The 57,671-nt window shown below is 61.1% G+C and carries 43 protein-coding genes (1 of these 43 running past the window's edge); 19 read left to right on the forward strand and 24 right to left on the reverse strand.

Annotation, left to right across the window (positions count from 1 at the left end; translation table 11 throughout):
* From QN222_RS06795 to QN222_RS06805, 3 genes are all read left to right on the forward strand, one after another.
* Positions 1 to 483: the final stretch of a heparin lyase I family protein gene (locus QN222_RS06795; protein WP_283963504.1), read on the forward strand. The gene continues 516 nt to the left of window position 1, outside the view; the window shows 483 of its 999 coding nt (coding positions 517–999); the start codon falls outside the window, past its left edge; the stop codon is at positions 481 to 483.
* Between the two features lie 175 nt (positions 484 to 658).
* Positions 659 to 2,182 carry a hypothetical protein gene (locus QN222_RS06800; protein WP_283963505.1) on the forward strand — a complete coding sequence of 508 codons (1,524 nt, stop codon included), beginning with the start codon at positions 659 to 661 and terminating at the stop codon, positions 2,180 to 2,182.
* A gap of 118 nt (positions 2,183 to 2,300) precedes the next feature.
* A complete protein-coding gene (locus QN222_RS06805) occupies positions 2,301 to 2,507 on the forward strand; it encodes a hypothetical protein (protein WP_283963506.1) in 207 nt (68 codons plus the stop codon).
* A 262-nt stretch (positions 2,508 to 2,769) separates the two neighbouring features.
* Here the strand turns inward: QN222_RS06805 and QN222_RS06810 are convergent, their stop codons facing one another.
* A complete protein-coding gene (locus QN222_RS06810) occupies positions 2,770 to 5,937 on the reverse strand; it encodes an adenylate/guanylate cyclase domain-containing protein (RefSeq protein WP_283963507.1) in 3,168 nt (1,055 codons plus the stop codon).
* Between the two features lie 399 nt (positions 5,938 to 6,336).
* On the opposite strand from QN222_RS06810, the gene QN222_RS06815 reads away from it, so the two are divergent.
* From QN222_RS06815 to cueR, 5 genes are all read left to right on the forward strand, one after another.
* The gene (locus QN222_RS06815) at positions 6,337 to 6,759 is read left to right on the forward strand and encodes a hypothetical protein (protein ID WP_283963508.1); all 423 of its coding nucleotides are present in this window, start codon (positions 6,337 to 6,339) and stop codon (positions 6,757 to 6,759) included.
* Positions 6,760 to 6,793: 34 nt separating this feature from the next.
* Positions 6,794 to 8,674: a hypothetical protein gene (locus QN222_RS06820; RefSeq protein WP_284005319.1), complete on the forward strand. Its 1,881-nt coding sequence runs from the start codon at positions 6,794 to 6,796 to the stop codon at positions 8,672 to 8,674.
* Between the two features lie 192 nt (positions 8,675 to 8,866).
* A complete protein-coding gene (locus tag QN222_RS06825; RefSeq protein WP_283963510.1) occupies positions 8,867 to 9,064 on the forward strand; it encodes a heavy-metal-associated domain-containing protein in 198 nt (65 codons plus the stop codon).
* A 97-nt stretch (positions 9,065 to 9,161) separates the two neighbouring features.
* Positions 9,162 to 11,759 (forward strand): heavy metal translocating P-type ATPase, encoded by a 2,598-nt coding sequence (locus QN222_RS06830; protein ID WP_283963511.1) that lies wholly within the window; start codon positions 9,162 to 9,164, stop codon positions 11,757 to 11,759.
* 4 nt (positions 11,760 to 11,763) lie between these two features.
* Positions 11,764 to 12,231: a Cu(I)-responsive transcriptional regulator gene (cueR, locus tag QN222_RS06835; protein ID WP_283963512.1), complete on the forward strand. Its 468-nt coding sequence runs from the start codon at positions 11,764 to 11,766 to the stop codon at positions 12,229 to 12,231.
* A 23-nt stretch (positions 12,232 to 12,254) separates the two neighbouring features.
* Here cueR and QN222_RS06840 read toward each other — a convergent pair whose 3' ends face one another.
* The 3 genes from QN222_RS06840 to QN222_RS06850 all read right to left on the reverse strand — a co-directional run bounded on the left by QN222_RS06840 (position 12,255) and on the right by QN222_RS06850 (position 16,390).
* Positions 12,255 to 13,004, reverse strand: coding sequence for an FkbM family methyltransferase (locus QN222_RS06840; protein ID WP_283963513.1), 750 nt, complete (start codon positions 13,002 to 13,004; stop codon positions 12,255 to 12,257).
* 116 nt (positions 13,005 to 13,120) lie between these two features.
* Positions 13,121 to 13,585, reverse strand: a complete 465-nt coding sequence (locus tag QN222_RS06845; protein ID WP_283066659.1) for a cyclic nucleotide-binding domain-containing protein — start codon at positions 13,583 to 13,585, stop codon at positions 13,121 to 13,123.
* A 93-nt stretch (positions 13,586 to 13,678) separates the two neighbouring features.
* Complete coding sequence (locus QN222_RS06850; protein WP_283963514.1) at positions 13,679 to 16,390, reverse strand: ABC transporter transmembrane domain-containing protein; 2,712 nt, start codon at positions 16,388 to 16,390, stop codon at positions 13,679 to 13,681.
* A gap of 312 nt (positions 16,391 to 16,702) precedes the next feature.
* Between QN222_RS06850 and QN222_RS06855 the strand changes: the two genes are divergently transcribed.
* Complete coding sequence (locus tag QN222_RS06855; RefSeq protein ID WP_283963515.1) at positions 16,703 to 17,371, forward strand: class I SAM-dependent methyltransferase; 669 nt, start codon at positions 16,703 to 16,705, stop codon at positions 17,369 to 17,371.
* On the opposite strand, the gene QN222_RS06860 is transcribed toward QN222_RS06855, so the two are convergent.
* The 9 genes from QN222_RS06860 to QN222_RS06900 form a co-directional block, all read right to left on the reverse strand.
* Positions 17,349 to 18,512: a glycosyltransferase family protein gene (locus QN222_RS06860; protein WP_283963516.1), complete on the reverse strand. Its 1,164-nt coding sequence runs from the start codon at positions 18,510 to 18,512 to the stop codon at positions 17,349 to 17,351. The genes QN222_RS06855 and QN222_RS06860 overlap by 23 nt on opposite strands.
* Positions 18,509 to 19,756, reverse strand: coding sequence for a glycosyltransferase family 4 protein (locus QN222_RS06865; RefSeq protein ID WP_283963517.1), 1,248 nt, complete (start codon positions 19,754 to 19,756; stop codon positions 18,509 to 18,511). Before QN222_RS06865 ends, QN222_RS06860 begins: the two co-directional genes overlap by 4 nt.
* Before the next feature lie 4 nt (positions 19,757 to 19,760).
* Positions 19,761 to 20,975 (reverse strand): glycosyltransferase family protein, encoded by a 1,215-nt coding sequence (locus tag QN222_RS06870; RefSeq protein ID WP_284005320.1) that lies wholly within the window; start codon positions 20,973 to 20,975, stop codon positions 19,761 to 19,763.
* 82 nt (positions 20,976 to 21,057) lie between these two features.
* Complete coding sequence (locus QN222_RS06875; protein ID WP_283963520.1) at positions 21,058 to 22,233, reverse strand: ABC transporter permease; 1,176 nt, start codon at positions 22,231 to 22,233, stop codon at positions 21,058 to 21,060.
* Positions 22,230 to 23,228, reverse strand: coding sequence for an ABC transporter permease (locus tag QN222_RS06880; RefSeq protein WP_283963521.1), 999 nt, complete (start codon positions 23,226 to 23,228; stop codon positions 22,230 to 22,232). Before QN222_RS06880 ends, QN222_RS06875 begins: the two co-directional genes overlap by 4 nt.
* 1 nt (position 23,229) lies before the next feature.
* Positions 23,230 to 25,131, reverse strand: a complete 1,902-nt coding sequence (locus QN222_RS06885; RefSeq protein WP_283963522.1) for an ABC transporter substrate-binding protein — start codon at positions 25,129 to 25,131, stop codon at positions 23,230 to 23,232.
* Entirely contained in the window at positions 25,128 to 27,023 is a 1,896-nt protein-coding gene (locus QN222_RS06890) for an ABC transporter ATP-binding protein (protein WP_283963523.1), read from the reverse strand. Before QN222_RS06890 ends, QN222_RS06885 begins: the two co-directional genes overlap by 4 nt.
* 224 nt (positions 27,024 to 27,247) lie before the next feature.
* Positions 27,248 to 28,216 (reverse strand): polysaccharide lyase, encoded by a 969-nt coding sequence (locus QN222_RS06895; protein ID WP_283963524.1) that lies wholly within the window; start codon positions 28,214 to 28,216, stop codon positions 27,248 to 27,250.
* A gap of 31 nt (positions 28,217 to 28,247) precedes the next feature.
* Positions 28,248 to 29,597: an adenylate/guanylate cyclase domain-containing protein gene (locus tag QN222_RS06900; protein ID WP_283963525.1), complete on the reverse strand. Its 1,350-nt coding sequence runs from the start codon at positions 29,595 to 29,597 to the stop codon at positions 28,248 to 28,250.
* 390 nt (positions 29,598 to 29,987) lie between these two features.
* On the opposite strand from QN222_RS06900, the gene QN222_RS06905 reads away from it, so the two are divergent.
* A complete protein-coding gene (locus tag QN222_RS06905) occupies positions 29,988 to 31,325 on the forward strand; it encodes a nucleotide sugar dehydrogenase (RefSeq protein WP_283963526.1) in 1,338 nt (445 codons plus the stop codon).
* Between the two features lie 24 nt (positions 31,326 to 31,349).
* Here QN222_RS06905 and QN222_RS06910 read toward each other — a convergent pair whose 3' ends face one another.
* Positions 31,350 to 32,513, reverse strand: coding sequence for a DUF3095 domain-containing protein (locus QN222_RS06910; RefSeq protein WP_283963527.1), 1,164 nt, complete (start codon positions 32,511 to 32,513; stop codon positions 31,350 to 31,352).
* A gap of 254 nt (positions 32,514 to 32,767) precedes the next feature.
* Between QN222_RS06910 and QN222_RS06915 the strand changes: the two genes are divergently transcribed.
* Positions 32,768 to 33,598 (forward strand): MBL fold metallo-hydrolase, encoded by an 831-nt coding sequence (locus QN222_RS06915; protein ID WP_283963528.1) that lies wholly within the window; start codon positions 32,768 to 32,770, stop codon positions 33,596 to 33,598.
* Here QN222_RS06915 and QN222_RS06920 read toward each other — a convergent pair.
* From QN222_RS06920 to QN222_RS06930, 3 genes are all read right to left on the reverse strand, one after another.
* On the reverse strand, positions 33,585 to 34,394 hold the full coding sequence (locus QN222_RS06920) for a polysaccharide deacetylase family protein (RefSeq protein WP_283963544.1): 810 nt from the start codon (positions 34,392 to 34,394) through the stop codon (positions 33,585 to 33,587). The two genes, QN222_RS06915 and QN222_RS06920, sit on opposite strands and share 14 nt — an antisense overlap.
* The gene (locus tag QN222_RS06925; RefSeq protein WP_283963529.1) at positions 34,391 to 35,488 is read right to left on the reverse strand and encodes a glycosyltransferase family 4 protein; all 1,098 of its coding nucleotides are present in this window, start codon (positions 35,486 to 35,488) and stop codon (positions 34,391 to 34,393) included. Before QN222_RS06925 ends, QN222_RS06920 begins: the two co-directional genes overlap by 4 nt.
* A 132-nt stretch (positions 35,489 to 35,620) precedes the next feature.
* Positions 35,621 to 37,738, reverse strand: a complete 2,118-nt coding sequence (locus QN222_RS06930; RefSeq protein ID WP_284005322.1) for a mechanosensitive ion channel family protein — start codon at positions 37,736 to 37,738, stop codon at positions 35,621 to 35,623.
* 373 nt (positions 37,739 to 38,111) lie between these two features.
* On the opposite strand from QN222_RS06930, the gene QN222_RS06935 reads away from it, so the two are divergent.
* Complete coding sequence (locus tag QN222_RS06935; protein WP_283963531.1) at positions 38,112 to 38,804, forward strand: hypothetical protein; 693 nt, start codon at positions 38,112 to 38,114, stop codon at positions 38,802 to 38,804.
* An 83-nt stretch (positions 38,805 to 38,887) separates the two neighbouring features.
* Here the strand turns inward: QN222_RS06935 and QN222_RS06940 are convergent, their stop codons facing one another.
* Positions 38,888 to 41,203, reverse strand: a complete 2,316-nt coding sequence (locus tag QN222_RS06940) for a polysaccharide biosynthesis tyrosine autokinase (RefSeq protein WP_336621010.1) — start codon at positions 41,201 to 41,203, stop codon at positions 38,888 to 38,890.
* A 294-nt stretch (positions 41,204 to 41,497) separates the two neighbouring features.
* On the opposite strand from QN222_RS06940, the gene QN222_RS06945 reads away from it, so the two are divergent.
* Positions 41,498 to 42,781 (forward strand): O-antigen ligase family protein, encoded by a 1,284-nt coding sequence (locus tag QN222_RS06945; protein ID WP_284005323.1) that lies wholly within the window; start codon positions 41,498 to 41,500, stop codon positions 42,779 to 42,781.
* A gap of 147 nt (positions 42,782 to 42,928) precedes the next feature.
* On the opposite strand, the gene QN222_RS06950 is transcribed toward QN222_RS06945, so the two are convergent.
* The 4 genes from QN222_RS06950 to QN222_RS06965 all read right to left on the reverse strand — a co-directional run bounded on the left by QN222_RS06950 (position 42,929) and on the right by QN222_RS06965 (position 46,886).
* Positions 42,929 to 44,092, reverse strand: coding sequence for a DegT/DnrJ/EryC1/StrS aminotransferase family protein (locus QN222_RS06950; protein WP_283963533.1), 1,164 nt, complete (start codon positions 44,090 to 44,092; stop codon positions 42,929 to 42,931).
* A gap of 97 nt (positions 44,093 to 44,189) precedes the next feature.
* Positions 44,190 to 44,876: a PIG-L deacetylase family protein gene (locus QN222_RS06955; protein ID WP_283963534.1), complete on the reverse strand. Its 687-nt coding sequence runs from the start codon at positions 44,874 to 44,876 to the stop codon at positions 44,190 to 44,192.
* A 100-nt stretch (positions 44,877 to 44,976) separates the two neighbouring features.
* Positions 44,977 to 45,603, reverse strand: coding sequence for a sugar transferase (locus QN222_RS06960; protein WP_283963546.1), 627 nt, complete (start codon positions 45,601 to 45,603; stop codon positions 44,977 to 44,979).
* 116 nt (positions 45,604 to 45,719) lie between these two features.
* Positions 45,720 to 46,886, reverse strand: coding sequence for a polysaccharide biosynthesis/export family protein (locus QN222_RS06965; protein WP_336621012.1), 1,167 nt, complete (start codon positions 46,884 to 46,886; stop codon positions 45,720 to 45,722).
* A gap of 419 nt (positions 46,887 to 47,305) precedes the next feature.
* Here QN222_RS06965 and QN222_RS06970 point away from each other — a divergent pair, with 419 nt between their 5' ends.
* Entirely contained in the window at positions 47,306 to 48,652 is a 1,347-nt protein-coding gene (locus QN222_RS06970) for a lipopolysaccharide biosynthesis protein (RefSeq protein WP_283963536.1), read from the forward strand.
* A gap of 50 nt (positions 48,653 to 48,702) precedes the next feature.
* On the opposite strand, the gene QN222_RS06975 is transcribed toward QN222_RS06970, so the two are convergent.
* Positions 48,703 to 49,920: a hypothetical protein gene (locus QN222_RS06975; protein ID WP_284005325.1), complete on the reverse strand. Its 1,218-nt coding sequence runs from the start codon at positions 49,918 to 49,920 to the stop codon at positions 48,703 to 48,705.
* Positions 49,921 to 50,382: 462 nt separating this feature from the next.
* Here QN222_RS06975 and QN222_RS06980 point away from each other — a divergent pair, with 462 nt between their 5' ends.
* The 5 genes from QN222_RS06980 (at position 50,383) to QN222_RS07000 (ending at position 55,657) form a co-directional block, all read left to right on the forward strand.
* Positions 50,383 to 51,594, forward strand: a complete 1,212-nt coding sequence (locus QN222_RS06980; RefSeq protein WP_283963538.1) for a glycosyltransferase family 4 protein — start codon at positions 50,383 to 50,385, stop codon at positions 51,592 to 51,594.
* A 222-nt stretch (positions 51,595 to 51,816) separates the two neighbouring features.
* Positions 51,817 to 52,692 (forward strand): sulfotransferase, encoded by an 876-nt coding sequence (locus QN222_RS06985; protein WP_283963539.1) that lies wholly within the window; start codon positions 51,817 to 51,819, stop codon positions 52,690 to 52,692.
* Between the two features lie 184 nt (positions 52,693 to 52,876).
* Complete coding sequence (locus tag QN222_RS06990; RefSeq protein WP_283963540.1) at positions 52,877 to 53,695, forward strand: ATP-binding protein; 819 nt, start codon at positions 52,877 to 52,879, stop codon at positions 53,693 to 53,695.
* Positions 53,692 to 54,351: a response regulator transcription factor gene (locus QN222_RS06995; protein ID WP_283963541.1), complete on the forward strand. Its 660-nt coding sequence runs from the start codon at positions 53,692 to 53,694 to the stop codon at positions 54,349 to 54,351. Before QN222_RS06990 ends, QN222_RS06995 begins: the two co-directional genes overlap by 4 nt.
* 148 nt (positions 54,352 to 54,499) lie before the next feature.
* Positions 54,500 to 55,657, forward strand: coding sequence for a glycosyltransferase (locus tag QN222_RS07000; protein ID WP_283963542.1), 1,158 nt, complete (start codon positions 54,500 to 54,502; stop codon positions 55,655 to 55,657).
* Between the two features lie 39 nt (positions 55,658 to 55,696).
* On the opposite strand, the gene QN222_RS07005 is transcribed toward QN222_RS07000, so the two are convergent.
* The gene (locus QN222_RS07005; RefSeq protein ID WP_284005327.1) at positions 55,697 to 57,313 is read right to left on the reverse strand and encodes a phospholipid carrier-dependent glycosyltransferase; all 1,617 of its coding nucleotides are present in this window, start codon (positions 57,311 to 57,313) and stop codon (positions 55,697 to 55,699) included.
* Positions 57,314 to 57,671 lie beyond the last annotated feature (358 nt).

Consider the following 57,671-nt stretch of genomic DNA (forward strand, 5'->3'; position numbering starts at 1 on the left):
TCATATGGGAAAGGATGGAGCCCCAGCCCGTTTCTCGCACAGCGCTACGATGGCGGGGTTCTCTATCTCACTGTTCAAGACGAAAACTGCAGATGTTTGATAGCTTCTGCCGAGGCCCCCAACCAAACTTTCAAATGGGAGGAAGGGGCTCTGTCGAAATGCAAGCTGACCTATCCGAAGAAGGACGAGGATCAGGCGTGCACCAGCACGCTCGTCGCGCACTATGGTGCGGATCCGTGGTTGAAGTCACCATCACCCGGGTGGACGGAAATCCGTTACCTCATCAAAGCCGGAAGAGAAAAGGGCGACTTCATCGAGGTCCATCAGGACGGCCGCTTCATTGTACGAATATCCGGTAAGATCGGATATGTGCCAGCCGCGGGCACGACGATGAAAACCAAATTCAAGATGGGTCACTATCGGAACTATATGCCCAGCAAAGACGTGCTTGAGGTCGATTCGATCAAGGTGTCGCCCAAATGAGACCGCTGGGCTAGCGCCAGTCCGCAATGGACCAGCGAGGGAGTGTCTGACCTTCCAGGCCCAAGATGCGTTGGCGCGCGCCGCCGTGAACGCGCAGGAAGGCGCTCATACCGAATCTTCTGCGCCGAAATAGTTATCGTTCAAATCAACTGCAACGTTTGGAAAGGGCATCCGCATGACTGAAACGCCCGGGAAGTCCAAAAGAGCTCCGACGAAGCTGGCAAGCGCTACCGCGAAGACCAAGACCGCGAAGACCAAGACCCCAAAGACGAATGCACCTTCCCCCCCATCCACTGGGACGGTGGGCTCGTGGGAGGACGATCCCGCAACGGCCGTGGGTCTGACGGTGCCGACACCAGATCTATCCAAGCTTCCCCTTGCGTTCTCGTTCCCAGCGGGGGGGCCGCCGCCTGCCATCTACGCACAAGGGACGTCTGAGTTCCGTTACTGGGCCACCGCGGCCGCGTTGAGGCGCTGCGCCGACTATTGGGCGCAGCGGGTACCGCTGACGCAATGGTACGGAGGGCCAAGCCTCAACGTCGTGCTCGACAACGGATTCGAACTCGGCGCAAACTACGACCGAGCCGCGTTGAACTTCTATCACGGTCCGGGTGTGACAGGAACGGTATTCACCTGCGAGAGCCCCGACGTAAGCTGTCACGAGATGGGGCACGCTGTGCTTGACGCTTTCAAGCCGGGGCTGTGGGGCGCCGCCAGCCAAGAGGCCGCGGCCTTTCACGAGTCTTTTGGCGACATCAGTGCCTTGATGTCGGCGATCCAGATTCCGTCGCTGCGGACCACGATCCTCACCGTCACAGGCGGGAACCTTTACACCAAGTCGCGTCTATCGAGACTCGCGGAGCAGCTCGGAAGCGCTCTTCGCGCCCAGGATCCCGACCTGGCCGAGGCGGACTGCCTGCGCAATGCGGCCAACTGTTTCAATTACCAGGATCCGACGACGCTCCCGAACATGGCCCCCATGTCGCAACTCTCTTCGGAGCCGCACTCCTTCTCGCGTATTTTCACTGGCGCCTTCTACGAAATCCTCGGAGCCTCGCTCGCCGCGAAGGCGGCCAACCCGGGGACACCGACCGAGGCGGAACTGCTTGCCGTCGCAAACGACCTCGCCGGGTTTCTCGTTCAAGGTGTGAAGTGGTCGTCACCAATCGTCACCAACTGCTACGCCCATGTCGCTGCTAACATGGTGATCGCGGCCCAGGCTGACCCTACTTATTCGTCGATCGCCAAGGGCGTGTTCGTGGGGAGAAGCATCCTTTCCCTGCAATCCGCGTCCTCGCTCCCAATGATGGCGAAGGTCAAGTCGCTCACCGCGGCGGCGAAATCGGCTACGCCCGAGCGAGAGCCGCTTCCGATGGTCGGGCTGCCGGCGTCCCAGTATGGCATCGACGGCGTGCTCTTCGTGGAGGCCGCGGCCGAGCCGCGCGATTTTATCGTCACCTCCGCCGGCTTCAATGCCGAGCCAATCACCCCCCCGAGCGGAACTGCGGCGGCCATGGCCTTCGTCGACGACCTCTTCATGCGTGGCCAGATCGACTACGGCGCGGTCGTTGACCCGGAACGCCGGCTGGTGCGCAACCACAAGAGCAAGACCCACGCACTCGTCAAGGTCGACGGGGGCGCGCGCCTTGAGCGCCGACTTTTCGACTGCGGCCTCTGCGCGCGCGGCGTCAGCCACTAGATCAATTCATTGTTTCATTGAAACGGCGAAATGATCTAACTCTTTGAAACTACGCAATTCCGGACGGAAAACCGTTACACACTTTTCCTGGAATTGCTCTAGAAAGGAGACGACGGCAGTGACGCAGAAGGAAATCCCGCCGGACCCTGACGTCGTCGTCCCCGATGACGAGCCATCAAAGGCGTTCGTCAGGGGACTCGTCGAGCGGGGAGAAGCGGTGCCGCCCACTCCCGACGGCAAGCTTCCGCCGCGCGCCACCCACATCATCGTCGGCGTGACCAGCGAAGGCCTGCCGATCGTGAAGCGGATGCGCTTCAGCGCGTAGTAGCTGCACCGACGGCGGCCACAACTCAGACCGTCGCCCTTACGGCCGATTACAAGTCGCAAGCGCTGGCGTGGAGTCGAGGGCGTTGTTGCCCAACAGGTCGGCCCGCAACGCTCCTCCCATCGCTCGGACGGCACAGGCATCGACCGATCCGTCAGCGAACCGCTCGGATTGACCGTTTGGTCGTCGCAGAACCCGAGATTGCTTCAAGTTGAGTGCTCGGCGACGGTATAACCACCGCCGTACCAAGGTCGTACATCCTTTATCCCTGGGGCGGATCCCATGAAAGCAGATCAAGTGACTGCTTAGCTCTCGCCTCCCATGCCTTTGCCCCCTGATCGCGTGCGAAAAAGATGGCCTCCTGAAACGATGCTTTAGCATCGGCGAGCCGGTCCGTCTGCCTTAGTAGTTCTCCGCGCAGACGAAGCAACTCGGCCGTGTAGTAATGCTCACCGGTACGGCCCGCGAGCTTCAGCCCCTGGTCGAGGACCGCCGTCGCCTCGTCAGTCCGTCCCATTCGAAGGTAGCTATCGGCGAGCACGCCAAGATAGTATGTCTTATCGACCTCCTGCTCTCCCATGTTGTCGCATATGTGCTTCATTTGCGCGAGGCCGGAGGCGTCTTGGAGACTTGCCGCCTTGGCCCACCCCGAAAAGAACGACGCGAAGTTGAGCCAAAGCTGGAACCCATTGCGTGTCGCGAGCGGCACGAGCTCGTCCACCAGCCTCTGAAGCGTCGCTACATCCTGGCGAAGAGACATCAGTATGCAGCCGTTACCCAGGCACGCAGCGAGGCGGTAGTCCGTTTGTTCGCGGGTCTCCATTTCAGCCGCGTGGAACAACTCAATGGCCGCGTCGGCCTCCCCAAGTATTTGCAGCGTCCACGAGAGATAGAGCATCGACATGCTTGGAAAGTCGCTTCCGACCTCATCAGCATGCTCGCGGTGCTCGAGGGCCTCCAGCAGCACCTCTCGCGCCTCCGGAAACCTGCCGCGCGCGAAGGCGCACATGCCTCCGAACTGCAGTCCGAGCACGAGGGCCTTCACATTACCATCCCTGCTGCCAATCTCCTTGAGCCGGTTGCTCGCCCATTCCGCGTCCGAGAACCGGGCCGAGTTGAACGAAGTTCCGAACAGGCCGTCCAGGGCCCGGATCGCTGCCTCCGGATCTCCGGTCGCCTCACTGAGCCGCATGACGTTCCGGTACGCGTCGCTGCCGTCCCCGGTCATGTAGCCGTATGCCGCGTAGAGGACGTCGCCCCTTTCGAGTTCAAGGGTCAGCTCTCTGCTGTCGCGCATCGTCGACGGCGGCATTCTGCGGACACATTCGATCCCTTTCGCGAACATGTTCGCAGCCTCGACCTTCGCCCACGTCGCCCCCAGCTTCCTGCCGGCCCTGAGCCAGTAGTCGGCGGCGCGCTCGAACTGCGTCGCCTCGTCGTAGTGCTGGGCGAGGATCTCGGGATGCTCCACGACCGTCCTCGGCTGGACGACCTCGATCGCCTTGGCGACGAGACCATGAAGCTCCCGCCGCCTCCCCCGAAGCAGCGCCCCGCGGGCGGCCTCCTGTAGCAGACTGTGAGCGAAGGAGTAGCGGGGCCAGTTGCTGAAGGGCTGCGGCGCGACGAGCCCGACGGCGACAAGACGTTCTATCTGCGGCCGCAGAACCTCGCTCGAGAGACCCACGACATGGGCGAGCGTCATCAAGTCGAATTCCCGGCCGATCACAGCGGCGGTCTGCGCGACCGTCTTGACGGCACCGAGCTTGTCGAGACGGGCCATGAGCGCGGACTGAAGGGAGACGGGGACATCAACGTCGCTCTCGGCCTTCGCCCCGGACCGACCCGACGTACAGGGAGCAAGCATGAGGGCCGATCGGGCGAGTTCCTCAAGATAGAGAGGAACGCCTTCGGCCTTGCTAAGAAGCGTCGAGACGACGCCGGGAGGCAGATGGCCCTCATCGACGACGTTCTGGACGAACTCGCCAGCCTCCTCGCGGGAGAACCGCTCGAGGGCAAGATGCACCGCGACGGCGTTGTCGAACGCAGCCTTGGTCTGCCTCTCGCGCGAGGTCACGAGGAGGAGCACCGGAAACTGCGCGACGTCATGCGCGAGCGTCTGGAGGAGCTTGCCGGAGGACGGGTCGATCCATTGCTCGTCCTCCACGAAGAGCATCAGGGGTCCGGCGCTCGCCAATTGCCGGAGCCAGTCCGAAAACACTTGGCTGATCGCGACCTCCTGCTGTGACGATGCCAGCCTGGACGGCTCGTAGTCCGGTTCGACCGCCAGAAGCCGTGTGAAGATCGGATACGAGACCGACAAGGGGACGGTGCTCGCCGACAGAGCGGCCCGCAGCCTTTCCGACGGCAACGGCGCGTCCTCGGTAATGCCAGCCTCCTGCCTGAGCAGCCTCAGGAACGGATAGAGTGCGCTGTTGGTGAAGGCGGAGGCGCACTGCGCAATGAGTGTCTTCGCTCCGGGAAAGCGCCTCCCAAGCTCGAAGAGCAGCCGCGACTTCCCTATTCCCGGCTCGCCACTTATCAACGCGACGCGCCCATGGCGGTCGGCTCGCACGGCGTGCCAGAGGGCCTCGACTGCCTGCAGCTCGCTTTTCCTACCCACCAGCGGTGTCGATCGGAGTTCACCCGCAAAGCGGTATCCCCTTGCGGTCGGCTTGAGGGCGCGCCGGATGTGGACGAGACTGCTGAAACCCTTCAGCGTCTTCCCGCCGACATCGGCGTAATCGAAGACGCCCGACGTCGCCTGGAACGTGTTCTCGTCGACGTAGATGCTATTCGGTTCGGCTATGGCCTGAAGTCGTTGGGCGAGATTTGGGACATGGCCAAACGCCACCGTCGAAATCCCGGCAGGCGCGCCCTCGATGTCGCCGACGACGACTAGGCCGCTCGCGACCCCAATCCTCACCCCGAGACGCGAACTGTCCGGCGTCTCTATCTGTGGCACCGCTGCCACGATGTCGAACGCCAATTGCATCGCCCGCTCGGCGTCGTTCTCCTCGGCCGCTGGAAAGCCGAACAGGACCTGCAGCGCGTCGCCGACATAGTTGGCGACGAAGCCCCCGTGCGATCTTGCAAGCGCGCTGCATCGCGAGAGGAATGTCTGCGTGAGCTGGCTAACGTCCTCGGGGTCGAGCCTGGAGGCATACTCGGTCGAACCGACCATGTCGCCAATCAGGATCGTTAGCTGGCGGCGTTCGACTGGAGTCCGATCACTGCCATGGGGCGGCACCGACCTGCCGAGCGCAGCGATCGCAGCGAGCAGCTTGCGGCGCGGGCCCAAGGGGATGCCTAGTTCGCGCAGATCCTGGTCGGATAGCAGCGCAAGCGTGTCGAAATCGATCTGCGCGTCGACGAATTTGTCCGCCAAATGCCGCAACCCGATCTCGGCCAGCCATGTGGTGACGTCGTTCATCGCCGGGTCCACCCAGTTGAAACGGAGCTGCAACTCAACTTGCGCATTTCTTCAGTTCAAGCTACTCTCCTAACCGATGTCATTCAACAACTTGAGTTTATTCTAGGCGCGGCCGCATGGTGCGACCGCGTATACTTGCAGTGCTGCGAGAACGTTTGGTGCGGTCCGTTGGTAGTGCATGGTATGGAATGGCGTAGGCGACGGGCCGGACCCTCGGCGGGCAGCACAGAGGGGGTCAACGTGAAAGCATGTAGGTTTTACTGGGCTATAGCCCTTTTCTCGTTGCTTGCGGCCTCGCCTGCATTCGCGGCCAACGAATGCCCCGGGGCAAGCCAGATGCCCTGGAGGGACTACCGCGGCGGGTCATTGGTCGCGCCCACGCCGGAGGAACGGCGCGACGTGATAGACCTGCTTTCCCAATATGCATGGACGATGGACAACCGCGATTTCAACGGACTGGCCGCTTTGTTCGTAGACACGGGGCAATACTTTCACTGCGACCCGGGCAATGTGAATGCCGTGCTCGCTATTTCGGCAGGATCGCTGGCCAAGCAATTCCAGACGATGTTCGCGAACCTCGCCGCTACGAACTCCAGCGCCACCCGGGTGCTTAGCAACATCCTGATTGGGAAGAGGGAAGACGGCACCTTCGAGGTTGCTCTGACGGTCCAGGTGAGCATTCAGACGATCGGGGTCAGCGCGGCACAACTCGACTACATGGCCAAGCTATACGCGACGATAACAAAGGACGGCGATCTGATGAAGTTCGTTATCCTCAAGGTCGCCCCGCTCCAGTCCGGGATCCAGGCCAGCGCGCGTTGACCATCTGCGCGGGCGGCAAACGAGGGAAGGCAACGTGGGGCGCCTCGTCCATCTCGCCGCAGCGATTGCGGTCGCTGTTTCTCTGCCGGATGGCCGGGAGATCCCAGCTCCGCGGGAGCTGCACGCCGGGCACATCGAGGAAGCGGGACCCTACTCAGCGCCTGGCCCAAAAGCCGCCACGGACGGTATCCGAACCGTGTCGCCATACGATCTTCTTCTTCGTTGGAACGGCGAGGTGTTGTGGGCCCCGGCGACGGCGAGTACCAATCCGGTGACGAAATTCGGTGACGAGGCCAGATCGGTGTTCGGCCCCATGCCGGACGGGGTCTGCACGGGGCCGAACTCGAGACCGATCGGTCTCGAGGTTGACGGAAACGCCGTAAGGCTTGAACCAAATCCCTCCAAGGCAGGCGCTCCGCTCGAATTTGTCCACCGTGACGTCGAAGGTCGCCTGGTGAAGTGGACGACTACCATCGATCGGTGCGACAAGCCTTCGCTCGCAGGCGACGTGACTTTCTGCGCAATGAACTCGCGGGTCGGCCGGGTCGCGCGTAGCCATGTACAGTGGTTGTTCCTCTGTCGGAAGTCGTCCGAGAGCCTGGAAATCGAGGCGGAGTCCTACTGGACGGAAACGGATCCGCGGTTCTCCCGGTACAGCGCGATCGGATTCAACGACGTCACGGGTGAAATCGCATTTCTCGACGGACGGAAGGACCGCTCCGCCTTCGACTGGAGGGAGCGCTTCCCCCCACCCGGCGGAGCGTCCTACGGCGACACCGTGGGGCGGCGCGCTGCTGAGGACCTGTACGACGGAGGCGCCAAGGTCGATTGCGTACTCTGTCATGACAACAAGAAGCCCACCGTCATCGATCCGCACATGCAACAGGCGAGGGTCGGCTATGTCGAGGGCAGACACGATCCGCGCGCCGTGTTCAGCATGGGCAACTTCCTTCCGGGGCGCGTCGCAAGGCAGGACCTGCCGTTTCGCGTGATCGGTTCGGGATATGCGGCCGTCCATGCCGGCACGCTACTTGACGCCAGGTCCGTCTTGATCAACGGCCATCCGTGCTCGGGCTGCCACAGCCTCACGACGCTGGAGTCGGGCCGCCGCTTCGCCGCCGACGCGACCGGAAAGACGCCTGTCATTCCGAACGCGACGGTGATGCAGAACGCGGCCCTCTTCGCGCAAAAGGTAGCGCTTGGGCTCGTGCAGAACCATAGGACCGAATGGGCCTCCGCCTCTGGAGCGGGCAGGATCAGTCCGTGGATGACACCCGAGCATGGTGGCAACTTGTGGAAAGGCGTGCGAGCACTCGATGACGAGGAATGGTTGCGTCTCAGCCAATGCGCCTGGGGCCTCGGTGGAAGCGAATGTAGATACAGGCCGCTGTTCACGCAGTGCCCGCCCCCGGGCGGCGGCGGCGACACCTTCGTGCCAGCGGGCTTTTCGGCCGATGTACTTTCTCATCCTGTCACTAAGAGCGGCGCGCAAAAGGTATTGCGCCTTTCCTGGAAGTACCTGAACGGTTACGGCTACGTGCCGGCCCGCGACGACGTACGCTTCAACGTGGCATTCGCGACGACGGACGTCCCGCTGGACCGCGGCCCACCGGCTCAGCAAGAATATCCAACGATTGACGAGGCGAAGGGCATTGGCTTCGTCGCAGCGGCAGGAGGCGTCGGCCGCTCGGGATCGGCGACGCTCCTGAAAGACGTTTCCTTCGCCGGACATAAAAAATGGACAGACCCCGTGCCGTCCAACATGGCGCGATTGTATACGGTGGATGTCCCGGCGGCCTGCGGGAAACGGTATCTTTTCAGAATTCTGCCCAAGCGGTTCTGCTTCGACCATTCGGGTGTCCGGTTCAGTGAAGCAGAATACCTACTCTACAAGGACATTGATTGCGGCAGATAGACCAGACGAGGTTGCTATCGCGTCGCAGCCTCTCGCCAGCCTTTCAGTGATGGAGAAGCAGGCTTTGGCACCGCTTCATTTTAGGTTTGCCCATCACCTGTCCAGCAGCAGAAATTTCCTGTGCTGCGCCCCTTGACCTTCCAACGATGGGAAGCCCCATGTTTCTCCTATCACGAAGCCAAGGAGACAAGCATGCAACGGTACAAGATTGACGAGATGAGCTGTGGCCACTGTGTCGGCACGATTGAAAAAGCCATCAGGGCGATCGATCCGGTGGCCAACGTCGAAGCCAACCTCGGAACGAAGGAAGTGCGTGTCGAAACGACCGCAGACCGCGGCGTCATCGTGGAGGCCTTGAAGGCAGCCGGTTACGATAGCCTGCCGCTGTAGAGGGTTCGGCGCCGGTCGCCCGACTAGCCCCGGGCGATCGTGCTCACCGTTTCAATGAAATGATCTAGTTCGCAGGTGCATTGCAAGGAGCGCGATCATGGGATCCGCGACAATAGTCCAAACGAAAAATGCCGAACCGATTGCCGGTGCCGCACGTACGGCCAGCATCGCCGTGGAGGGCATGACCTGTGCCTCCTGCGTCGCGAGAGTGGAAAAGGCCATACGCGCGGTGCCGGGCGTCGTGTCGGCTTCCGTAAACCTCGCGACGGAGCGGGCCGATATACGCTTCGGCGCGGCAGCGAACCCCGCCGATATCGTCAAGGCAATCGAGAATACGGGCTATGGGGCCTCTGAAGAGCTCATCGAGCTCGCGATTGACGGCATGACTTGCGCATCCTGCGTCGCCCGCATCGAGAAGGCGCTCAGGGTTGTGCCCGGAACCCTGGAAGCAAGCGTCAATCTTGCCACCGAGAAGGCTGCCGTTCGTGTCGTCAAAGGGCTTGCCTCGGTGGACATGCTGGTCGAAGCCGTACGGGGCGCCGGCTACGACGCGAGGCGCATCGCCGACAGGCAGGGCGTCGTCCAGGAAGCGGAGAAACGCGAACGGGAAGGCCGTCGCCTGAAGCTGTCGCTTACGATCGCCGCCCTTCTGACGCTCCCTATCTTCGTGCTCGAGATGGGATCGCATTTCGTTCCGGCAATCCACGATTTCGTCATGATCCGCATCGGCATGCAGGAAAGCTGGTATCTGCAATTCGTGCTCGCCTCGCTTACTCTCTTCGGGCCGGGTCTTCGCTTTTTCCAGAAAGGCGTTCCGGCGCTATTGAGAGCGGCGCCGGACATGAACTCACTGGTCGCGATCGGCGCGTTTGCGGCATGGGGTTACTCCGTGGTTGCAACCTTTGCGCCCGGTCTGCTGCCGGTCGACACCGCCAATGTCTACTATGAGGCGGCGGCCGTGATCGTCACGCTGATCCTGCTTGGCCGCTTTCTTGAAGCGCGCGCCAAAGGTCGTACGTCGGAGGCAATCAGGCACCTCATGGGGCTGCAGCCGAAGACGGCTCGCGTCATCCGCAATGGCGAGACGGTGGAGATTGCGATTGCCTATGTGCGTGCGGGCGACGTCGTTGTCGTCAGACCCGGCGAAAAGATCGCCGTCGATGGCGTGGTCGTCGAGGGCAGTTCCTATGTCGATGAATCGATGATCACCGGCGAACCGGTCCCCGTTCTGAAAGCGAACGGCGCCGAAGTCGTCGGCGGTACGATCAACAAGACCGGGGCCTTCAGCTTCCGCGCCACCAAGGTCGGAGCGGACACGGTGCTGGCGCAGATCATTCGCATGGTCGAACAGGCCCAAGGTGCAAAGCTGCCGATCCAGTCGCTTGTCGACCGCGTCACCGCCTGGTTCGTGCCCGCGGTCATGGCAATCGCCCTTGCAACAATCCTCGTCTGGCTCGTCTTCGGCCCGGATCCTGCGCTGACCTTCGCGCTCGTCAATGGCGTCGCCGTCCTGATCATCGCCTGCCCGTGCGCGATGGGGCTCGCAACCCCCACCTCCATCATGGTCGGAACCGGCCGTGCTGCCGAAATGGGCGTGCTCTTCCGAAAGGGAGAAGCGTTGCAGACGCTGCGCAACGCCGAAATCATCGCGATCGACAAGACCGGTACCCTGACCCGGGGCCGACCCGAACTGACCGATCTCGAAGCGGCTGCGGGCTTTGAAAGCAACGCTGTCCTTGCCCTCATCGCCAGCGTCGAAGCACGCTCGGAACATCCGATCGCGGAAGCCATCGTATCCGCGGCAAGGAACGCGGGTCTGACGATCGGCGAAGCGGAGCAATTCGAAGCGATCCCCGGTTTCGGGACCCGCGCCAAGGTTTCCGGCCACACCGTCCATATCGGGGCCGACCGGTTGATGGCGCGCGAGGGTATCGACGTCGCCGTCTTCGCCGATCCCGCCCGCCGCCTCGGTAACGAAGGCAAGAGCCCGCTTTACGCGGCGATCGACGGCAAGCTCGCGGCGATCATCGCCGTTGCCGATCCGATCAAGGAGACGACGCCGCAGGCGATCCGCATGCTACATCAGCTCGGCCTCAAAATCGCGATGGTCACTGGCGACAACCGCCGCACGGCAGAGGCGATCGCCCGCAAGCTCGGTATCGACGAGGTCGTCGCCGAGGTCCTGCCGGACGGAAAGGTCGCGACTCTGATGCGGCTGAAGGCGGAAGGACGCAACGTCGCCTTCGTCGGCGACGGCATCAACGACGCGCCGGCGCTCGCGGCCGCCGATGTCGGGCTGGCGATCGGCACGGGAACGGATGTCGCCATCGAGAGCGCCGACGTCGTGCTGATGTCCGGCGACCTCCTCGGGGTGCCGAATGCCATCGCACTTTCGAAGGCGACGATCCGCAACATCAAGGAGAACCTGTTCTGGGCCTTCGCCTATAACGTGGTGCTGATACCTGTCGCCGCCGGTGCGCTTTATCCGGCCTATGGCGTGCTGCTTTCGCCGATCTTTGCAGCCGGCGCCATGGCGCTTTCCAGCGTCTTTGTGGTCGGCAATGCGCTGCGGCTCAAGCGGTTCAGAAGCCTTCGCGGGAACCTGCCGCTTGTCGATAGCGCCGGGCAGGCCCTTGGCGCCTCGCAAGCGAAATTCCTATATCAGCGGCATACGCTGCCGCTAGAAGAAGGGTGATGTCATGAATATCGGCGATGTCGCGCGCGCCTCCGGCGTCTCGACGAAGATGATCCGCTACTACGAGACGATCGGGCTTATTCCTCCGGCGAGCCGCAGCGAATCCGGTTACCGCAACTATGGCGACAAGGACGTCCATACGCTGCGCTTCATCCGCCGCGCCCGCGATCTCGGCTTCACGGTCGAGCAAATGGTGGACTTGCTGGCGCTTTGGCGCGACCGCTCGCGCGCCAGCAGCGAGGTCAAGAAGATCGCGCTCGATCAAGTGGAAATCCTGGAACGCAAAGCCGAGGAACTGAAGGCGATGAGCCGGACGCTCAAGCACCTTGCCGCCCATTGCCACGGCGACGAGCGGCCGGATTGCCCGATCCTCGATGACCTCGCCGAAGCGAAAGTGAACTCCGCCAAGGCCCAGGAACCCGCCCGCTTCGGCCGAAACGGCATCGACCCGGTGCGGGTCAGATCACGATGATTCTGAGCCGCTGGTGAGGGGAATCATTTCGCGACAAAGAGTAGATCGAAGCCCCTGAACTCACGCCGGGATACCGACTTGCGCATCGCCGCCCAAATGGCGGACCGATTTTCGAGCCTGAAGCCGCGGAAGCTCCGGATCAGGCGCGCCGTGGCGGCGATCGTTCGCACAGCGCGGACAAAAGGCGGACCGGAGAGCGAGGCGGCGAGGATCTGCGGATGCACCGCGATCAGCACACCCGCGGTTCTCTTGCGGTCGATCGCCCGAAACTGGTCGAGCGCCTTGTATTCGTAGCCTTCGATGTCGATCTTGAAACAGAGCCGCTCCGTCCGTGCCATTCCCTGAAGGCCCGCGATGGTGACCGTTTGCGCCGTGACCGCCAGGCCGGTGTCGTCGGCAATCAGCGCAGAGGTTTCCGAACTGCCGAAGCCGCCGCCGACCGAGTGCAGCACCAGGCATTCGTCCTCTGAGAGAGCCGCGTTGAGTAGCTTCACGTCGCCCGCATTCTCGCGCTGCATCTCGGTGAGGATCTCGAAGCACACCGGATCAGGCTCGACGGTAATGACATTGTCTGCGATCTGCGCCGCCCAGTAGGGCGTTACCCCGATCCAGCCGCCGATATCGATGAAGGTGGTGGTAGCGTCGACGAGTCGCTCGATGTTGCGAAATGTGCCGGGCTCCCATTGTCCGCCTTGCAGTCGGGCAAAGAAGCGCGCCTTCTCCGGCTTGTCGGGAAAATAAACGGTTTTCTGAAAATAGGTTATCGCACGCATCGCGCCTCTTTAATGCATTTCGGGGCGACGTGTGAAGCGGCTCGCGCTCGGAACGTGGGTAAACAAAGTGTTAGGGCAACACCGCCCAGGCGTGAGGTTTAACGGCCCAATAGCGCTTACGCCTCCGCCCGCTGGGCACGGCTGCGCGCTTCGGTGAGTTCGGAGGTTGTCTGGCTGAGGCGGTCGGCGAGCACACGCATGATTTCCACCGCCATCTCCGGGAAGTCCGCCAGCAGTTTCAGGAAATCGTCCTTGCGAATGCGCAGCGCCTCAAGCGCCGTGCTGGTCTTGACAGTCGCTGTGCGGGGCGTGTTGCAGAGAATGGCGATCTCGCCGACGATCGAATTCTGCTCCACCTCGGCGACCTTCAATTGTCCGGTTGGCGTCGCAACCAAGACATCGGCTCTGCCGGAGAGGATCACGTAGGCCGCATCGCCGATATCGCCCTGATGAAACAGACTTTCTCCTGCGCTGTACATTACCCTGTCGGAGGTGAATGCCAGAAGTTTGAGCTTGGCTGGCGGCAAGCCGGAAAACAGTGTGATCCGGCGCAGCATTTCCACTTCGTCTTTTAGGAGCATGACAGTCCGTTTCTCCGAGTGTGTCGCGAGCATAAGCACCTCCCTCCCCTTGCGAACGGGAAAATATGCTTGCGCCCTCACATTAATATTACATCAAGATGCCAGTTCCTTGTAGTCGCTGTCTTTCGCAGCTGTTTCCACAGCTTCGTCGCTCACGAGATGGCCGTTTTCGAAGTGCGCCTGGCGGTCGAACAACTCGGAGAGAGCCGGATTGGCGAGAACCCAGACGATCGCCGGTTTGCGATCGTCCTGCCTCAGGAACGCAAAGACGTTGCGGGTGATCTGCTCCTGTGCCCGCTGGTCGAGAGCGAGCAGCGGTTGATTGAAGATGTAGAAATCGGACATGCGAATCAACGCACGCGCAAGGTTGAGCTTCTGCCGCTGGCCCGCCGTCAGCCGCTTGCCGCCGGCGCCGACGTCGAAGTCAAGTCCGAAGGCAAGCACGTTGTTGTAAAGTCCGAGCGATTCGAAGAGGTCGCGCACGATCGCGCGGATCCTCTCGGAGCCGTCGGTGTGCCTGTGGCCGATGCGGCCGAAAAGCACGTTATCGATGATGCTGGCCGACGCGATATAACGGTTCGGCTGATAGTGCTCGATGATACCGACGAGATCCTCGGGCAGGCCTTCGCTGAACTCCCGCCGCGCCTCGACGATCTGAGCCATCAATTCTTCGGACAGCAGACCGAAGCGATGGCGTGGCTCGATATAGCCGAAGCACAGCCGGATGATCTTGATGGCATCATCCTCGGAAACGTCGTCGATTGCCCGTCCCCTCACCTTCTGGAGAAGCGCTTCATAGGTCGGGATCTCTTCCGCCGCCATAAAGGTGAGTTGCTGGAAGAACGGGTGGTCGGGAGGCAGGTCACGGAACAGTTCGACGACGTTGCCGGCGATTTCCAGCCCCATTTCGTAGAAGTTCTCGTGCAGGCCGGCCCTTTTTAAGACCGTCTTGAAGAACGGGTGGCTTTCAAGTGCCTTTTCCCAACGCGCCTGATTGGTCACCGTCCCGAAGAGCAAGTTTTCGCCGACCGTCGCCTCGACATTGTAGGAGCCAGGCTCGAAGAACACGACGAGATCACTGAGTTTCTCGGCCTCGAGGCGCCTGCGAAGGGCCCCGCGCATGTCCACGATTTCACCCGCAAAAGCTTCGTGCTGCGCGGGATTGATGGTCGAGCGGACGGCAAGCGCCATGATGTCGTTTGTGAGAAGCGCCGTGTCGAGCACCTCTCTGACTTTTGCGAAGAGATCATCCGGCCCAGTCGCACCTGCGGCCCCGTAATCGATCCAGTCACTGTTGACGTCGAGCGAGGGATTGCCGGCAAGTTTTGCTTCCAGCAATTCCCACCGACGGTGGGCGGCCTTGTCGCCCTCGTAAACCACCTCTGTGAGCGGCGCGTGCTTGAGGCCGTAAAGCAGATTGTCGCCGAGGCTCCCGTGGAAGATGTAGACCTCCGACGAGGCGTAGGAGATTCGCCGTCCGACGACCGATTCCGGCAGGTCGTGGATATCGTCGTCGCCGACGACGATCCTGCCGGTTTCCGGCCACGTCAGCCGCCCGAAGGCCTCGGCGAGGGCCTCTCCTCCGCCGGTAGAGCCGCCCGTGATCGCGATGGCCTCGCCGGGATGCACCTGCAGCGATACGTGTTCCACGACCTTCGAACCGCCGTCGTCGGACACGGAAAGATTGACGGCTGCAAGAGCCCCGGTGATCGGCGCCACGGAGGTTACCGCGATCGCCTGGACACTGGGATCGATCAGCGGCTCGACGCTGAACTGGTCCACGACCTGGGCGTATTTGACCTGCACGTCCTGGCGCGCCTGATCCCAATCGATGAGTTCTTTCAGCGGTCCCGGCAGGTCCTTGTAGGCACCGATCACCGCAACAAGCTGGCCAATATCGAGCCGGCCCTGGAGCGCAAAGTAGCCTCCGATTGAGTAGAACAGGAACGGTGTGACCTGCGCCAGGAAGTTGTTCAGGAACTTGACCAGGAACTTCCACTGATAGAGATCGTAGCGGATCTTGAATATCCGGCCGAGGCGGGCAGCAATGTCGGCTCTTTCATAGTTGGACGTGTCGTGCCCGCGAATGGTGCCGATGCCGTCAACGATCTCGCTGACCCGGCCCGACAATTCACGCGCCGTCAACTGGCGCTCGCGGCCGAGCACGAGCAGGCGCCGGCGCATCCGTGGAATGATCACCGCCTGTATCGCGACTATGAAGGCGGCCACGAGACCCAGCCACAGGCTCTGGAGCAGGATGAAAATCAGCGCCGTCAAAGCCTGGCCGCCGAGGAGCGCCGGCTGCACGAAGGCATCGCCGGTGAACCCGCCAAGAGGCTCGACCTCGTCCTTGATCATGGTCGAGATTTCGGCGGGCTTCACGCGCTTGAAGTGGCTCGGCGGGAAGCGCAGCACGCGGTCGACGAGCTCGAAGCGGATGCGCCGCAGGAGGCGCTCGCCGAGCCGGCCCTTGTAGGTATTGATGTAGAACTTGAAGAGTCCGTTGATGATGACGAGCAGCAGGAAGACAAGGCTGAGGGCAAGCAGCATTCCCTCTCGCTCAAGTTGAAAGCCCGAAAACAGATTGACTTCGCCGAAACCTGGCAGGCTGAAGGAAATCGGCAGGAAGGCCTGGGTCGCCTCGGGCCCTTCGAAACCCTCGCCCTGAATCGGCCCGTTGACGATCTGCTTGGGAAGGTCGAAGGACAGGAAATAGGGTACCATCGACAGCGCGACGACCAGCAGGATCCAAAGCTGCTGCTTGCGCGTGTGAGTCCAGATGTAGCGGGAAAGACGTGTTTCCATGTGCTGGCAATGTGACCTAACTTAAATACGGGATCGCCGGGCCGGTAGGGTCGGCAGACTCCTGTCGCAAATGGTTCCAGTCCATCAAGTCTTCAATGGACTCGCGCTTCATCCACGGAATCGTGACTGCCCGGCATGAGAGCAGAGCCTTGCTCCATGTCAAGCGGACGCGAACCACGAGTAACATCCGTCGAACAGATCGCCCCTTCCGCAAGGCCCGAACGGTTCCTTGCAGATGTCGCGAGCATCCGCCGCCCGAGGTTCACTCGCGCGTGGCTTGCACTCGCCTACCCGTAAGCTTACAACAGCCTCATGATGCATGCCACCCATACTCCCCCCGAAGATTGGCACGAGAACGCCTATGATCTCGTGCGCGGGATCGCCGCCTACTCCGGCAGCGCCGTGGTGGCGGGTATAAGCAGGGTGATCGCCATGCACCGGGACGCGGACATCGCCAACGCGTTCAACTACAAGCAGGTCGGCTGCAAGATCTGGGCGCGGGACAAGCTGCTCGAAAGCGCCGGCCCGGCCTTCAACCGTATAGCAGTGCTTGGCGGCTGGTACGGCATTCTGCCCGCGATGCTCTTCGAAGACGCGCGTTTCAACATCGGCGCCATTGACAGCTATGACATCGATCCTGCCGTGGAGGAGGTCGCACGCACGCTGAATTCAGCCCATGGCGATCGTTTCCGCGCGATCACGGCGGACATGTATGCGCTCGACTATCGGACAATCGGAGCCGACCTGATCGTCAACACGAGTTGCGAACACATTGGCGATCTCAAGCGCTGGCTTGCGCTCCTTCCTTCGGGCACTCGCGTCCTGCTTCAGTCAAACGACTATTTCAGCGAACCGACGCATATAAGCTGCGTCTCCTCGCTCGAGGAATTCCAGATGCGGGCCGGTCTTGCGACGCTCGATTTCGCAGGCGCGTTGCCGATGAAGAAATACAATCGCTTCATGCTGATCGGGACGGTCTGACCTCCCGCCGTTGCAGCTCTTCCCTGAGGATCGTCGCCGTCCTGGCAGCGCCGGTGAGATCGAGCGGCGGAATCTGCGGCTTTGGCCGGATCAGCATCGCCTCGATGTCCAGTGCGAGGCGTTCGGACGTTATGCCTTCCTCCGGCAGAACACCCGCAAGGCCGAGCCTTTCGAGCCTTGCTGCGCGTGTGCTCTGCTCGGTTTCACCGCCCGCGGTGAAGGGGATAAGCAGCGAGCCGCAGCCGGCGCGAAGAATGTCGCACACGGTGTTGTATCCCGCCTGCGAGACGGAGAGCCTGGCGCCCGCGAGCAGGCTTGCAAAATCCTGGCGAAAGCGGAAGAGGCTGACCCCGTCGGGCGCCGCAGCGGCGAGAGCATCGAAATCGCTCTGCGGCAGGTTGGGCCCGGTTACGAGACACCAGCGAAGCGTTTTCGGCAGCACCGTTGCGGCCCCAAGCGCCGCACTGATCAGATCCTTACCGACAGCGCCACCACCCGCCGAGACCACGATGTCGAATTTCTCATTCGCTTCAGCCGGCGGCGCTGGTGCGACGAGCCCCGTGTAGGCAACCTTTTCGGCGATCTCGTCCGCAAGCGGGAAGGTCTCCTCGAGACGGGCAAAGGCCGGGTCGCCGTGAACGAGCACAAGATCGAAATGCGTCTTGACCAGTTCCACGGTCTCCTCGGCACGGCCGGGTTTGACCCGTTCCTGCAGAATATCGCGCAGCGAGGTCGCCACCAGCGGCCGCGACTCCATTGCCGCAATGGAATCGAGCAGCGGCAGCAATTCGAAGCGCATCTGCCTGCGCCCGAACGGGAAGGCCTCGATGATGACGACATCGGGCTTCGAGGCATGCAGCGCTTCGATCAACAGATTTTTGCGGCGCTGCTGGAAAGCGTCCGTGACCGGATTACCGTCGGCATCGCTGAGACCGGAGAAGCCCTTGTCGCCGGCCGCGACCGGCGGCAGCGCGATCGTCGCCAGGCCCTCGCCCGGAAACCCGGGAATGGGTGCGCCGCCCGTTACCATCGTTACATCGAACCCATCCGCGGACAACGCCTTCGCGATGCGGCTCGCCCGCGCCAGATGCCCGATGCCAAGCAGATGCTGCACGTAAAAGAAGACGCGACGCTTGCTCACGAGGCTTTGCTCCACTCGCTTTGAAAGAGCCCGATCAGTTGGCTGACGCTCGAATGATGGTCGAACTCGGCGCGAACGCGCTGTTCGGCAGCATCGCCAAGCCGCCGCCTGAGATCCGGATCGCGCACCAGCCGTTCGAGCGCCAGGGCAAGCGCCCGCGGATCCTCGGGCGGCACGAGCAGACCGTTCTGATGGTCCGTCAGCAATTCCGGAACGCCCGAGACGGATGTCGAGACGCAAGGCAGCCGCTGGCTCGACGCTTCCACCAGAACGTTCGGCAGGCCGTCGCGATCACCGTTGGCCGCAACCCGACACGCCAGCGCGAAGATGTCGCTGTCGCGGTAATGCTGCAGCACGTCGGTCTGGTCGAGCGCACCCTTCCAGCGGACCCGTTCGGCAAGACCAAGTTCGGTCGCAAGCGTCTTGAGGTCGCCGGCCAGTTCGCCTGCGCCGATATGATCGAAGCGCCAGTTGAGATCTTCCGGCAGCAGCGACAGCGCCTTCAGCAGGATGTCGTAGCCCTTCTTGGCGACGGCGCGTCCGACGCTGACGATTCTGACAGGGTCGGCCGGGTCGGAGCCGTCGCGACGGGAGTGATCGCCGCCAAAGACCGGGAAGCGGTCGAGATCGAGGCCATGATAGCTCAGGTGCACCCGGGCTTTCTCGAGTGTCAGACTTTGCAGGTGCTCAAAGCCGCTGCGCGTACAGGTAACGGTCCAGCGGGCGCGGTCGAGTTTTCCGGAAAGCTCCCAGTTGGACGACGTCCAGATGTCCTTGGCATGCGCAGAGCAGGTCCAGGGGATGCCTGCGATGATGCTGGCATAGGCGGTCACCGAAGCGGGCGTGTGAATGAAATGCGCGTGAAGCCAGGTCGCCGCGCCCGGCCATTCGGCGACCAGCACCAGCGCCTGACCGAACCGCCGGAAGCGGTTGCGCGATGGATCACGCACGAGATCCGCGAGGAATGGGCCAAGCGCGCACCAGAAGCCAGCCTTCGGCATCAACCGGAGCATGGCGCGAAGCACGCGCCATGGCTCCTCATGCAGATATTCCGGCAAATAGTGGACGTCGGCACGGATTTCGTCGTGCACGGGATGACGCTTGCCATCGGTCGGACGGCGGAGCGCGACGAGAACCAGTTCGTGCCCGGCCTTTTCGAGGCCCAGCAGTTCCTGTGCTATGAAGGTTTCCGACAGGCGCGGATAGCCTTTCAGGATGACGGCAATCTTGCGATTTCGCGACACTAGCTCAGCTCGTCTGCTTCACGATGCTCAGGTGCTCTTTCGATCGGTGATCGAGCCAGCTGCCGACGAGCTCGGAGATGTGGACAAGGCCTTCCAGCCTCAGGCCATTGGCGGCGCGCGAGGGGGGCGCACGCCCCGGCAAAGCCTTCAACGCGGCCGCGAACCGCAGCGGATCCTCGGCCTCATGGGGAAGCAGCATCTGGACGAGGCCAAGCTCAGATGCGCGTCGAGCCCGGATCAACTGCTCCTCCCGCGGCTCGAGACGCGGCACGATCAAGGCCGGCTTGTCGAAGGAGAGAATCTCGCAATAGGTGTTGTAGCCGCCCATCGAGACGACCCCTCTGGCGCCGGCGATCAGTTCCTCCATGCGGTTGTCGAACTCGATTATCTTGATAAAAGGGATGCGACCGCCCTTCTTGATCAGCTTGTTGCGCTGCTTGGCGGGCATGTAGGGTCCGAGCACCACGAGGGCGTTGTGCGTCAGTTCGGGGTCCTGCTGATAGGCGTGGATCACATCATGAATGAGCTCGGCGCCGTCGCCGCCGCCACCGGTGGTGACGAGGATATAGTCGCCCTCCGGCCTGTGGTCAGGCAGTCCGTCATGCGGCACGCCTCGCTGCAGAAAACCGACGAAGTTCATGCGTTCGCGCACCGCCGTGGGCACGTCAAGGCCCACAAGCGGATCGTAAAAATCCGGCGGACCATAGACCCAGATCGTATCGTAGAACTGCTCGATCTTGCGCATGGTGTCGCGACGCTTCCATTCGACTTCGAGCAGGTGCGGTGCGTCCATGATCTCCCGCAGCCCAAGCACCAGCTTCGTCCCATGGGTCTTCAGGTAGGTGAGCGTATCCTCGACCTCGCCGCGCAGGCCCATGGGCTCCTTGTCGACGATGAAGATGTCCGGTTTGAACGTCTCGGCCGTCGAGCGGATGATCGACTGGCGCATCTTCAGCGTCTCGTGCAGTTCGATGTGCCGGTCGAGCGAGGTGTACTCACCGTTTCTGAGCTTGATGACGCTCGGAATCTTCACGAAGTCGACGCGCGCACGATAATCGAAAGCCCCCGCGATCGTGGCGCCGGAGATGATCAGGACCTGCAACCCGCTATAGTCTTCCACGAGCGCATGCGCGATCGTCCGACAACGCCTGAGGTGACCGAGGCCGAAAGTGTCGTGGCTGTACATGAGGATCCGGGCATCCTCGAAACGCCGTACCATGCGAAGAACCTTTCGCTCATTATTGGAAGGGCCTGCAACAGGATGCAGGGCCCGCGGGCAGTCAAAGGAAAATGTGCCGGCCTTATTTGTAGGGATCGGCGGCGTCGCGCAACCCATCTCCCAGGAAGTTGAACGCCAAAATCACAAGAATGACTGGTATAGTCGGAAACAGCAGCCAGGGATAGAAAGCAATAACGCTGACGCTCTTTGCCTCCGTCAGAAGGATGCCCCAACTCGTTATCGGCGGGCGCAAGCCCAACCCGAGGAAGCTCAGCGCTGTTTCGCCAAGGATCATGCCGGGAATCGAGATCGTCGCCGTTGCAATAAGATGGGACATGAACCCCGGCACGAGGTGGCGCCCGATAATGCGGCTGCTTCTTGCGCCCATCAGCTGCGCCGCAAGCACATAGTCCTCCTCGCGCAGCGCAAGCAGCTTGGAGCGGACGGCACGTGCGAGCCCGGTCCAATCGAGAAGCCCCAGGATCACGGTGATACCGAGATAGATGAGCAGCGGACTCCATGTGGCCGGCATGATCGCCGCAAGCGACAGCCATAGGGGAATGCTCGGAATCGACTGGAGCACCTCGATCAATCTCTGGACCAACAGATCGAAAACGCCGCCGTGATAGCCGGCAAGCCCGCCGATGACGATGCCGAGCACGAAGCTCACGGTAATGCCGAGAAGGCCGATCGTCAGTGAGATCCGCGCGCCGTAGATGATACGCGACAGCACGTCGCGCCCGAGCCTGTCGGTGCCCAGAAGGAAGAGCTGACCGCCCTCTGCAGGACAGATGAGATGCAGGTTGCTCTCGAAGAGTCCCCAGAAACGATACGTGTCGCCGCGGCAGAAGAATCGGATCTGCTGGATGTCCGAAGGATTGTCGGCATAGTTCCGCCTCAGCGTTTCCATGTCCAGCGTCATCGTCCGGCCATAGACGAAGGGGCCGACAAATGCGCCGTCATGGAAAAGGCGGACAGCCTGCGGCGGCGCGTAGATGAAATCGACGTTGCGCGTATGCAGGTTGTAGGGCGCCAGAAACTCGCAAAAGAGGATCATGACGTAGAGAGCTGCCAGGAAAATGCCGGAGGCGAGCGCGACCTTGTGACGCTTGAACTTCCACCACATCAGGCGCAACTGCGACGCCTGGTTCACGCGCACCTGCTCCTCCGTCATCACCTCGACGGAATAGGGATCGAACGGGGCGGTCGACACATAATGCGGCAGGGGTTCGCCGGGCGCCGGTATCGGTGACGTCACTTCGTACTCCTGCCTTGCAGACGGATTCTGGGATCGAGAACGGCGAGCGCAAGATCGGATATGAGCACGCCGATGACCGTGAGAAATGCGAGAAACATCAGGAACGAGCCGGCGAGATACATGTCCTGGCTCTGCAGCGCCTTGATCAACATCGGTCCCGTCGTTTCAAGTGACAGGACGATCGCCGTGATTTCCGCGCCGGAGATGATTGCCGGCAGAATCGAGCCGATATCGGAGATGAAGAAGTTGAGCGCCATGCGCAACGGATATTTGAGCAGGGTCCGTGTAGGCGACAGTCCCTTCGCCCGAGCGGTGACGACATATTGCTTTTGAAGCTCGTCGAGCAGATTGGCCCTGAGCCGCCGGATCATGCCGGCCGTTCCCGCCGCACCTATGATGATCACCGGTATCCACATGTGCTCGAGCATCGACCTGGCCTTCGCCCAGCTCATCGGCTCCGAAAGAAATTTCTGGTCCATGAGATGGCCGATCGAGGTACCGAACCAGATATTGGCGAAATACATGAGAATCAGCGCCAGCATGAAGTTGGGCACGGCGATGCCGATGAGGCCGATCAGCGACAGCCCGTAATCCCCCCAGCTGTATTGGTGCGTCGCGGCGTAGATGCCGATCGGAAATGCTATTATCCAGGTCAGGATAATGGTGAAGAAGGAGACAAGGATCGTCAGCCACAGCCGGTCTCCGACGACTTCGCTCACCGGCAGTTCATATTCGAACGAATAGCCGAAGTCGCCCTGCAGCATGCCGCCGACCCAATAGATGTAGCGAAGCAGCGGCGGTTGATCGAAGCCGTATTCTTTGCGCAGAGCTTCGATCTGCTCCATGTTGACGCCTTCGCCCTGCGCCCTGATCTCCGCGACGTAACTCTCGAAATAGTCTCCCGGCGGCAGTTCGATGATGGTGAACACCAGGGCCGAGATAATGAGGAGGGTCGGGACCATCGCCGCAATACGCCAAAGAATGTATCGCAGCATGTCAGGTGTCCTGTTCAAGCCAGAAGGTGTCGGGATTGTAAACGCCGAAATAGCTCGTCGGGTCGAAGCCGAAGAGCGCCTTTTCCGGCACATTGCGAAGTTTCGTGGAGACGACGATCGGCTGCAGCGATGCATTGACGAGACCGATCGAGAAGACCTGGTCGGTGTAGATCGATAGCATCGATTTCCAGATCTCTGTCCGCTCCGCGTCGGTGCTCGAATGCCGCCAGCGCTTGAGCAGGTCGAGGAGCTCGACCACAGGCGGCAGCTCCGGCGCCTCTCCCATTTCGCCGTGCGACAGGTAATTGAGCCCCCAGACGGGCCACTGCAACTGGTCGTCCGCCGTCGGTGCAAGCTGGCCGGGATTCATGTCCGCGGTCGGAACGCCGTTGTCGATGCCGAACCACATGGACATGATGATCTCGCCACCGACCGCACGGCTGCGGAAGGTGTCGCGCTGGGAGGTGCGGATAAAGAGCGAAATGCCGATCTTGTGCCAGTAGTCGGTTATCAGCTGCAGAACATCCGTCTCGAGCGTGCTTTCACCTGCCGTCTCCACGACGATTTGCGCCGCCCGTCCGTCCGGCAGGATGCGAATCCCGTCACTGCCGCGCTTTGCCAGCCCCGCCTCGTCGAGCAGGCTGTTGGCTTGGTCCGGATCGTGGGCTACCCAGGCGCTTGCAAATTCGGGACGGAACAGCGGGCTATCCGGCAGCACCGTATCGGCGCTCTCCTTGGTCAGGCCGTAGAAGACCGCCATATTGATTTCGCGCCGGTCGATCGCCAGCGACAACGCTCGCCTGACGCGGACGTCCTGCAGCAGCGGACGCCATACCGGATCGGAAGCATTGAGATTGGGAAGCAGTGCCAGACGCGACCCCTGCGTCTTCTTCCACAGCTTGACCGTTATCGGATAGCGCTTCTCGGCATCCTTCAGGAAAGTGTAGTCGACAAAATCGATGCCCGCCGCCTGGAGATCGCTTTCACCCGTGCCGGTTTTCGCCGGGATGAGCGATGAGGAGCTAACGTTCAACACGAACTTGTCGATGTAGGGCAATTGCAGGCCGTTTTCGTCGACCCGGTGGAAATACGGATTGCGCTCGAAGATGAACTGCTCGGCGGGAAGCGGCGTGGTGTTCCGCCAGGGATCGAGCGTCGGCAAGTCGGGGTTTTCCGGACGATAGGAGCGTGCCATGCGCATGTGCAATTGGCTCCACTTCTTGACCCGCTCTTCCTTCATCGTTGCCTTGAGCTTGTCCTCTTCCTGGTACTTCTTGTGGAACTGCTTGAGGTAAGCGGACGGCATGGCGATGACCAACGGCTGCGGAGCGGCGAGCTTCTGCAGGAAATCCGGGTTCGGCTTCGTCCAGGAATAACGCACCGTCCGGTCGTCGATGATCTCGAACTTGCCCGCCTCGCCATCCATGACCAGCGCCGTCGGGAGCCCCGCCGGAGAGAGGTCCTCGTTGAGCAGCACGTCCTCCCAGCAGTAGCGGAAGTCTTCCGTCGTTAGCGGCGTTCCATCCGACCACTTATGGCCCTCGCGCAGACGCAGGGTAAAGATGCGGTCCTCGACCGTTTCGTAGCTTTCGAGAACGTCGGCCTGAAGGTTCAGCTGCTCGTCGAAGCCGACCAGCCGGGAATAGCCGTTGACCGTCATCAGGCGGATGTCCTTGGCGCTGCCGATGAGGCTGCGGATCTCGCCGCCATGCCTGCCGGGCCTGCGCCCCATGGCCGCAACATTGATCACGCGCGGCGTTTTCGGCAGCCGCTCATTGAGCGGAGGCAGCTTGCCTTCCGCGACCAGCGGCGCGAGCGCCTCAGCCTCGGTCCCCGCCGCCAGCAACCGCGGCGGCAGAACAGTGGAAGCCAGCATCGCCAGCGCGGTTCTTCGGGTGATCATGGGCGTAGCTCCCTTGCATCCACCGACTTTCGGGCAAGGACGAAATGCTCGCCGCCGAGATTCGCAGGAAAGAGGGCGTCTTCCTCACCATCGTCCGAGAACTGTACTCCCCACCGGCGCTTGTCCGAGCCTCCGCTTGCCTGAAGGGCGTCGAAATCGAGCTTCCGGTCGAGATCGGGATAGGGCACGGCCGCCAGCAAGGACTTGGTATAGGGGTGTACGGGATTGCGCATCAGCGCCTCACGCGGCGCCAGCTCGACGATCCGGCCGGCGCACATCACCGCGATCCGATCCGCCATATAGTCCACCACCGCCAGATTGTGCGAAATGAAAAGCGACGTCAGCCCCAATTCCTTCTGCAAATCCTTGAGAAGGTTGAGAATCTGGGCCTGCACCGAAACATCGAGCGCCGAAACGGGCTCGTCGCAGATCAAGAGCTCCGGAACGAGCGCGAGCGCGCGGGCGATGCCGATGCGCTGCCTCTGGCCGCCGGAGAAACTGTGCGGATAGCGGTTGATGAAACGCTGGTCGAGGCCGACGGCCTGAAGCAGCGAGCGAACGGTCTCGATCCGCGACTTCGCCGTTCCACGCCCGTGGATCTCGAGCGGCTCACTGAGAATGTTCTTGACCGTCATGCGCGGCGACAGCGACGAGACCGGGTCCTGGAAGACCATCTGGATTTTCGCGCGCAGCTCCTTCAGCGCCGTGCCGTCGAGCTTCAGCACGTCGACCGCCCCGCCGCCGTCATTGTAGGTTATCGACCCTGAATCCGGCGTCACCGCCCGCATCAGGATCTTGCTCACCGTCGTCTTGCCGCAGCCGCTTTCGCCGACGAGGCCGAGGCATTCGCCGCGGCGAATATCGAAGCTGACATTGTCGACGGCGCGGTGCTGGGAAGCGCCGCCCTTGCCGCCGAACCAACCCGAGCTGCGGGTGGTGAAGGTTTTCGACAGGTTACGGACGGAGATGAGAACGTCGGAGTTGGAGGTCTTTCGCGCCGGTCGATTTCCGAGAAGGTTTTCAGCCTTGACCGGCACCTCGCGCAGCGCCTTCAACCGCTCGCCGGGCTTCATGTCGAAGTGCGGCACAGCAGCCATCAGTCCCTTCAGATACGGATGCTGCGGGTTGCGGAAGATCGCATCGACGGGCCCCGCCTCGACGATATCGCCGTGATAGATGACGACGACTTCGTCGGCCATATTGGCGACGACCCCGAGATCGTGCGTGATCAGCAGCATGGCCATGTTGAGCTTGGCCTGAAGCTCGCGCAGGAGCTGCAGAATTTGCGCCTGCACCGTAACGTCGAGTGCGGTTGTCGGCTCATCGGCAATCAAGAGCGCCGGCCGGCAGATCAACGCCATGGCGATCATCGCGCGCTGGCGCATCCCGCCGGAAAGCTCGAACGGGTACATATCGTAGGCGCGCGGCGGGTTGGAGAATCCGACATAGCCCAGTAGCTGCTCGGTCCTCGCTCTCCGCTCTTCCTTGTCCGCGTCCGTATGTATCGCCAGCACCTCGGAAATCTGGTTCCCGATCGTGTGGAGCGGCGACAGCGAGGTCATCGGCTCCTGAAAGATCTTGCTGATGCGCGCGCCGCGAACGGCCTGGATATCGCGCCCGTCAGGCTCGAGCGAGAGCAGATCGACAGGCTTGCCCGCGACCGCGGGGTCGTTGAACAGGACTCGTCCGCCAACCCTCGCAACGCTTGGCAAAATGCCCATGATGGCCTGGCTGATCGCCGACTTGCCGGATCCGGACTCACCGACGAGCGCAGTGACCTTCCCTGGAAGAATCCTGAAATTTGCTCCCCTGACGGCTTCCACTTCACCGCCGAGCACCGAGAATGTGATCCGCAGACCCTCAACCCGCAGCAGGTCCGCCCCTGATGTCATTGCAGCACGCTTCCCTCACTACCCCAGAGCGCCGTACGTTGTCCCAAAACGCACATGGACGCTCTCCTTCTTTGGTTCTACGCATCGTTTCCATCGAAGGGCGTTTCCACCCTCCGGCGATGCTATAGCGTCCGACACCAAAAAAAGAGTAGCCTAGCTTCAGCAGGCTGTCCAGCACGCCCCCGGAAGCGTCAGAAGGGCCGCTGCTGCGCGGCCAAGGCGACTTATGAGAACGGGCAAATGCCGTTCGTCAGGACGTCGGCACACCGTGTCGACCGGCGGAAATCATCGTAGTAAAGCGTCCAGTCGGTCTTGTCCGCCGCCCGATATGGCCCGAACTTGAAATACTGATTCTGGCCGAGCCCCTTATCCGCATGGCCGATATGTCCCTTCACTGTAATGACCGGCTGACCATTGGCGAACAGCTCGATGTGTCCGGACCCGTCGGGACCCGGCTTGGTGAAGACAGCGAAGTCGATCCAGCCGGACTTCGGATCGGGAAGGGGATTGCCGTGATTGGTGACGGTAACCCCAGTTGTGCATGAATTGAAAAGTCGGCCGTCTTCGGGCTTCCAGTTTGCATCGGCCGCGACCAGCATGCGCATCTGATTGAGGTCGGGTCGCAACCACACGGGAACCTGGCCTGGCGCGCAGTTCGCCGGCGTGTTCTGCGGTCCGGTGGACACCGGCGGCAGATAATTGGTCTCAACGGTAACGAAGAGCTTACCCAAGCTCATACGGAACGCCAGAAAGGGGCTGAAGTCTCCATTGGCACCGTGGTCGATTTCGCGTTTCCATTGCGCAATGAGGTAGCGATGGTCTCCACTCGGTACCGGATCGGCGAACTTGACCGAAAAGCCGTACCAGACACCCTGGTCGTAAGGCACACGCAACGCGGTCTTCTCCCAGATCTCCGCCCGCTCGCTGCACCCGTCGTCCGACGGCGGGCATTTCGGTACGATGGACAGTTTCAGACCACCATTTCCGGTGCGTTTGACGTCGCTCTGGAACACATAGGAACCGGCGCTCTGTTCGAAGTTGTCGCGATAGTAGAGCCCGCCTTCGGGGGCGAAATCCTCACCCTCGAACCCGTCGACCAGCATCTGTCCCGGGGTCGCTTGCTGTTCCGTCGATTGGGCATGCGCAACACTTGTCGCAGCAAGGGCTGCGGCCAGAAAAACCACGCGGAACATCGAACCTCCTTAAACCAAGCATCTTGTCGAGCTATTGCAGCATCTTGTCGATGAGGCCGCGCGGCCCCGGCGACTGCTTCGTATTGCGATAGAGCAACATGACATGCTCCGCCTCGGAAAGTCCATCCTGAGTTGCATCGTCGGGGCGCTCCTCCGCGATCGCCGCAAGCGCCGCATCCTTGGGATAGAGGATGGTGAACTTTTGCCGCACGCCGCGCAATTTCTCCTGTCCGAGCGTCGCCCAATCGCCGCCGCAATAATTGACGAAGGCCTCGCTGGCGACGACGTTATGAGCGTATTTCTTCGTCAGGTTCTGGAGCCGCTGCACCTCGTTCACCGCCGAGCCGAAGACCGAAAAGGTCAGCCGGTCGCGAAGCCCGACATTGCCGAACATGACGTTACCGACATGGAGACCGATTCCGTAGCCGATCGGATCGCGCCCCTGTTTCTTTCTTTCCGCGTTCAGCGCCGCCACACGGGCCGTCGCCGCGCTCACCGCCGCGAGCGCCTCGCGGCTGGCAATTTCCGACGGTTCCTTGTGACGGCCGCATGGGTAGACGGCAATGAACCCGTCTCCGACGAAGCTCAGGATCTGCCCGCCGTTTCGATTGAACGGCGTCGCGATCGCATCGAAGAAACCGTTGAGCGTCTCGATATAGGCCTGGCGACCCTCCTTCTCCGCGAGCATGGTCGATCCCCGCATGTCCGCCATCACCAGAACGGCGCGAACCGTCTCGCCGTCGCCGCGCCGGACCTGCCCGCTCATCACGCGCCGTCCGGCATTGGCGCCGAGATACGTCGTCAGCATGTTGTCGGCGAGCTTGCCGAGGACGGCGACCTTGGCAGCAACCGCAAGATGGTTCTGAAGCTTGAGCAGCGCCGCGATCACGTCGTCGGTGAAGCCGCCATGGCGATCCGTCGTCCAGGACCCCACCATGCCGTGCTCGGAGTCGGTCCCGAGCGGCTGCATAAAGGCGAGATAGTCGGTGGCTCCATGCTCCTTCAGCTCATCGAAAATCGGAAACTCCGAGGGCTCTGACGGATCGATGCGCCGCCTCACGTGGTCGAGGTTGTTGTTGAGCAGATAATAATAGGGGCTGCGCAGAAACCGGTCGGGATTGAGAGCCAACTCCTCATGGCGCAAACCGCTGACCTCGACGCCCTTGCCGCGCCACCAGGTAAAACCGAGCGCGTCGTAGAGCGGATGGAGCATCGAGAAGGATAGATGGACGCGCATGAGCGGCAGGCCGGCGGCGGCCAGCCGCTCGCAGAAGCCTCGCACGAGGGTTTCGAGCGTCTCGTCGCTCAAGGAGGCTCGCATGAGCCAGGCTGCGACCTTGTCCAGAAGAATCTCGGAAACGCTGTTGTTGATCGGGCCCATGGCATTCCTCACTATCGGCATGACGGTCAACACCGACGGCTATCGCGCGGGCCCTGCAATCAAGGCCGCGTCCACCTGTGATGCCCGTTGTAACGAACGGCGTGTGCCGCGCCTGGCGGCAGTTGTTGCGGCGATTGAATCGCTGCACTTCCTGCCTGGAGATATTCACCGGCGAGCGCGATTTCCAGAGACGTTCGAAATTTTTGATCATGCATCGATGGTACACGGGATTGATCGCATAATTGCACCCTGCAATTGTTGGGGTTGCCTACGGCTCCCCGCCCCTGCGCTTGACTTGCGACGCCTTTCTCGCCAACAAAACGGCGACATTTTCCGGCAATCGGGATCGTTGCAATCGCCCGCCCTGCCCCTGACAGATGGAACCCTATCTTGACCTCCCTTCCTCACGACAGGCTGCTTGAATCGATCTCAGCGCGCCAGGCACGCGTCGGCGTCATCGGCCTCGGCTATGTCGGCCTGCCGCTCGCCGTCGCGGTGGCACGCTCCGGCTTTCCGGTGACCGGTTTCGACATCGATCCCGCGAAGATCGTCGCCCTGGACGGCGGCCGCTCCTATATCGAGGCGGTGACCGATGAGGCGCTTGGCCGCGAGATCACCGCGGGACGGTTCCGTTCGACGACCGATTTCTCCGATCTTGCCCTGTGCGACGTGATCGTCATCTGCGTGCCGACGCCTTTGACCAAACATCGCGATCCCGACCTCTCTTTTGTAGAGGGGACGGCACGCTCGATCGCCGCCACGCTGAGGCCCGGCCAGCTCGTCGTTCTCGAATCAACCACCTATCCCGGCACGACCGACGGCGTCGTCCGTTCGATCCTGGAAGAAACGGGGCTGAAGTCCGGCGAGGACTTCTTCATCGGCTTCTCGCCGGAGCGCGAAGACCCGGGCAACCGCGCCTTTGAAACCGCGAGCATCCCGAAAATCGTCGCCGGTGACGGCTCGCTGGCCGCGGCCCTGATGCAGCAATTCTACGGCGCCGTGATCAAAACCGTCGTCCCGGTCTCCTCGAACGCCACGGCCGAAGCCGTAAAGCTTACCGAAAACATCTTCCGCGCCGTCAACATTGCCCTCGTCAACGAGCTCAAGGTTGTCTACGAGGCCATGGGGATCGACATCTGGGAAGTCATCGAAGCGGCCAAGACGAAGCCGTTCGGCTATATGCCCTTCTACCCGGGACCGGGGCTCGGCGGCCATTGCATCCCGATCGACCCCTTCTACCTCACCTGGAAATCCCGCGAATACGAGCTGCCGACCCGCTTCATCGAACTCGCCGGCGAGATCAATTCGGCAATGCCGCGCCATGTCGTTAGCCGGCTCGCCGAGGCGCTCGACAGGCGGCAGGGCAAGGCGCTGAGCCGCTCGAACGTTCTCGTCATTGGTCTCGCCTACAAAAAGAACGTGCCGGATATTCGCGAAAGCCCCTCGCTGAGACTGATCGAGCTCATCGAGGAGCGCGGCGGCAGCGCTGCCTTCTACGATCCGCATGTCGAAGAGATCCCCCCGACCCGCGAGCATCTCGCCTTGAAGGGCCGGCGATCGATCCCCTTCGACAATGATAGCGTACGCCGGTTCGATGCCGTGCTTATCGCGACGGACCATGACGGGATCGACTACAAGGCGCTGGCGGATTGGGCACCGCTGATCGTCGATACGCGCAACATTTTTGCGCGGCTCGGCATTGTTGCGGACCACGTGGTCAAGGCCTGATCCCTCGCGAGCGGCCGGTCGCCTTCAGCCAACTGGAGCGAGCGCCGCCTTGAGGTTCTTCGCCGCCATGGCGTAGCCGCCGGCTGCCCCGTCGATGAAATGCACGTGATCGCGGCTCATGGCCGCCGGTACGATACAGGTCATCAGCGCGGAATCCTGCTGATGCAAGCCGTAGCTCGAGACACCGGCCTCGGCAGCCCTCTTCAGCCGTTCCTCGATCTGGCGCAGCCGCTCGATGCCGATATCGATCGTCATCTTCAGCCCGTCGTCGAATTTGCGGAAATCGGAGTTTCTGACCAGGTCGCGCTTGTATTGCGTCGTATCGAACTTGCCGATGTTCCACCCCAACTTGAAGCACACGAACAGCATCACGCTCTGCAGGGTGATCCACGACCAGGCGAGAAGACGTCGGCCTTTCCGCGCCACGGCGCGCGACTCGACTGCAACCCCTTGCATCGACAGCCGAGGCTCGGGACCGTTTTCCGGCACCGGATGCCCGCCTCGTTCCTCGCCTTCGGCCAATGCCACGATGTCGCCAACAAGTGCCTGGAATTCCGGACCATTGCCAAGCAGACCCGGGACCGCAATGATCGACACGATGGCCCCATGGCGGGAGACAATCGGATTCCAACGGCAGGACAGCCCCGTCAGATCCGGCCTGCTTCCGGCCGCCGCGGCCTCGATCTGGTAGCGTCCGGCCTTCATTTCCGCCTCTGCCCAACTGGCACCGCCGCCGGAAAACATCGCGTAGGAGACCTCCTCGCTCGCCTTGAAGCGCGCGACGCGCATGTCGCGCCCGCTGGCGCGGATGTCGGCGACCGGAACAAGTGCTGCCCGCAGTTCGAGGCCAAGCTCTTCCGCGACCCAGGTCTTCGCGGCGGCCAATGCTGCACGCGCCTTAGGCGCCATTGACGCGGGTATTGCCGCAAGCGCCCCGTCGCCTCCGAAAACGAAAGGCAGGTTTCTTTCGTCGAGCGCATTCATCAACGCCGATATGACGCTTGCGCCCGCCATGTTGACGCTTTTGTAACGACCCTCCGCAATGGCGCTGGTCGAATCGACGATGTCAGCGACCGCCAGCACCCATCCATCCGGCAAGGGCCGATAGTTGGCCTCGTCGGCAACCCCCTCGAATGCCTCGAAAAGGGGCAGGCCGTCGTAGAACTGCATACCAGTCGCCTGCGCCATGACCGCGTCCAACCTTTCGACTTTAGCCCAATGCGCTCGGGAATCGCTTTATTCTTCTTCGCTTCGCTCTAAATCACGTTAGATCGGAAGATAAAGTTTCAAAACAGTCTTTGGAGAGCAGGACTTAGAAATAAAGCAACCCCTACAATCTAATTGGACCTTATGCCGTTGCAGGACCCTTATGATCTGTGCTTGTCTAAGGAAATGCACGCAGGCAAAAGCGCCGAGGCGAGCAGGACGAAGCCAAAACGGGAATGCAGGAAAACACCTTTCGAGTGCGGTTCTGGGGAGTGCGAGGCAGTTTGCCGGTATCCGGCGAACAATTTCTACGCTATGGAGGCAATACACCCTGCATCGAAGTCCGTTGCGGCAGCGAAGTTCTGCTGTTCGACGCCGGCTCAGGGTTGCGCGAAGCCGGCGTGGCGCTCACGTTGGAGGGCGTCTCGGCATTCGACCTCTTCTTCACGCATAGCCACTACGATCACATCATCGGCCTCCCCTATTTCAAACCGATCTATAATTGCAGCACGGCCGTGCGTTTCTGGTCCGGCCATCTTTACGGCCGGATGAGCACCAAGAGAATGGTCGGCGAGTTCATGCGGCCTCCTTGGTTCCCGGTCGATACCGGCATCTGCCAGGCGAGCATGGACACTGTCGACTTTCGCCCGGGAGACGTGCTCGCGCCCCGCAAAGGCGTTACCATCCGCACGATGAGCCTCAATCACCCGGGCGGGTGCGTCGGGTACAGGATCGACTGGGGCGGCCGTGCCGTCGCCTTGATCTATGACACCGAACACGAGGCCGGCATTCTCGATCCCGCACTCCTCGAGTTCATCGCCGGTGCCGACCTTATGGTCTACGACTGCACCTATCTCGAGTCGGAAATGCCAACCTATCGCGGCTATGGACACTCGACCGGCATGCACGGCGCCAAGCTGGCGCAAGCGGCCGGCGTGCGGCGCCTGGCAATGTTCCATCACGATCCGTCACGGACGGATCTCGAGCTCGCGGCGATGGAACAGGAGGTGCAGGGCTTTTTCGACGGCGCCTTCGCAGCCCGCGACCACCAGATCATCGAGCTATGAGGTCGCCTCCCCTGCGCCAGCGGCAGGCGGGGTGCACGGCGGTCAGCTCGAACAATCGCGACAAAAACTGCCATACGCTCTCGTCATGGACCAGATGGTGCGTGAGAATGCCGACCGTCTCCTCGTCGAGGTTCATCTCGTCCAGGCGCCGTACGATGTCGTGAATGATTTCCCGGTGATCCCGACAGCCGCGCGTTCCGTGCCAGTCCATCACGTCGACATGCGTGTTGACGAGGCTGAGACCGGGTCGGGGAAAAGCCGATGCGATCGAACCGGGCTTCATGGTCTTTGCACCATCCGGATTGCTCGGGCTCCTTTCGGGGCCGAAGACCGAAAGGGCCGTGAAGCCGATGTCGGGCAGCCCCGCGAGAAGCGCCAGATCGATCCGGTTCCATGGCGGGACGAGAAGCGGGACGAAAGAGGACGGATGGAGCGCGCTGAGACGGGAGTACCCCTTGTCCAGTTCGTCAAGAACGGCCTCTCGCGGCCGGTGGCCGCCGAGCTCCTGCCGCTTTTCCGCCGGCGGCGCATGGTTTTGATGCGTCCAGCCGTGAACGGCAATGCTGATATCGTCACGGCTGGCGAGGTAATGCGAGAGCTCGCCGCTCGTGTGCGCCGGGATCACGGCCAAGGTGATCGGCACAGAAAAACGATCCGCCAAATCCACCAGCCGGTCGAGCGCCGCCGTCGGCGCAACAGCATCGTCGTCGCGCAGCCAAAAATCGGCGCGCCGCCCGGCGGCCCGCAAACGATCCAGCCTGTCGACCATCGGCTGCCAGATCGACGTGTCCATTATGCCGTCTCCTCCACGAAATCCTTGAAGATGTCGCCAAGGCGCGTTGCGGCCGCCTGCAACGAGCGTTGCTCGACAACGAAGCGGCGCGCGCTTGCTCCAAACAGGGTGCGCAGGCCCCTGTCGCTGATAAGGCACCGGATCGCCGCAGCGAACAGGTCGACATCACCGGCGGCCGTCAACAATCCCGTTTCTCGGTCCCTGACCACTTCCGGGACGCCGGCAGTTCGTTGCGCGACGACCGGCAGGCCGGCCGCCTGCGCCTCCAGATAGGAGAGGCCATAAGCCTCGCCGCAGCCCGGCCAGACATAGACATCGCCGCGCGCAAGAATCTCGGCGATCGCGCCGGGCTCTTTCTCGCCGAGCCAATCCAGCCTCCCGGCCGGAAGCGAGGCGAAGGCTTCCTGCACGTCCGCCCGGGCCGGGCCATCGCCGACGATCGACATCCTCCAAGGCAGATCGACCACAAGCGCCAGAGCCTTGGCGAGCATCCGGTAGCTCGCCATCTTGTCGCCCGGCCGCATCATCGCCACGGCCAGCAGCCGGCACATGTCGGCATCGGCTTGTCGAGGTTCGTGAAACGGCGCCACGTCTATGAACGGTGCGAGCATGGCATAGCGGCCACCCGGCATGGCCTCTTCCAGCCCTTCGCGGTCGCGCTGCGTAAAGCAGATGTTGACTGCGGCATGCCTGGCGCCGGCCGCAACGTCATCCTGGGCCGGCTTCCTGGCGCCGACGTTGCGGCGGTACGAGTAGGAGGTTTCGGCGGTGATGTAGGGAATGGAAAATTCCGCCGAAATGCGGGGACCGATGAGGTCCGGTGCCTTGTAGTAGGGATGGTAGCAGAACCACGCGTCGGGCGGCCCCTCGGTACGCCAGAGGTGTCGAAGACGGCGAACCTCGAGATCGGCTTCCGCGCGAAGCGACGAAAGCTGCTCGTCGGATGCCTCGCGTGAAAAGCTGCGCAGTTGCGACGCGATGCCGATGTCATGGCCGCCCAGCCGAAGCGCCTCGATCAGCAGGCGCGCCATCTGCCTGTCACCGGAGGGGACGGGATGATCAGGCGATTTCAAAGGCGCGTAAAAAGCGATCTTCATTCGACGCGAGCTATCCCGCCTTCGCGATCGGATGTCAACATGCGCCGGAACGCGCCTGCGCAGCGGCTGGCATTATCGAGACGCTAACGGGCCTGAAGTCCGTGAGCGGCTCTCGTTCCGCGTTGTCGTGGCTTATTCCGCCGCCGCTTCGCCGGCCTGCGCCAAGGCAGCATTCTTCTTGGCAATTGCATCGCGTGTCGCAGCGGCCGCGGCCGTCGTCGATTGCGCCTCGTCGCCCGCGACCTGCACCGTCGGCGAGGCAAACGAGATGCCGTTCGTCTTGAAGGCATCCTTGATCAGGGCCTGCGCCCGCCGCCGCACCTGGGTCTGGTTTCCCGGCTTCGTCTTCATCGCGAAGCTCAGCGTGACGCCGTAGTCGCCGAACTGCTCGACGCCCTTCATCTTCACCGTTTCAATGATCAACGGCGCGAGTTCCGGGTCCTCGAGCAGCGCGGCGCCGACACCCTTGACCACCTTCTTCACCTTGGCGACATCGGTATCGTAGGAAACGTTGATCTTGAATTTGTCGATTACCCAGTCGCGGCTCATGTTCTGAACAGCGCCGAGCGAGCCGAACGGCACGGTAAACACCGGTCCGCGGTGGTGGCGGAGCTTGACGGAGCGAATGCTGAAGGATTCGACGGTCCCCATATAGCTGCCGCTCTGGATGTATTCCCCGATCCGGAACGCATCGTCCATCATGTAGAACACGCCGCTGATGACGTCCTTGACCAAGCTCTGAGAACCGAAGCCGAGCGCCACGCCGAAGACCCCGGCACCGGCAATGAGCGGCCCGATCGCAACCCCGAGCCCGGAAAGAACCATGAGAACTGCGACCACCGCTATGGAGACTGCGAGGAAATTGCGCAGAATCGGCAGCAGCGTGAGTAGCCGCGTGTTACGCGCAAGCACCACCGGATCCGCGGCCTCGACGCTCGCCTGGCTGATGCGCAGATTGATCAACTCCTTCGCCAGTTGCCAGATAAGATCTGCCGCGAGCAGGATGACCACCCCGGCAAGAACGCCGCGGAAGATGCGGTTGAAGACATCGTCCTGCATCATGGCGGCTCCGTTGAAACGGAAGACGACGGCGAGCCAGGCGGCCGCCAGCGCGATGATCGCCAGCCGGGCGCCCCGTTCGATCAACACGTTGCGCAGCACCCGCATGCCGTCGGCTGCTGAAGTGTCGAGCGTCGCTCTCGTCGTCGCGCTGGTGAAACGCAAGAGCGGCGGCAAGCCGAGAACATAGATACCGATCCAGAACAGAACCTTCATGTCGGCCACCCAAAGGAGCCAGAGCAGCAGCAGGAAGGCGACAAGCATCGCGTTGCGGAGCATCCGGCGCGCACCCGTCAGGGCCTGCGCAGGGCGGCGAAGTGCCGTGTCGATCGCCAGACCGAGAATGACCAGTCCGAGAGTGGCGGTAACGAGTTTGCCGACATCTTCGGGAAACGAAAGCGCCTGCATCAGATCGGCAACCGCCCACATGAAGGCCAGCCCGCAAATGAACAGCACCGATCGATTGAACCAGAAGCGCGCAGCAGCCGGAGCGAGCGCGGCATGTCCCTCCTGCGAGTCCGGTATCACCGCCGACTCGGCCGCCGGCTTGAACACAGCCGAAGCAACGGCAATCAGCAAACGGGCAACGATCCAGGCGATGAGCAGCGGCGCGACCGCTGCCTCAAGTCTGGGTGGCCAATTGGAAAGCACGAAGGCGGCAATACCCCCGATTGCAAAGGCGACGAGAGGTGCGATGCGGATGAAAGCGCCAAGGCCGCCTCCGTACTGGGCCGCATTGCGCTCAGCATTGCGACGCAGGAAATAGCGTAGCAAGTATTCGGCGCCGTAGCCGACGAGCAATATGAAGGCGAACCCCCGCAGAATGGGCATCGTTCCCTGGCTCTGCATATCGCTGGTGATGCGATCCTTCGCGGCCTGCCACTCGGGAACCATCCGTGGAGCCGCGTTCCGCATGCCACCCAGGTGCTTCTTGATTTCCGCGACCCATTGAGAGGCAAGCCCGGTTGACGGCGCGGGCGCCGCGGGCGTCGCCGTCTGCTTGGCCGCCAGCCATTGGCGAACCGCTGGGTCGTCGAGCAATTCGATCAGTTGCTGCACCTTGGCCGGCGGCGCCGCGGCCGTCGGCTGCTGTGCGGCTAGAGGCCCTGTCAGCGCGAAAATCAACTGGAGAGCTAGGACAAGGAAGACGAGAATTGCGCCTTTCCTGCAATGACTTGAAGCTGCGTGCATAAAACCAGCCTTTCCCATTGCGACGATGACCCCCTACGCGCCGCGCGCCTGTCAGACGCACAAAGGACGCTGCATGTTTTTGTGCCTAAATCGGCTACGATTTAACGAAACATGCAGTAGGCCGTTAGTCTACACCTTATCCTACATAGCAGATGACTAATAAAAGTGTCACAGCGCACGGCCATCCTGCGCGATCTGATCTGTCATTGATCGAATTCGGGATCCGCTCGTGCAAAGCAGTTCTGTGTTTCGCTCGCCTGCCCTGCGATATCCGCGGTCCCCGCTGCGTGTGGCCCTCGGGGACTTGAAACCGGCCATTGCACGCATAGTTTTTCCGGAAGGGAATTTGGCGATCAAAGAGGGGAAAGCCGCGATGCCGATGAAGATTGCGAATACGGGCGCCATCCATGGAGGCCACATCGCCTCGGCGCGGCTGCTGACCGGCGCCCTGGCGACGGCCCTCGTCCTTTTCTCTGCCGGCGGCATGTCGGCTAAGGACGGCAGGCTTTCGGGTCTGCCTTCCCTGATCCTCGGCGGCCAGACCGCCGAGGCGCCGACGTATAATTTCGAGCAGCCATTCGTGGAGGAGGTCAAGGCGCCGGCCATCACCATCGTCCTCGACAAGACGACGCTCGATGACATCAAGGCTGCATTCGGCGGCGAAGTTCGGATGCGCTCGGCCGGGGAGATTGCGGTCGGGTGGCTGTGTTACACCTTTACCTCGCAATCCGGTCAGCGCGATGTCTGGTTCATTGCCAACGACATGCAGACCGCATCCGCAGCGGGACAGGTCGTCAATATGATTGCGATCGAGGAGACGTCCGAGGATCAACCCGATTGCGACAAGGGGCAGTTCGATGTTCAGGACTGGACAATTCCCATCCCGACGCTCGGCGACGACAAGGCATCCCTCCAACAACGCTTCGGCAACGCTCCGGAGAGCGGCCTGGTGCGCTACGCTCATGAAGGAGCCAGCGCAGATGCGCAAATATCGCAGTCGCTGGTCTATCGCTTGAAGGACGGCAAGATCGATGCTGTCGCTTTCACCCAGGTCAAATCGAAATAGTTGCGATCGCTGCAGCAATCCTTGCGCGTCTGAAAAGACGCGCAAGGTAGCCGCGGTGCGATCTGGCGAGGACCGGAGGGCTCTCACACCCTCGCTCGACCGCGCCTCTTGAAGGCCGGCAGGCCGCCTGCGGGCAGGTGCCGGAACTTGTTGCGAATTTGTGACCACAGGGACTTGAGGGATTCGGGCCGCCAGGTTTTCGGACCGGCGCCGCGGCGACCGGCGAAATTCAGGATACTGCCGACTATAGGCGCGCGGCCAATGTTCAGGCGCTCGACCGATTCAAGCAATTCGGTCTCCTGTGTTCTTCCGGCCGCCACCATCACCAGAACCGCATCGACCTGGGATGACAGCCACACGGAGTCGTCGTCGTGTGCGATCGCCGGCGGGTCGATTATGACAAGATCGAAGCGACGGCGCAGTTCCTGGAAAAGCCGTTCATGGTCATGCAGGCCGAGGCGTGAGTTGATGACACGCAGGAACGGATATTCGGGAGCGACGCTTATGATCGACTCAAGGTCGGTCGTGCCGTCCAGAAACATGCCGAGCGTTGGATTTCTGTTGCTGATGCCGAGCATACCGGCCGCGCCGTTCGGCTTGGGATCGATATCGAGAATAACGGCCCGCAGGCCGCTGAGAGTGGCCGTTGCCGCCATTCCAAGGGCGCAGGTCGTCTTGCCCTCGGCCGCACCCGCGGAAAAGAACATGACGACCTTCACGTCCGCGCCAAACTCCAGCGCGCGCCAGGCAAGGCACAGGGAACGCATCGAGCGCGCAAAAGGCGAATGGGGACTGGCGAGCATATGCTGATAGGGCGTCTGTCCCGGCTCCAGAATCCCTTCCACGTCCGGGATCGAGATGATGTTCGGGCGCTTGATGATGCTCTCAACCTTTCGCGCCGTGCGAATACGGGTGTCCAGCCCATCCATGATGAACATCGCGACGACGGCCAGCAGGAGAGAAGCGACCGCGGCGATCGGAATGATGAGTGCGGGCCGCGGAAAGGATGGCTCGCGGAGAATTTCAGCAAAGGACGCGATACGCGCCGTGGCCTTGACCTCTTCCTGCTCCGGATCGAAGGAACCGAGCCGAAGCACCACCTCGTCATAGCGCTTTTGTTCCGAGAGCAGGTCACGCTCGAGCTCGCGACGGCGAATTTCATCAAGATTGCGGACCTGCATCTCCTTTTGCAGTTGGCTGACCTCCTGCTGGAACTTCTTCACTCTTATGGTCGCAACCTCGGCGTCATTCTCCAGTTCCCGCAGAATTCGCCCGACCTCCTCATTGATCAGACGCCGATTGGAGACGATCTGCGCATCAGATTCCACCACGAGAGGGTGGTTTCGCCCAAACTTCGCGGTGAGCTGCGCCCGTTCGCGCAGAAGGCGACCCTCCTCTTTTCTCAAGGTAATGAGCAATTCCGAGGTCACGACCTTTCCGGCAGAATCGATACCCGTCGAAGCGAGCAACTGCTTGGCCTCGTTATATTTTGCCCATGCGCCCGCCTCATCGACGCGCGCGACGGTAAACTGGGTATTCAACTGCTCGGTACGAGCACGCAGCACATCGTCGCGCGGATCGAAAGCCAGATCGCTTCTGGCCGCAAACTCCGCCATCTCGCGCTCTTTTTTCGCGATCGATGTCGCCAGGCCGCCGGCTTGCAGGCGCAGATAATTCACGGTGTTTTGCGCGGCGGACTCCTTTAGGCGCGATGTCCAGGCCACGTAATTTGACGCTACGCCGTTGGCGACCTCGGCCGCTCTGGCCGGGAACTCGTGATGAACGGAGATGGTCATCGCCAGGCTGTCGCCCCTGCGGTCAGCGGCCACGGAAGCCTGCAGCCTCGTAATCGCACGGTCTCGCGACCGTCCCCCGGCGGCAATGTTTGCCCGCAGGTCCTCGCGACCACGCGAACTGCTGGCATTGGAAGTGGAAGAGTCTCCGAAAAGAGCCTTCAGAGCGGTCCACGTCGATTCAGAGGAAGCCTGTTTTTCAGCAAGACGCAGGTTGAAATAAGGGTCTTCCTGAAGTCTCAGATCGTCGACGACAAATCCCAGGAATTCGCGCGATCTGACCAGATCCATCTCCGTATCCATCGCGGATTTGTCACGCTCGAGTTTCTGCAACTCGAGCACCGACTCGTAGGGACGTGTGTCGTTGCGGTCGAACACCAGCGTCGACGACGCCGTATAAACCTTGTCGAGCGAGTAGGTGACTATAGTGGCGAGCAGCGTGCCGACGACGACGACCGCGGCGATCAGCTTGGCGTAGCGCCGCAAGAGATCCAAAACGTCATGGAGGCTCTGAATCGATGCCTCTCGTTGGCCCGCGCCGCCCAGGTTTGCAAGCCTCCTGGCTTCTTCGCGAACTTCGAAATCCCGATCAAAAGTAAGCATCATGCCCCTCTTCCAACCCCGTCGGACACCGAAGCCCAGACTGAAAATTGGGGTCAAATTTCTAATGTGAAAAGGTTGCTGCTATGCAATATTTACTCAGCGGCCAAATGCGTGCAAAGTTAGAAAGCTTTAAGTACTTAACACACATCTCATCCGCGGGATGAGCAAGTAAATTTTTATATCTCGCAAAATCGTGCTTCGCGCGATTTTGCCATATTGGCTTTCTTCGCGCGATTTATTTTTGACGGATGTTAGCGGACGTCCGGGGGCAAAAGCAAGAGTTTACGCGGGCCGACAATGATAAGTGCGGTTGACTCCAGATTCGCAGTCCCGGCCAGATCCAAGCGAGAGGTCTGGCAACGCATCGAATTCCTGACTGTGGGCGCTGCGATCTTTTTTTCGCCCGTCAATGTTTTGCGGCTCAATCAGTTCTACTTCACGCTCAGCGATGCATTGTTCAGCCTGGCGTTGATCCTCGGCCTGATCAACGGACGCATCCCCTTGCGACCGCTCGGCCGCGTCAGCACGGTCGTCTGGTTGTCGGGGCTTTGCTGCATCGCATTCGGTCTCCTGATCAGCAGCCTCGTCAGCCCGGATCCGATAAGAGGTCTGGTCGTTCCCGGTCAGTACATATTTGCATACTTCATCGTCCTTCTTATCATCGCCGGTCGCCCGGTGGAGGAAACGATCAAGCTGGCGAAGTTTTATGTCCTCTCCGTATTCTTGATGTGCGTCCACGCGATCTATCTCATCCACTGGGATGGACAGAAGAACACGACCTTCGTGAGCGGCAGCGGCCGATTTACGGGCTTTGTCGAACGAGAAAACGAATGCGCGGCACTGATCGCTTTGGCTGTGCCGATACTGCTGCTTGCCGCCACGACGGGCAAACTGAGGAAGATCTATGTCGCCATTGCGGTCCCGGTCATGGGCTACGGCATCATGTTGACCGGATCCAACAGCGGCCTCGCCTGCCTTGCTTACGGACTGATGGTCTTCCTGTTGATCACGGCCAATTGGAAGCGCCTGTTGGCCGGCGCCGGCGTCGCCCTTGCGGCAGCGGCGATTATGTTGGACGCAGGCCGCGAATATCTACCCGCGATCTTCCAGAAGCGGGTGCTCGGTGCGCTGGAAACGGGCGACTTGAGTCAGGCAGGGACCTTCGACCACCGTCTTGAGCTCATTCATGAAGCCATGAGCCTCGTCGAATCCAATTTCTGGATCGGGCTCGGCGCCGATCAATACATGGTCGTGAGCTACATCGGGCGGCCGGTGCACAACGTTTATCTCCTCATGTGGAACGAAGGGGGGATCGTGGCCGTGAGTGGCTTTCTGATCATGCTCCTTGCAGGACTCGGGCCGATTGCTCGGGCGTTCAAATTGCCGGGTGGGCTTCCCTTTGCCGCCTGCGGCTTCGTCTGCGTGAGCATGTTCCTGTTGGCGGTCAATGCTTTCACACATGTCTATGGCCGGTTCTGGTCCGTGCCGATCATCCTTTCGGTCACATTGGCGCAGGCTTACTGCCAGAGCTGGCATAACCGGTTCTCACAGCCGCGCTTCTTCGGGCCGGAGCGTAGATAACGAGCATCAGACCTGTAGCATGGGCGGAAAATCGCGGCGTCGTCGCTCGTCCGATTCTATCGAGAAAGCCGGACAACAGGCTCGTCTTTTCGGGCACGGGCCGGTCGCGCGCGGCGGCTATCGCTGCGCCGATGCCGCCTGCCTCGTTTACTCGGCGCTGGCGCTTGCGAGCACGTCGCGCATCACATGCGCGCTCCTCTCCATCGCGACGGTATCGAGGGCAGGATCGACGAGAAAGGCGAGACTCGTGTCACCGAGTTCTCGTGCATTGGACAGCCTCTCGCTCGGGCCCATGCCGATATCGGTGAACGCCTTCTCCAAATAGATCTCGGAACAACTTCCGCTGAAACAGGCGACGCCGGCGGCATTGATCTCACTGATAATCCGGTCCCGGCTCCACCCGGATTTGAGATATTCAGGCCGTACGAAGGTGTAGAAGCGGTACCAGGCATGCTGGAGGTGGCTGGGCGGCGACGGTGTCCGCAGCGCTTCAATGCCCTCGGTCGCCTTTGCAAGAATTGCCGCGTTATGGGCGCGTATGTCACGCCACTTCAAAAGGCGCTGGAGTTGGCGCAGGCCCAAAACAGCCTGGATGGACGTCATTCGCCAGTTGGTTCCTATGGATTCGTGCAGCCAGCGAAAGCCGGGCGGATGCTGCTTGTTGAAGACCGTGTCATAGGACTTCCCATGGTCCTTGCGGCTCCACGCACGCTTCCAGAGACCCTCGTCGTTCATGGCGACAAGGCCGCCCTCCCCGCCGGTGGTGATGATCTTGTCCTGACAGAAGGAGAATGCGGCAATATCTGCAAAACTGCCGACGGGCCGGCCATCGATCTCAGCGCCATGCGCTTGCGCACAATCCTCGATAACCCAAAGGCCCTTTTCCCGCGCCAGCGCCATGATCGCCGGCATGTCACATGGCCAACCGGCAAGATGGACGACGATGACACCCTTCGTCCGCGGCGTGAGTTTCGCCCTTATGGTTTCGGCGGTGATGTTCTGGCTGTCGCGATCGACGTCGGCGAATACCGCGACGCCACCGGCCATGGGCACGGTGGAGGCCGATGCTATGAAGCTGCGCGGCGTCACGATGACCTCGTCGCCCGGTTGAAGGTCCAGCGCGTAGAGCGCAAGATCCAGCGCGACGGTTCCATTCGCCAGCGCGATGGCGTGTTTTACTCCCAGGAACCGCTCATAGGCGGCCTCAAAGTTGCGTACATGTGGCCCCGTCCAGGCGTTCACCTCACCCGACCTTAAGACCGACACGACATCTTCGATCTGTTCTTCGTCGTAAACTGGCCAGCGTCCCATTCTGTCTCTCCAAGCCGCTTTCGGGTTTCATTGCATCGGGTACCGGCCAAATGCCGGCACATCCTACCGCCCGTTTTCGAGGTCGCGCCGTGTGGCCTCACGCGACGTGCCGGACCAAAACAAATGCCTCCGCCGCTTGCCGCAAGATCGTCGCGCCGCGCAGAGTGGCGAGCGCCCGTAATGCGGCCAGCGATCGCTCGTGTGGCGGTTGGCGCAACTGAGAAGCAAAGGCCTGCATCGCCTCCAATTTGGTTTCGATCTGCGCGGCGATATCGATGAAGACATTCGGTACGAAGGTCGGCGACAGGTAGGGCGCGTTCCAATTCGTTTCGGACAGGGTTTCATAGGCGAGAATGCGCGTGGGAAACTCGGCTTGGTGCGGCCTGCAGGCCACCAGCGAGGAGGTGAAGGTGAGCTGATGGTCGATATGCATGTCGCCCACGAACGGCACGAAGACCGTCTGAGGCGCAAGGCGGCGCACGAGCTCGGAAAGCGTGCCGTTCAAGCTGGTGTGCGGCGTCTCAGACAGCCCGGCCGCCGGAAGTCCGAGCCAGAACGTATCCTTTACGCCAAGAACAGCGTGAGCCATCCTTGCCTCTGCCTGTACCCTGGCCACCGCATCGGGCGCAAATGCCGGCGGCTTGCCCTCGGTGACAATCGCAACAAACACATCCTCGCCTTCCGCGGCAAGCCTTGCGATTGTCCCGCCGGCACCGAGCACTTCATCGTCCGGATGAGGGGCGATCACGAGGGTGCGTCCAAACGCCAATCTTAACCCCTGCATCGCACGTCCTTAACAAAGCTGGTTTTCTTCATCAGAAATATCCCTGCATTCAATGGTTTCGCTCGAACTGCCATATCGGGGCCGCGGCCGCCATCGCCGGCTAGCCCGGCAAATTGGCGCGCCTGGCTGCCAAATACTCCTCCGCTATTCTCAGATGCTCGCAGTGCACCTTTTCGCCAAGGACGATCGTTTTCAATGTCATGAGGACAATAAGCCCATCGAGGCGCAAGCTGGCATGTCCGACGTACCAGAGATCCAGAGCGATCTTCTGGTCGTCCGACAGACGCGTGTTGCCATTGACTTGCGCCCAGCCTGTCAGCCCCGGCGGGACCAAGCAACGAAGACGGCCAAATTCGCCGAAGGCGGCAAGAGTTGCCACGGGCAGCGGCCGCGGCCCTACCAACGACATGTCGCCGCGCAGGATCGACAGCAGTTGCGGCAGTTCATCGAAGCGCAACCGCCGCAAAAGGGCCGTCAGCTTCGTTTGCCGCAATTCGTCGGCCAGCAGTTCGCCGTCCGGTCCTCGCGCGTCCGTCATGGTGCGAAACTTCAATATCGTGAAGGCACGCATCCCGACGCCAGCACGCACCTGCGTGAAAAACAGCGGCCGGCCAAGGTTGATCCAGACGACGATCGCCGTCAGAGCCATCAAGGGCAGGCACGGGACAAGCGCGACAGCCGCAAACAGGGACTCGATGGCGCGCCTGAAAGCGGCCGACCGTCGCAGCAGCGGCCAGGCGGGAACAGAAACCACGCGATCAAGGTTCGCCTTCAACTCAAAATTCCCTTGGAAGGATGAGAGTCCGACTGAAAAGTGACGTGACGACGCCGACGCGGGCGTCGCTAAATTCCGGCAATGGCGACGACCAGAACGTCGCCAGGCAGCATTTCTGTCAAAGTCGACGCCTTTATGCTGGTCGGCGTTCCTGCCACCGGATTGCGCCTTATCTCATAAGTATATGAAATCTTTTTTTGTTTCGATGCATCGGCGTCCACGGCAGCCATGAGCAGCATTTGCTCTTCTGCCGACTGCCGTTCTGCGATGAGTTTCTTGATGGCAATATCTCGCTCTTGCAGCAGGGTCAGGACTTCCTTCTCCCTGTCGGCGCTGAGTTTCGACAGTTGCAGCTTCATCTCGCTCAACTCCTGGCGCGACCGCGCAAGCGTTGCAAACGTCTGAAGAAGCTGCGCCTTCTCCGCAAGGGCATTGTTCTTTGCTCGAGAAAGATCGCTTTCCGTGTTCAGTTCTCGCTTGCGCAGGGAACTGATGCGTTCCAGGTCCTTCTCGTTGTTCGAGACAACCTCCTTCTGCTGCGCCACCAGTTCGTTCAGGATGTCGACCCCGCCTTCGGCCTGCACGATGCCATCCGCCAGGATCTGGAGTTGAGACTTTCGGGCCGCCAGGTCGGCCGTCAGAATTTTCTCCTGAAGCTCGATGACGCCTCGCACCGAAGCATCCTTGATGTAGTCCTGGGCGATTTCGGGCACATCGTTCAGGTCGACTTTGGGCTTGGATTTCAGTTGAGCCACGAGCCTGGCTGCATAGATGCCCTCATGGATGATCTCTGCGTCGGCACCCTCGATCTCTGCGCGAAGGCGCGCGCGCGCCACGATCCGTTCCGACGGGTTCGAGGTGATGACCTGCGTGCCGCCCGCCAAACCGATGGCTTGCTCGACGGTCAGGCCGCTGTAGTACGGAAATGAACCAGGCGTCTTCACTTCCCCGAGCACGAAGACCGGCCTGAAACTCGCGATGTTCAACGACAGCTTCGGGTCGACCAGTATCTCGCGTCGCCGGTATTCGTCCTTCAGCTTTTGCATGGCCTCCGTCACCGTGAGGCCGACCACGTCGACGGCGCCGATCAGCGGGAACGGTGCTTCGCCATCGTTGGAAATCGTCGCATTGACCGGCAGTTCGGCGTCATCGAGAAAGTCGAAGGTCAGCACGTCGCCGATGGCAAGCCGGTACTCTGCCGCTTGCACTCGCGGTTCGCCGATCGCCGCGACCATGATCGCCAAGAATGCGACAGCCAGAAGCGCGATCAGCGAGCGCGCTCCCCAGTCGGACAGCGACGCACTCATTCTCTTTGTTGCACGGAGGGTACCCATCTCAAACAGTCCCCCAAAAAAACAAATTAAGAAAACGCTACCAAAAAATATTGGCCAACTATATTCTTCCTGCCGCTGCCGCGTCAAAGGAAATTGGCAGTACTCTTCAACGCTGGGGGCAATCGGCGATTAATACTGTCTGGCGGCAGTCTCGTTCGGCCTGCCACCGAAGGTGCGTGTCATTCAAAGTTTTTCGGCGGGGCGCCAACCGCCATGCATTTTATTTATTATCGATAAGAAATCGCCGGCAACCCGGCAACAGCTTTTTCTCAAACGAAATCATAGTCCTGCTTCCACCATTGAGATGTAGGAAGGTTCCTTTGACGATAAGAAAAAGGCTCGGCAAAAAACTCGGTATCCTGCACCAACTCCTCGACCGCGAAACGAATCTCAGGACGCGTCTCGAGAATGTCGCGCATCTGCTGACCGGGAATGTACTGAGCTCCGTGCTCGGGCTCATTGGCTTTGCGCTGACGGCAAGGGCGCTCGGCCCGTCGGATTACGGAGCTCTCGCCCTTTGCTTCACCTACGTCAGTGTCATCGAAAGGCTCATCAGCTTCCAGTCGTGGCTCCCGCTGATCAAGTATGGCGCGGAAGCGCAGAATGCGGGCGAGACTGCGCAATTCCAGTCCCTGCTCAAGTTCGGACTGCTGCTCGATATTTCGGCGGCGACGGCCGGCTGGCCGATCGCGGTCGCTCTCCTTTTGATCGGCGCTCCCTGGTTCGGTGTGTCTCCTGAGATGTCCGGGCTGGTCATGCTCTATTGCGCCGTCCTGCCGTTCCAGATCTCCGGAATGCCGATGGCGGTGCTGCGGCTGTTCGGCCGGTTCAGGACAATTGCCTACGGCAATGTTGCGACGAGCATCTTGCGCGTCGTGCTTTGTGCGATCGGCATCATGACCGGCGGTGGTTTTTTTGAGTTCATGCTGATCTGGATGACGTCGCAAATCGTCGGCCCGCTCACCGTGCTCGGGCTCGCCTGCGTGGAACTGCACAGGCAGGGACTTCTCGCGGGACTGCTTTCCGCTCCGCTCAAGGGTGTGACATCGAAATTTCCGGGCATCTGGAGATTCGCGATCTCGACGAATATATCGCTGACCATCCGCTCGAGCGCCAACCAGATCGATACCCTTCTGGTCGGTTATCTGGCCGATCCCGCCGCGGCGGGTCTTTACCACATCGCCAAACGCATCGGGCGAATAGCGCAGCAGGCCGGCGACCAGCTTCAGACCGTCGTTTATCCCGAACTCGCCAGGGCCTGGGCGTCAAAGGCGATAGCCGAATTCCGCCACGCGATCGTGCAGACGCAAACCCTTCTTCTGGGCTTCGGACTGCTCCTGACCGGCGGACTTTACATCGCGATCGAGCCGCTGCTGAGATTGGCGGCAGGTCCGGAGTTTGTCGCCGCCGCCCCGCTGGTTATCGTCCAGTCCATTGCGGTGACGATGACGCTTTGCGGCACGGTCATCCGATCGGCGCTTCTTGCGATGGGCCGCGAGGACCAGGTTCTTCGCGGTGTGCTGATCGCCACCGCGGCATTCCACGCAACCGCTCTGCTGCTCGTCCCCGTCATGGGCGCCATGGGCGCGAACGTGGCTCATATCGTCATGGCGACGATCTGGCTTTCGGCGATGATGATCGTCTATCGTCGCCAGCCGAAACAATAGCGCCTTGCGACACCGTCTCATCGGAAGTGCTTACGATGCGGATCAGCGGCTTACTGCGGATACCTCCCGGCGGTGCGTTCCTCCGAAAGCCACTGCATGAAATCGTCGAAATTGGACCAACCGTTCTCATCCGAATCTTCCCACGCGTCGCTCTTCGCGGGATTTGCTCCGAAGCGCGGCTCGACGCTGTCGGCCAGCCCGTCGCCATCGGCGTCGATGTAAGGTTCCGCAGAGGCGATATCAGGCAAGGGGCCAGGCTCCTTCACCATTTCTCCACCGCCTTCGGCGCCCATTTGCCCCACTTCATTGATGAGCCTTTGATCGACGGCATCGCGCGGAAAGGCGCCGGCACTCCGGATTATTTCTTCATAGGCCTGCTCGGCCGTCAAAACCTCTGAAACGGCCAGGGCACAGGGCGGCTTGTCGACGAGGACATCTTCGGTCTCAGGGGAGAGGAGAACGACAGATTTGTTGCTCGGGCTCCACGTCACATTGCCGGTCTGATAGATGTGCGGTTTGTCGACACTGGCAGCTTGGTCCCAGGCCATCGCATAGGTAAGGTCGTTGGTGCTTGCGCCCGCCTTGAAATAGTTGCCGACAAACGCGATCGGCGTGCCGCCCGGATACTGCGAGAAGATTTCGCCCCACTCGGACAAGGCGTTGAAAAACAGGTTGTTGACGATCTCGACGCACGAGTTGGCGTAGTGGTTGTTGTCGGGATTGCGGTCCCGGTTGGAAATGCAGGCATTCCGCATGAAGGTGATGTTCTGGGGCACCCGCGGGTCGGAGCCGATGAGCGCGCACTTGCTGTGCTTGTTGAGCCCCTCGCCAAAGATCGAGTTTGCCACAGTCAGGTCGCTGGTATTGGAATGCGAATTGAAGTTTTCGTCTGTCGACCACGACGTGGACACATGGTCGATGTAGACCTTCTTGCTATCCTCGACCGTCACGCCATCGATGTTGGAGATCGTGTTGGGCAGGCGGGGACGGACGCGCAGGTGGCGAATGATGACGTCGTCGGCTCTCTTCACGACGAGAGGCGTGTGTTTCTTTTCGTCATTGCGCTCATCGATCGTCAGGAGAACTCCCCCACCCGGCGCGGTCTGGCCGAGAATCGACACTTGTCCGCTTCCCTTGCCGATGACCAGGGACTTCTTTAGCCGGATGACGCCGGAGACGCGAAAGATGCATGTGCGCGGGCCTCGCATCTCCGCGCAAGCCCGCAGGCTGCCGGGGCCGGCGTCATCGAGATTTGTAACGGGCACCACCGCCCCGTTCCTTCCGCCGGCAGCGTGTCTGCCATAGCCCTGTGCTCCCGGGAACGCCGTCTGAGCAGCGTCCTCGGCGTGAACCCGGGCCCCGTCAACAGCAATCGGAGAAAAAGCAAGTAAAAGCAAGGCAGGGAAGGTCTTTGCGATGCAGGCTCGCCCCGCCGACGCGCCTCTCCATTTCAAGAAACCGTGTTGAGAAACGGAACATCTTGCCTCCGACCACTTTTTCATGTGAAATCTCCTAAAAGCTCGGTGTCCAGTTTTTGCTTGGCCAGACATTTGGAGAGCGGTTCCGCGCGTGGATTATAAGCGCAATGCCGCAATTTCGCTACCAGGGATTGCCCTGCAGCAGCCGAAGCAACTGAGCAAACGGGACGTCCGCGTTTTTAAATTCAATTATTTTATATTTTCGAGAATGAAAGACAATTTAAATTTATAACGAAGGCAGGGAATAATGCAATGGATTCCCAAAAGATTGTTATCGCGTTTCCATTTACTGGCGGAGAACTGGGCGGCAGCCATATTTCTGCAACGGGACTAATCTGCGGGCTCGATCGCGAGAAATTCAAACCGATAATTATTCTTCATAAGAAGGGCCTAATACTAGAGGAATACCTGAGGAAGTTCGGGTTGCCTTTTATGCTTGCTCCCGACGTCAGTATTATTTCAGCGGATTCCGACCTCGGATTCGCAGCCAGTGTAGCGAACGGTTTGAGCCTGGTTCGGGCGACAGCAAAACTCGCCCCCTTCTTGAGGCGCCAGCGGGTGGACATCGTTCATACCAATGACGGCCGCATGCATGCGACCTGGGCGTTGGCCGCCAGGCTATCGGGCGCAAAGCTTCTCTGGCATCACCGGGGAGACCCGATGGCAAGGGGCGTGAATATAATTGCGCCATTGTTGGCCAATCACATCGTAACGGTCTCGCACTTCGTCCGACCGGCGAAGCCGATCGTGCCGGTGACCCACAAGATCACCGTACTGCACAGCCCGTTCGATCATCCCAGTGATCTTCCGGATCGCAACGCCTGCCGACGACGGTTCGTCGAGGAATTGGGCCTTCGGCCGGACACGCGGTTTGTCGGCTATGTCGGCGGATTGATAGATCGAAAGCGCCCGGTGAAGTTTGTCGAAGCGGTGCACGCCTTTCTGCAACATCATCCGGAGTTTCCCCTGGCGGGTCTGCTGTTCGGTACAAATGCCGCCAATGGGCCGGACCTCGACGGCGCGGTGAAGTGCCGCGCCCAGGAGCTCGGGATTTCCGACCGGATTCACCTGATGGGCTTTCGTGCGCCCATTGCCCCTTGCATGGGTGCGCTCGATGCATTGCTCGTAACGGCTGTCAATGAGCCGTTCGGGCGCACGCTCATCGAGGCCATGCTCTTGAAAACGCCGGTCGTCGCGACAAATCACGGAGGGAATCCGGAGGCAATCGACGATGGATTGACGGGCTATCTGGTGAAGCCCGAATGTCCGGAAGCCTTTGTGCGGCCGCTGGAACGGCTGTTGTTCGATGACCGTCAGTGGGAAGCGATAAGTTCGACCGCCTTGGAGAACGCGCGCGCCAAATACGGCAACAAAGCGCATATCGAAGGGATCAGCCGACTATACGAGGCGCTTGTCCCCCGGCGACCGCCGGCCATGCACGGGCAATTGGTTTCTCGACACTAATGCATGTCGCCCGAAAGTGTGCAGCGGTTTTGGGACAACGACATGCATGAAAACAAAGACCTGAAGCGCGTCGCAGGAGGCCGTTTGAATGCGGCGTGCTTTAGAGCGTCCGGCTTTGAAAGCGGATACGAGCCTATAGCCAAAGTGCTGACGCATCCTTTGCATTGAATTGAGGATGCGGCGCTCTGGACATTCGTTCACTACGAACTTGAGGGGTCGACAATGGAAATGCATGAGATTGATTTCCTGATCATCGGCGCGGCCAAGAGCGCAACGACTTGGCTTCAGCAGTCGTTGCAGCAGGATCCAAATATTTACATGCCCAGTCCCGAGCTCCACTATTTCAGCCGCGATTACGATCGCGGCGACCGGTGGTATTTGTCGAATTTTTCCGAGGAGAAGAACGGCCGGCTCGTGGGCGAAAAATCAAACTCCTACATGGACACGCAGGAAGCGTGCAGCCGTATATGGGAGAAGCTACCCAAGGCACGGCTGATCGCACAGCTGCGCAATCCCGTAGATCGCGCTTATTCGGACTACTGCATGCTCTATCGCCGGGGCGAGGTCGGTCGCGACATCGCCCGATACCTCGACCCTCGGCAAGGGGCCGGCGGACGCTTCCTGGATGGCGGACTTTATTTCCAACAGCTGCAGCGATATCTGGACCGATTTCCTGGCGACCAGCTGCTCGTGCTGCTCTATGAGGATTTGAAAACCGATGCGCATACACAACTTTCCCGTGTTCGCGACTTCCTGAAGCTCGACGGCAACATGACGCCTGTCCCGTTATCCAAGAAGGTCAAGGACAAGGCGGAGCCGGTGGTCAACCCAACCCTACGCCGCCTCCTGCGCCCCTTGAAACCTGTCGTTGCCCGGTTCAGAGACAATACCGGATTCAAAAACATCAGGTCGCTGTTTGTCGGCGAGGTCCAATACGCACCTTTGAGTACAGAGCTTCGCGACAGGATGGCCGACTACTATGCCGCCGAATCGGAAAAGCTCGGTGCTTTGATCGGGCGGGATCTCACAGGCTGGCTGAGGGGCCATCCCCACGAAGGCGCCCGCCAGGGCAACGCGGGCGCATTGCACCCTTCATGATAGCGCGACGAGCCACGGAGCGGCCAAGTTGACGCCTAGGCACTATCTGTTATTTTAGGCTTCTGAAAAGAACTGGCATTACTTTGATTTTTTAACGATCCTGATTGTCGGGACCTGATATTTTAGCCGACCCGCTCCTGCCGGGCGATTGTCACCTGTTGTATATCCTGGCGAGGTCTCTTGCATGACTAAGTCACGAAAAGACTTTTCAAGCCGTGTTGCGGTTCGCCTTCCGGTTGTCGCGTTCGAAAATGACGTCCGCCTGAAGCACGCTCGCATGGAAATCTCCGGCGGGAGCGACGTTTCCGCGGTACCCGAACTCGATCACTACCGTCTGACGGCAAGTGCTGTGGAGCGGGAGCGGCGACGGCTGGCACGCGACATCCATGATCTTTCCGGCCAGTATATCGTTGCGGCCCTCTTTCGCCTGGACGCGCTGGAACGCGCGAGTGGGGACGGGGTCCTGTCGCGCCACTGCAATGACGTTCGCGAGATGCTGGTGCAACTCAGCCGGGAACTGGAGAAGGTGACGTCCGGTTCAGAGGGCACAACGCCGGATGGATCCGATCTGATTACGGCACTTTCGGACACAATCGGACGATGGGAAAATCACATAGGGATCGCCACGCGTTTCCTGCACGAGGCCGCCAAGGATTTCCGGATCGACAACGCGACTGCGGGGACGCTCTTCCGGATCACCCAGGAGGGGCTCACCAATATCGCCAAGCACGCTGCTACGGCATCGCTCGTGACAATTCGCCTGCGGCAGATAGCAACCTGCCTGGTTCTAACAATCGAGGACGATGGCACTGGTAAAGGGCGACGGCCAATGCCAGACGATCGGGGCTTCCACCGGCCCTCCGGGATCGCGGGCATGCGGGAGCGTGTTGCCGAGCTTGGCGGCACGCTGACGCTCGAGCGGACCGCACGGGGCACGCGTCTCACTGTCGCAGTTCCGACGGAGCGTTCGAGCGCTCAGCAGTGCGAGAGGGGGCTGGCATGACCTCGCCAATTCGAACAGTCATCGTTGATGACCATCCAATTATCGTAGCAGGCGTCCGCGCCTTGATCGACACGTGCGACGACATCGTCTGCGTCGGCGAAGCGAATACTGGCGCCGACGCGCTGACGGTCATCACTCGGCAGGCGCCGGACGTCTCCATCCTGGACGTCTCGCTGCCGGACATGAATGGTCTCGCGCTGGCCGAGAAGATCATCGCGAGCGGATATTCGGGCCGCATCGTCATCATGACCCAGTACCACGACCGCTCCTATGTCCAGCAAGCACTGCAGGCCGGGGCAAAGGGCTTCGTTCAGAAATGCTCAGCCGGACAGAATCTGCTTCTGGCCATTCGCTCAGTCATGCTGGGCGGGCTGTTTTTCGATCCTCCGACAGCGCGGGAGATGACCGCGCCGCCGACCGATCAACACGCCACCCGTTCGACTTCCGCCGACGCTTCGGGGCTGACCGCGCGGGAGCGGGATGTGCTGAGGCTGGTTGCGCTCGGCTACTCCAACAAGGAAATAGGCGCCCGCGCCAATATCAGCGTCAAGTCGATCGAAACGTACAAGGCGCGTGCCATCGAAAAACTGAACCTGCATTCACGCGCGCAGATCGTTCACTTTGCTCTGACGCATGGCTGGATGAGCGTCAACTGAATGCACGATCGGCGCGCTGCGGTCCGGCGGCCGCGCTTCACCTGAACCGGCGCGATGGCGCAGCGCCCGTCAACGCGAGGCAGCGGCGACCGCGCGCGCCTCGCTCGAGGGCTCGTTCGCACGCCGTCGCCGAAACGAGGGGGATCCTGTGAAAATAGTGTTCGTCCTGTCCGGACTAGGCGCCGGCGGCGCCGAGAAAATCGTCAACCTCGTAGCGCATCACCGGCTCGCTCGCGGGGATACTGTCCATGTGATCCCCGTCAACGCGACAGGGCCGGAGTCCTATTTTCCATACGACGGTGCGATCAGCGTCGAACCCCTTGTAGCCGAACCCCTTGTAGACGAGAAACGCCAGCCTCTGCCGGCTTCCGGAATGGGGTGGCGGCTGCTGGCGCTTCGCCGCCGCCTGCAGGCCCTTCAGCCCGATCTCGTGATCTCGTTTCTGACCAAGATCAACATATTGGTCGGGCTGGCGACGTGGGGCCTCAACACAGCGGTCATCATGTCGGAGCGCAACAATTTCAGGTCGCAGGAGATGCATGTGTTCTGGCGGCTTGCACGGCCGTTCGCGGCGCGTCTTGCAACAAGCCTCGTCATGCAGACGAACGAAGCCTGCCGCTGCCTGCCGGAAAAGCTGAAAGCCAAGGCCGTCATCATCCCAAATCCTGTCGCCCTGCCGGCTGCCTGCGCGCGTGCCCCCGGCGACGGCACGAGGCTTATTGCCGTCGGCCGATTGGACAAACAGAAGGGTTTCGATCTCCTGCTCCAGGCCTTTCGAAGCGTCGCCGCAGCGACGCCGACTGCGACGCTCACGATTTTCGGCGAGGGGCCGCAGCGCCCCGCCCTGGAACAGCAGGTGCGCGACCTCGGCCTCGGCGATCGCGTCCGGATGCCCGGCGTCACCAAGTCTCCCGCTGACTGGACCAGCGCCGGGGATATCTTCGTTCTCAGTTCTCGTTTCGAGGGCTTTCCGAACGTGCTTCTCGAAGCGATGACGGCCGGGCTCGCCGTCATCGCGTTCAACTGCCCCTGGGGTCCATCGGAAATCCTGAGCAGCCCCGATACCGGCTTGCTCGTGCCTGCGGCAGACGTGGAACGGCTCGCCGATGCAATTCGCCGCTTGATCACGGACCGAACACTGAGGGAAAAGCTCGCAAGCGCTGCAGCCGTCGCCGCGACGACGCGCTACGCAACGTCATCGGTACTGCAGCTCTGGGACGACACCATCGCCGCATCGGTCGCGCGGCGCCCATCGCTAAGCGCCCGGAGATCGATCGAAGATACGCACGCTCCCGCACAATCCTGAATGCTTCCGCCGCAGGTGCACTCGTGAAACGAACGCAGCTCAATCCGCCTGGGGCCTGACGTACAGGACCGGCATCCCATACCGATCCTTGATCCCGAGGTCGGACGAAACCACGTAGCGGTTGCGTTGTGCATAGGCGAGCATCGGCCGCTCCAGAACCTCGTCAAAGCCGAGCAGCAACGCTGCAGGCGGATCGGCCTCGAACAACGCGCCAATCGTCGTCGGAGACGTCATCTTGTAGAAAGCGGCAAGTTTCGGGTCGGCAATATCCGCAATCCGATAGGCGAAAGGCCCGGTGGCAAGCTCCTGGTAGACCGGGAGCCCGCCTTCGAGCGGATAGATGGGCGACAGCGTCGCGACCTTGCCGCTGACGCCTGAGGCCGCAAGGCGCCCGGCAATAGTCTTGCCCGCCTCATGGACCCGCAACACGGTCCATCGCTCCGGATGCGCGAGCGTCGACAGATGCTGCACGAGGCGAGGCGCTGCGACAGCGAGCACGACAATGGTCGCAGCGACGAGGCCCGGTTGCATGTAACGGCGCGTTTCGGGGCCGAGGCCGGCATAAAGCAGCGCGAGGGCCAGCGGCAAACATATCAGCGGCGGTCCGAAATATTGCGGGAAGCTGGGCGTCGGTATCAGGCTCAGCGCGACGCTGCAAACAAAGGCTCCCGCGACCACGAGCAGCGGGGCAACCAGCAGCCGCTCATTCCCGGCCGGCGACAAAAGCCAGGCAAGAAATAGCGTGAGGACGGCGGAAAGCGCGACGGCGACCGTCGCCGACAGCCAGACACTTTGCGCGAGCAGCAACTTGGCAGCCGACGAGACCGACGCGCCCTCCGACTCGACCGCCGGGTCCTGCCAGTATTGCAGATGCGGACCGGTATGGTAGCCGAGCACATGGGCGAGGAACATCTGCGGGTCGGAGACCAGCGGAACAAGGATCGGAAGTCCACCGAGCAATCCCCCCAGCGCAAGCGGCAGGACGACGCGCAGGAGGTGTTGGCGAAAATCGTAACCGCGCGGCAGGAAAAAGGCGGCGATCGCGACAGGGGGGATGAAGGCGACGGCGCTGATCTTGAAACTCGCCGCAATCGACAAACAGAAACCTGCTGCGCCAACCACCGCCGGCGAGGCGCGCCGATCCTTGACCGCAAGCACGAAGAGCCCGACGCCGAGAAGCGAGAAGGGCAGCGGCAGCAAATTGTTTGTCGCCGTCATCCCGGTCTGCGACAGGAAGAGCTCATTCGTAACCGTCAGGACGGCGGCGCACCAGGCGACGAGCGCCGATCGAGTGAGTGTGTGGGTGATCCAGCCGATGACCGCCAGGAGCAGAAGCCAGGTCAGGAAGATCGAAACTCGGCCTGCGAGCATGAGATGATCCGAACCGACGATTTTGCCGATCCCGTAGAACAACCACGCCGAACCGGGCGGATGGTTGTAAAAGAAGTCTGTGTAAATCTGATATTGATCAAGCAGCCGGATTGGCGGGACGTACAGCTGCTCGTCCTTACGCACCTCGTAGTTCACGATGCGAAGCAGCAAGCAGCATAAAAGCAGCCCGGAGAGAACAACAACCCCGGTGCTGAACAACAGCGCTCTCGGCTTTACTGATTGCCCGGTGATCTTCGAAACGGAAATCTCTTCAACATTTGTCATAAAGATACGCCGAACAGAAAAATCTGTGGCGAACGCGTGTTGTACCGGGAAACACGGCTCGCGTTTTCAATCGTCGAAAATGGCTGTTTCAACGGCCGCCCGGCCTAATCCTGACAAGGTCGCAAGGTTTATCCTGACACCTCTGTGGCTTGCGGATTTACCGAAGGTCAGATAGCATATTCATCATATATCAAGTTACCGAGTATTATTCAGCGAAATTTAGCTTAAGTACAGTCATATTTATACAAAAATCTGCGCGCCTTTCCGGCTTTCAGCTGCTTTTGACTTACTTGCCGATAAAGGCGTCTTTGCGCGCGTGTTCAAGAAACACGTGCACGGCACCGATTGGATGACCCAA

It is taken from the genome of Sinorhizobium sp. 6-70 (assembly GCF_030124375.1).
Lineage (GTDB): Bacteria > Pseudomonadota > Alphaproteobacteria > Rhizobiales > Rhizobiaceae > Sinorhizobium.

Coding starts and splice junctions, on each gene's coding strand:
- QN222_RS06800 (WP_283963505.1), top strand. CDS start 659: ATGACTGAAACGCCCGGGAAGTCCAAAAGAGCTCCGACGAAGCTGGCA.
- QN222_RS06810 (WP_283963507.1), bottom strand. CDS start 5,937: ATGAACGACGTCACCACATGGCTGGCCGAGATCGGGTTGCGGCATTTG.
- QN222_RS06825 (WP_283963510.1), top strand. CDS start 8,867: ATGCAACGGTACAAGATTGACGAGATGAGCTGTGGCCACTGTGTCGGC.
- QN222_RS06830 (WP_283963511.1), top strand. CDS start 9,162: ATGGGATCCGCGACAATAGTCCAAACGAAAAATGCCGAACCGATTGCC.
- cueR (WP_283963512.1), top strand. CDS start 11,764: ATGAATATCGGCGATGTCGCGCGCGCCTCCGGCGTCTCGACGAAGATG.
- QN222_RS06840 (WP_283963513.1), bottom strand. CDS start 13,004: ATGCGTGCGATAACCTATTTTCAGAAAACCGTTTATTTTCCCGACAAG.
- QN222_RS06845 (WP_283066659.1), bottom strand. CDS start 13,585: ATGCTCCTAAAAGACGAAGTGGAAATGCTGCGCCGGATCACACTGTTT.
- QN222_RS06850 (WP_283963514.1), bottom strand. CDS start 16,390: ATGGAAACACGTCTTTCCCGCTACATCTGGACTCACACGCGCAAGCAG.
- QN222_RS06855 (WP_283963515.1), top strand. CDS start 16,703: ATGATGCATGCCACCCATACTCCCCCCGAAGATTGGCACGAGAACGCC.
- QN222_RS06870 (WP_284005320.1), bottom strand. CDS start 20,975: ATGGTACGGCGTTTCGAGGATGCCCGGATCCTCATGTACAGCCACGAC.
- QN222_RS06880 (WP_283963521.1), bottom strand. CDS start 23,228: ATGCTGCGATACATTCTTTGGCGTATTGCGGCGATGGTCCCGACCCTC.
- QN222_RS06885 (WP_283963522.1), bottom strand. CDS start 25,131: ATGATCACCCGAAGAACCGCGCTGGCGATGCTGGCTTCCACTGTTCTG.
- QN222_RS06890 (WP_283963523.1), bottom strand. CDS start 27,023: ATGACATCAGGGGCGGACCTGCTGCGGGTTGAGGGTCTGCGGATCACA.
- QN222_RS06895 (WP_283963524.1), bottom strand. CDS start 28,216: ATGTTCCGCGTGGTTTTTCTGGCCGCAGCCCTTGCTGCGACAAGTGTT.
- QN222_RS06900 (WP_283963525.1), bottom strand. CDS start 29,597: ATGGGCCCGATCAACAACAGCGTTTCCGAGATTCTTCTGGACAAGGTC.
- QN222_RS06910 (WP_283963527.1), bottom strand. CDS start 32,513: ATGGCGCAGGCGACTGGTATGCAGTTCTACGACGGCCTGCCCCTTTTC.
- QN222_RS06915 (WP_283963528.1), top strand. CDS start 32,768: ATGCAGGAAAACACCTTTCGAGTGCGGTTCTGGGGAGTGCGAGGCAGT.
- QN222_RS06925 (WP_283963529.1), bottom strand. CDS start 35,488: ATGAAGATCGCTTTTTACGCGCCTTTGAAATCGCCTGATCATCCCGTC.
- QN222_RS06930 (WP_284005322.1), bottom strand. CDS start 37,738: ATGCACGCAGCTTCAAGTCATTGCAGGAAAGGCGCAATTCTCGTCTTC.
- QN222_RS06935 (WP_283963531.1), top strand. CDS start 38,112: ATGCCGATGAAGATTGCGAATACGGGCGCCATCCATGGAGGCCACATC.
- QN222_RS06940 (WP_336621010.1), bottom strand. CDS start 41,203: ATGATGCTTACTTTTGATCGGGATTTCGAAGTTCGCGAAGAAGCCAGG.
- QN222_RS06945 (WP_284005323.1), top strand. CDS start 41,498: ATGATAAGTGCGGTTGACTCCAGATTCGCAGTCCCGGCCAGATCCAAG.
- QN222_RS06950 (WP_283963533.1), bottom strand. CDS start 44,092: ATGGGACGCTGGCCAGTTTACGACGAAGAACAGATCGAAGATGTCGTG.
- QN222_RS06955 (WP_283963534.1), bottom strand. CDS start 44,876: ATGCAGGGGTTAAGATTGGCGTTTGGACGCACCCTCGTGATCGCCCCT.
- QN222_RS06965 (WP_336621012.1), bottom strand. CDS start 46,886: ATGGTCGCGGCGATCGGCGAACCGCGAGTGCAAGCGGCAGAGTACCGG.
- QN222_RS06980 (WP_283963538.1), top strand. CDS start 50,383: ATGGATTCCCAAAAGATTGTTATCGCGTTTCCATTTACTGGCGGAGAA.
- QN222_RS06985 (WP_283963539.1), top strand. CDS start 51,817: ATGGAAATGCATGAGATTGATTTCCTGATCATCGGCGCGGCCAAGAGC.
- QN222_RS06990 (WP_283963540.1), top strand. CDS start 52,877: ATGACTAAGTCACGAAAAGACTTTTCAAGCCGTGTTGCGGTTCGCCTT.
- QN222_RS06995 (WP_283963541.1), top strand. CDS start 53,692: ATGACCTCGCCAATTCGAACAGTCATCGTTGATGACCATCCAATTATC.
- QN222_RS07005 (WP_284005327.1), bottom strand. CDS start 57,313: ATGACAAATGTTGAAGAGATTTCCGTTTCGAAGATCACCGGGCAATCA.